Annotated in this window: 57 protein-coding genes and 1 riboswitch (1 of these 58 only partly in view); of the genes, 42 read left to right on the top strand and 15 right to left on the bottom strand. The window is 48.7% G+C overall.

The genetic code is table 11. The features are described 5' to 3' along the window. The 5 genes from PUW25_RS23125 to PUW25_RS23105 form a co-directional block, all read left to right on the top strand. Positions 1 to 165, top strand: partial view of a chitinase gene (locus tag PUW25_RS23125; protein WP_274338246.1) — the final stretch only. It extends 1,389 nt beyond the left edge of the window; 165 of the gene's 1,554 nt are visible here — the last part of the coding sequence; its start codon lies off the left edge, out of view; its stop codon occupies positions 163 to 165. Continuing rightward, a complete protein-coding gene (locus tag PUW25_RS23120; protein WP_274337623.1) occupies positions 165 to 2,273 on the top strand; it encodes a glycosyl hydrolase family 18 protein in 2,109 nt (702 codons plus the stop codon). Before PUW25_RS23125 ends, PUW25_RS23120 begins: the two co-directional genes overlap by 1 nt. 301 nt (positions 2,274 to 2,574) lie before the next feature. Further along, positions 2,575 to 3,072, top strand: a complete 498-nt coding sequence (locus PUW25_RS23115; protein ID WP_274337621.1) for a GNAT family N-acetyltransferase — start codon at positions 2,575 to 2,577, stop codon at positions 3,070 to 3,072. Between the two features lie 183 nt (positions 3,073 to 3,255). Next, positions 3,256 to 3,789, top strand: coding sequence for an RNA polymerase sigma factor (locus tag PUW25_RS23110; RefSeq protein ID WP_047912437.1), 534 nt, complete (start codon positions 3,256 to 3,258; stop codon positions 3,787 to 3,789). Continuing rightward, positions 3,776 to 5,422 carry a DUF4179 domain-containing protein gene (locus tag PUW25_RS23105; RefSeq protein WP_047912436.1) on the top strand — a complete coding sequence of 549 codons (1,647 nt, stop codon included), beginning with the start codon at positions 3,776 to 3,778 and terminating at the stop codon, positions 5,420 to 5,422. Before PUW25_RS23110 ends, PUW25_RS23105 begins: the two co-directional genes overlap by 14 nt. A 121-nt stretch (positions 5,423 to 5,543) precedes the next feature. Here the strand turns inward: PUW25_RS23105 and PUW25_RS23100 are convergent, their stop codons facing one another. The 3 genes from PUW25_RS23100 to PUW25_RS23090 form a co-directional block, all read right to left on the bottom strand. Then, a complete protein-coding gene (locus tag PUW25_RS23100; RefSeq protein ID WP_047912435.1) occupies positions 5,544 to 5,759 on the bottom strand; it encodes a hypothetical protein in 216 nt (71 codons plus the stop codon). Positions 5,760 to 5,986: 227 nt separating this feature from the next. After that, positions 5,987 to 6,535, bottom strand: coding sequence for a GNAT family N-acetyltransferase (locus tag PUW25_RS23095; protein WP_047912434.1), 549 nt, complete (start codon positions 6,533 to 6,535; stop codon positions 5,987 to 5,989). Positions 6,536 to 6,597: 62 nt separating this feature from the next. Beyond that, on the bottom strand, positions 6,598 to 6,852 hold the full coding sequence (locus PUW25_RS23090; RefSeq protein ID WP_047912433.1) for a DUF2164 domain-containing protein: 255 nt from the start codon (positions 6,850 to 6,852) through the stop codon (positions 6,598 to 6,600). Between the two features lie 116 nt (positions 6,853 to 6,968). Here PUW25_RS23090 and PUW25_RS23085 point away from each other — a divergent pair, with 116 nt between their 5' ends. Continuing rightward, positions 6,969 to 7,259 (top strand): hypothetical protein, encoded by a 291-nt coding sequence (locus PUW25_RS23085; protein WP_047912432.1) that lies wholly within the window; start codon positions 6,969 to 6,971, stop codon positions 7,257 to 7,259. A 149-nt stretch (positions 7,260 to 7,408) separates the two neighbouring features. Beyond that, complete coding sequence (locus PUW25_RS23080) at positions 7,409 to 9,112, top strand: glutamine--tRNA ligase/YqeY domain fusion protein (protein ID WP_047912525.1); 1,704 nt, start codon at positions 7,409 to 7,411, stop codon at positions 9,110 to 9,112. A gap of 332 nt (positions 9,113 to 9,444) precedes the next feature. Here the strand turns inward: PUW25_RS23080 and PUW25_RS23075 are convergent, their stop codons facing one another. After that, positions 9,445 to 10,638, bottom strand: a complete 1,194-nt coding sequence (locus tag PUW25_RS23075) for an MFS transporter (RefSeq protein WP_238546407.1) — start codon at positions 10,636 to 10,638, stop codon at positions 9,445 to 9,447. Between the two features lie 207 nt (positions 10,639 to 10,845). Here PUW25_RS23075 and mobA point away from each other — a divergent pair, with 207 nt between their 5' ends. Then, entirely contained in the window at positions 10,846 to 11,496 is a 651-nt protein-coding gene (gene mobA / locus PUW25_RS23070) for a molybdenum cofactor guanylyltransferase (protein WP_081872526.1), read from the top strand. On the opposite strand, the gene PUW25_RS23065 is transcribed toward mobA, so the two are convergent. The 3 genes from PUW25_RS23065 to pdxR all read right to left on the bottom strand — a co-directional run bounded on the left by PUW25_RS23065 (position 11,474) and on the right by pdxR (position 14,742). Beyond that, positions 11,474 to 12,082, bottom strand: coding sequence for an NAD(P)H-dependent oxidoreductase (locus PUW25_RS23065; protein WP_047912429.1), 609 nt, complete (start codon positions 12,080 to 12,082; stop codon positions 11,474 to 11,476). The genes mobA and PUW25_RS23065 overlap by 23 nt on opposite strands. Positions 12,083 to 12,192: 110 nt before the next feature. Further along, on the bottom strand, positions 12,193 to 13,026 hold the full coding sequence (locus tag PUW25_RS23060) for an aldo/keto reductase (RefSeq protein WP_047912428.1): 834 nt from the start codon (positions 13,024 to 13,026) through the stop codon (positions 12,193 to 12,195). Positions 13,027 to 13,281: 255 nt separating this feature from the next. After that, positions 13,282 to 14,742: a MocR-like pyridoxine biosynthesis transcription factor PdxR gene (pdxR, locus tag PUW25_RS23055; RefSeq protein WP_274337620.1), complete on the bottom strand. Its 1,461-nt coding sequence runs from the start codon at positions 14,740 to 14,742 to the stop codon at positions 13,282 to 13,284. Between the two features lie 149 nt (positions 14,743 to 14,891). Between pdxR and PUW25_RS23050 the strand changes: the two genes are divergently transcribed. Beyond that, entirely contained in the window at positions 14,892 to 15,497 is a 606-nt protein-coding gene (locus PUW25_RS23050) for a LysE/ArgO family amino acid transporter (protein WP_274338245.1), read from the top strand. Between the two features lie 128 nt (positions 15,498 to 15,625). On the opposite strand, the gene moaA is transcribed toward PUW25_RS23050, so the two are convergent. Next, a complete protein-coding gene (gene moaA, locus PUW25_RS23045; protein ID WP_274337619.1) occupies positions 15,626 to 16,627 on the bottom strand; it encodes a GTP 3',8-cyclase MoaA in 1,002 nt (333 codons plus the stop codon). A gap of 125 nt (positions 16,628 to 16,752) precedes the next feature. Here moaA and PUW25_RS23040 point away from each other — a divergent pair, with 125 nt between their 5' ends. Next, the gene (locus PUW25_RS23040) at positions 16,753 to 17,391 is read left to right on the top strand and encodes a DJ-1/PfpI family protein (RefSeq protein ID WP_420799960.1); all 639 of its coding nucleotides are present in this window, start codon (positions 16,753 to 16,755) and stop codon (positions 17,389 to 17,391) included. Positions 17,392 to 17,416: 25 nt separating this feature from the next. On the opposite strand, the gene PUW25_RS23035 is transcribed toward PUW25_RS23040, so the two are convergent. The 7 genes from PUW25_RS23035 to PUW25_RS23005 all read right to left on the bottom strand — a co-directional run bounded on the left by PUW25_RS23035 (position 17,417) and on the right by PUW25_RS23005 (position 25,840). Beyond that, on the bottom strand, positions 17,417 to 18,373 hold the full coding sequence (locus tag PUW25_RS23035; RefSeq protein WP_274338243.1) for a 1-phosphofructokinase family hexose kinase: 957 nt from the start codon (positions 18,371 to 18,373) through the stop codon (positions 17,417 to 17,419). 235 nt (positions 18,374 to 18,608) lie between these two features. Continuing rightward, positions 18,609 to 21,785 carry an efflux RND transporter permease subunit gene (locus PUW25_RS23030; protein ID WP_274337618.1) on the bottom strand — a complete coding sequence of 1,059 codons (3,177 nt, stop codon included), beginning with the start codon at positions 21,783 to 21,785 and terminating at the stop codon, positions 18,609 to 18,611. A 49-nt stretch (positions 21,786 to 21,834) separates the two neighbouring features. After that, positions 21,835 to 22,752 carry a TetR/AcrR family transcriptional regulator gene (locus tag PUW25_RS23025; protein WP_205054589.1) on the bottom strand — a complete coding sequence of 306 codons (918 nt, stop codon included), beginning with the start codon at positions 22,750 to 22,752 and terminating at the stop codon, positions 21,835 to 21,837. 188 nt (positions 22,753 to 22,940) lie between these two features. Continuing rightward, positions 22,941 to 23,255 carry a DMT family transporter gene (locus PUW25_RS23020; protein WP_047912422.1) on the bottom strand — a complete coding sequence of 105 codons (315 nt, stop codon included), beginning with the start codon at positions 23,253 to 23,255 and terminating at the stop codon, positions 22,941 to 22,943. Further along, positions 23,256 to 23,606 carry a DMT family transporter gene (locus tag PUW25_RS23015; RefSeq protein WP_076314468.1) on the bottom strand — a complete coding sequence of 117 codons (351 nt, stop codon included), beginning with the start codon at positions 23,604 to 23,606 and terminating at the stop codon, positions 23,256 to 23,258. Continuing rightward, on the bottom strand, positions 23,603 to 24,196 hold the full coding sequence (locus PUW25_RS23010) for a TetR/AcrR family transcriptional regulator (RefSeq protein WP_047912420.1): 594 nt from the start codon (positions 24,194 to 24,196) through the stop codon (positions 23,603 to 23,605). Before PUW25_RS23010 ends, PUW25_RS23015 begins: the two co-directional genes overlap by 4 nt. Before the next feature lie 141 nt (positions 24,197 to 24,337). Continuing rightward, positions 24,338 to 25,840, bottom strand: coding sequence for a phospholipase D family protein (locus PUW25_RS23005; protein WP_274337617.1), 1,503 nt, complete (start codon positions 25,838 to 25,840; stop codon positions 24,338 to 24,340). Positions 25,841 to 26,272: 432 nt separating this feature from the next. Here PUW25_RS23005 and PUW25_RS23000 point away from each other — a divergent pair, with 432 nt between their 5' ends. The 32 genes from PUW25_RS23000 to PUW25_RS22845 all read left to right on the top strand — a co-directional run bounded on the left by PUW25_RS23000 (position 26,273) and on the right by PUW25_RS22845 (position 57,464). After that, complete coding sequence (locus PUW25_RS23000; RefSeq protein WP_274338467.1) at positions 26,273 to 27,823, top strand: phytoene desaturase family protein; 1,551 nt, start codon at positions 26,273 to 26,275, stop codon at positions 27,821 to 27,823. Next, the gene (locus tag PUW25_RS22995) at positions 27,820 to 29,280 is read left to right on the top strand and encodes a phytoene desaturase family protein (RefSeq protein ID WP_047912417.1); all 1,461 of its coding nucleotides are present in this window, start codon (positions 27,820 to 27,822) and stop codon (positions 29,278 to 29,280) included. Before PUW25_RS23000 ends, PUW25_RS22995 begins: the two co-directional genes overlap by 4 nt. Further along, positions 29,281 to 30,153: a phytoene/squalene synthase family protein gene (locus tag PUW25_RS22990; protein ID WP_047912416.1), complete on the top strand. Its 873-nt coding sequence runs from the start codon at positions 29,281 to 29,283 to the stop codon at positions 30,151 to 30,153. A 1-nt stretch (position 30,154) separates the two neighbouring features. Next, the gene (locus tag PUW25_RS22985; protein ID WP_274337614.1) at positions 30,155 to 30,925 is read left to right on the top strand and encodes a carotenoid biosynthesis protein; all 771 of its coding nucleotides are present in this window, start codon (positions 30,155 to 30,157) and stop codon (positions 30,923 to 30,925) included. After that, complete coding sequence (locus PUW25_RS22980) at positions 30,894 to 31,631, top strand: lysophospholipid acyltransferase family protein (RefSeq protein WP_047912414.1); 738 nt, start codon at positions 30,894 to 30,896, stop codon at positions 31,629 to 31,631. Before PUW25_RS22985 ends, PUW25_RS22980 begins: the two co-directional genes overlap by 32 nt. A 2-nt stretch (positions 31,632 to 31,633) precedes the next feature. Next, positions 31,634 to 32,848, top strand: a complete 1,215-nt coding sequence (locus tag PUW25_RS22975; protein WP_052512040.1) for a glycosyltransferase family 2 protein — start codon at positions 31,634 to 31,636, stop codon at positions 32,846 to 32,848. Continuing rightward, positions 32,848 to 34,329 (top strand): phytoene desaturase family protein, encoded by a 1,482-nt coding sequence (locus PUW25_RS22970; protein WP_274338466.1) that lies wholly within the window; start codon positions 32,848 to 32,850, stop codon positions 34,327 to 34,329. The genes PUW25_RS22975 and PUW25_RS22970 overlap by 1 nt, the downstream gene beginning before the upstream one ends. A 142-nt stretch (positions 34,330 to 34,471) precedes the next feature. Continuing rightward, positions 34,472 to 35,581 (top strand): type 2 isopentenyl-diphosphate Delta-isomerase, encoded by a 1,110-nt coding sequence (gene fni, locus PUW25_RS22965; protein ID WP_047912412.1) that lies wholly within the window; start codon positions 34,472 to 34,474, stop codon positions 35,579 to 35,581. Between the two features lie 25 nt (positions 35,582 to 35,606). Next, positions 35,607 to 36,083: a GNAT family N-acetyltransferase gene (locus tag PUW25_RS22960; protein ID WP_238546405.1), complete on the top strand. Its 477-nt coding sequence runs from the start codon at positions 35,607 to 35,609 to the stop codon at positions 36,081 to 36,083. 251 nt (positions 36,084 to 36,334) lie between these two features. After that, entirely contained in the window at positions 36,335 to 37,435 is a 1,101-nt protein-coding gene (gene ychF, locus PUW25_RS22955) for a redox-regulated ATPase YchF (RefSeq protein ID WP_047912411.1), read from the top strand. Between the two features lie 388 nt (positions 37,436 to 37,823). Then, positions 37,824 to 38,891, top strand: coding sequence for a peptide chain release factor 1 (gene prfA / locus PUW25_RS22950; protein ID WP_274337612.1), 1,068 nt, complete (start codon positions 37,824 to 37,826; stop codon positions 38,889 to 38,891). 7 nt (positions 38,892 to 38,898) lie between these two features. Further along, positions 38,899 to 39,786, top strand: coding sequence for a peptide chain release factor N(5)-glutamine methyltransferase (gene prmC, locus PUW25_RS22945; RefSeq protein WP_205054591.1), 888 nt, complete (start codon positions 38,899 to 38,901; stop codon positions 39,784 to 39,786). Positions 39,787 to 39,985: 199 nt separating this feature from the next. Then, a complete protein-coding gene (locus tag PUW25_RS22940; RefSeq protein WP_205054592.1) occupies positions 39,986 to 41,188 on the top strand; it encodes an FtsW/RodA/SpoVE family cell cycle protein in 1,203 nt (400 codons plus the stop codon). Positions 41,189 to 41,485: 297 nt separating this feature from the next. After that, complete coding sequence (spoIIR, locus tag PUW25_RS22935; protein ID WP_274337611.1) at positions 41,486 to 42,154, top strand: stage II sporulation protein R; 669 nt, start codon at positions 41,486 to 41,488, stop codon at positions 42,152 to 42,154. Positions 42,155 to 42,299: 145 nt separating this feature from the next. Further along, positions 42,300 to 43,433: an L-threonylcarbamoyladenylate synthase gene (locus PUW25_RS22930; RefSeq protein WP_047912406.1), complete on the top strand. Its 1,134-nt coding sequence runs from the start codon at positions 42,300 to 42,302 to the stop codon at positions 43,431 to 43,433. Positions 43,434 to 43,508: 75 nt separating this feature from the next. Further along, complete coding sequence (locus tag PUW25_RS22925; RefSeq protein WP_274337610.1) at positions 43,509 to 44,078, top strand: manganese efflux pump MntP; 570 nt, start codon at positions 43,509 to 43,511, stop codon at positions 44,076 to 44,078. Positions 44,079 to 44,192: 114 nt separating this feature from the next. Then, entirely contained in the window at positions 44,193 to 44,765 is a 573-nt protein-coding gene (locus tag PUW25_RS22920; protein WP_047912404.1) for a low molecular weight protein arginine phosphatase, read from the top strand. 71 nt (positions 44,766 to 44,836) lie between these two features. After that, positions 44,837 to 44,919, top strand: a riboswitch (ZMP/ZTP riboswitch). A gap of 195 nt (positions 44,920 to 45,114) precedes the next feature. Then, the gene (locus PUW25_RS22915; protein WP_047912403.1) at positions 45,115 to 45,711 is read left to right on the top strand and encodes a TIGR01440 family protein; all 597 of its coding nucleotides are present in this window, start codon (positions 45,115 to 45,117) and stop codon (positions 45,709 to 45,711) included. Between the two features lie 42 nt (positions 45,712 to 45,753). After that, complete coding sequence (glyA, locus tag PUW25_RS22910; protein ID WP_047912402.1) at positions 45,754 to 47,001, top strand: serine hydroxymethyltransferase; 1,248 nt, start codon at positions 45,754 to 45,756, stop codon at positions 46,999 to 47,001. Positions 47,002 to 47,241: 240 nt separating this feature from the next. Next, complete coding sequence (gene upp / locus PUW25_RS22905) at positions 47,242 to 47,871, top strand: uracil phosphoribosyltransferase (RefSeq protein ID WP_047912401.1); 630 nt, start codon at positions 47,242 to 47,244, stop codon at positions 47,869 to 47,871. A 34-nt stretch (positions 47,872 to 47,905) separates the two neighbouring features. After that, positions 47,906 to 49,060 (top strand): non-hydrolyzing UDP-N-acetylglucosamine 2-epimerase, encoded by a 1,155-nt coding sequence (gene wecB / locus PUW25_RS22900; RefSeq protein ID WP_047912400.1) that lies wholly within the window; start codon positions 47,906 to 47,908, stop codon positions 49,058 to 49,060. A gap of 285 nt (positions 49,061 to 49,345) precedes the next feature. Beyond that, positions 49,346 to 49,567: an ATPase F0F1 gene (locus PUW25_RS22895; protein WP_205054593.1), complete on the top strand. Its 222-nt coding sequence runs from the start codon at positions 49,346 to 49,348 to the stop codon at positions 49,565 to 49,567. Next, positions 49,560 to 49,937: an ATP synthase subunit I gene (locus PUW25_RS22890; RefSeq protein WP_205054594.1), complete on the top strand. Its 378-nt coding sequence runs from the start codon at positions 49,560 to 49,562 to the stop codon at positions 49,935 to 49,937. Before PUW25_RS22895 ends, PUW25_RS22890 begins: the two co-directional genes overlap by 8 nt. A gap of 42 nt (positions 49,938 to 49,979) precedes the next feature. Beyond that, positions 49,980 to 50,741 carry a F0F1 ATP synthase subunit A gene (gene atpB, locus PUW25_RS22885; RefSeq protein WP_205054595.1) on the top strand — a complete coding sequence of 254 codons (762 nt, stop codon included), beginning with the start codon at positions 49,980 to 49,982 and terminating at the stop codon, positions 50,739 to 50,741. Positions 50,742 to 50,851: 110 nt separating this feature from the next. After that, positions 50,852 to 51,064, top strand: coding sequence for a F0F1 ATP synthase subunit C (gene atpE / locus PUW25_RS22880; protein ID WP_091160819.1), 213 nt, complete (start codon positions 50,852 to 50,854; stop codon positions 51,062 to 51,064). A gap of 91 nt (positions 51,065 to 51,155) precedes the next feature. After that, the gene (gene atpF, locus PUW25_RS22875) at positions 51,156 to 51,644 is read left to right on the top strand and encodes a F0F1 ATP synthase subunit B (protein ID WP_205054596.1); all 489 of its coding nucleotides are present in this window, start codon (positions 51,156 to 51,158) and stop codon (positions 51,642 to 51,644) included. Then, complete coding sequence (locus PUW25_RS22870) at positions 51,641 to 52,183, top strand: F0F1 ATP synthase subunit delta (protein WP_274337609.1); 543 nt, start codon at positions 51,641 to 51,643, stop codon at positions 52,181 to 52,183. The genes atpF and PUW25_RS22870 overlap by 4 nt, the downstream gene beginning before the upstream one ends. Positions 52,184 to 52,202: 19 nt before the next feature. Further along, positions 52,203 to 53,717 carry a F0F1 ATP synthase subunit alpha gene (gene atpA / locus PUW25_RS22865; RefSeq protein ID WP_205054598.1) on the top strand — a complete coding sequence of 505 codons (1,515 nt, stop codon included), beginning with the start codon at positions 52,203 to 52,205 and terminating at the stop codon, positions 53,715 to 53,717. A gap of 336 nt (positions 53,718 to 54,053) precedes the next feature. After that, entirely contained in the window at positions 54,054 to 54,920 is an 867-nt protein-coding gene (gene atpG / locus PUW25_RS22860; protein ID WP_205054599.1) for an ATP synthase F1 subunit gamma, read from the top strand. 114 nt (positions 54,921 to 55,034) lie between these two features. Continuing rightward, a complete protein-coding gene (gene atpD / locus PUW25_RS22855) occupies positions 55,035 to 56,441 on the top strand; it encodes a F0F1 ATP synthase subunit beta (protein ID WP_047912391.1) in 1,407 nt (468 codons plus the stop codon). Between the two features lie 75 nt (positions 56,442 to 56,516). After that, positions 56,517 to 56,915 carry a F0F1 ATP synthase subunit epsilon gene (locus PUW25_RS22850; RefSeq protein ID WP_047912390.1) on the top strand — a complete coding sequence of 133 codons (399 nt, stop codon included), beginning with the start codon at positions 56,517 to 56,519 and terminating at the stop codon, positions 56,913 to 56,915. A gap of 291 nt (positions 56,916 to 57,206) precedes the next feature. Then, positions 57,207 to 57,464, top strand: a complete 258-nt coding sequence (locus PUW25_RS22845) for a DUF1146 family protein (protein ID WP_047912388.1) — start codon at positions 57,207 to 57,209, stop codon at positions 57,462 to 57,464. Positions 57,465 to 57,671 lie beyond the last annotated feature (207 nt).

Raw genomic sequence — 57,671 nt, 5'->3', positions numbered from 1 at the left:
GGCGGTTCATATACCCTTCGCCAGCCTGCAGGCTATGCAGGGATTAAAGGGATTATGACCTGGTCCATCAACTGGGATGCCTATACGAACAACCAGTTCTCGAACGCGCATCGTCCGTTTCTGAATGGATTTAGCACGCAAACAACGAAGGAGGCCGTTTACTAATGCCAAAGTCGTCTCGTAATCGTCATGCTGCTGCCCGAGCTGCCAAGTTATTTTTAGGATTATCCATGCTCTTATCTATTTTCATTCCTTCGCTTGCATTAACCTCAGCTAAGGCGGAGGCCGCTGATGCTTATAAAATTGTCGGATATTATCCGGCCTGGGCAGCCTATGATAGAACTTACAATGTAACGGATATCGATCCAACCAAGGTGACGCATATCAATTATGCTTTTGCTGATATTTGCTGGAATGGAATTCACGGAAATGCGGATCCCACAGCACCGAACCCAAAAACCTGGAGCTGTCAGGATGAGAAAGGGCAGGCGATCAGCGTACCAAACGGTACGATTGTGCTTGGCGACCCTTGGATTGATACAGGTAAGCAGTTTGCAGGCGATACTTGGAATCAGCCGTATGCCGGCAATATTAATCAGCTGAATAAGCTGAAGCAGATTAACCCAAATCTGAAGACGATCATCTCTGTTGGCGGCTGGACGTGGTCTAACCGTTTCTCTGATGTCGCGGCAACCGCAGCAACTAGAGAGACCTTTGCCAATTCAGCGGTAGACTTTCTGCGGAAGTATAACTTTGACGGTGTAGATCTGGATTGGGAATACCCGGTTTCAGGCGGACTTGAAGGTAACAGTAAGCGTGCTCAGGACAAACAGAACTACACACTACTCCTTAGCAAAATCCGGGAGAAGCTGAATGCAGCAGAAGCAGTGGATGGCAAAGACTATCTGCTGACGATCGCAAGCGGAGCCTCTCCAAGCTATGTTGCCAATACAGAGCTGGCGAATATTGCATCCATTGTAGACTGGATTAATATTATGACATACGACTTTAATGGTGCATGGCAAAAGATCTCAGCACATAACGCGCCGCTGTATAATGACCCGGCGGCAGCTGCCGCAGGTGTCCCTGATACCAGCACGTTTAATGTCTCGGCTGGAGCACAGGGACATCTGGATGCAGGCGTACCTGCAAGCAAGCTTGTACTGGGCGTGCCTTTCTACGGCCGCGGCTGGGATGGTTGTACACAGACGAGTAACGGACAGTATCAAGCATGCTCGGGTGGTTCTTCCGTAGGAACATGGGAGCCAGGCTCATTTGATTATTATGATCTGGAAGCGAACTACATTAACAAGAACGGATATACACGTTATTGGAACGATACGGCCAAGGTGCCTTATCTGTACAATGCATCGAATAAGCGCTTCATCAGCTACGATGATGTGGAATCCCTCGGACACAAGACCGCTTATATCAAGAGCAAAGGGCTTGGCGGAGCGATGTTCTGGGAGCTGAGCGGAGACCGTAACAAGACGCTCCAGAACAAGCTGAAGGCAGATCTGTCTACTGGAGGCACAACACCGCCTCCTGCGGATACGACTGCACCAGGCGCTCCATCGAATGCTCGATCTACAGCGGTTACGGCAAGCTCCGTGACGCTTGCGTGGAATGCTTCCACAGACAACGTGGGTGTTACCGGCTACAACGTGTATAATGGCGCAAACCTGGCTGCAACCGTTACAGGTACATCAGCTACCGTCAGCTCGCTTGCGGCGAACACTTCGTACACCTTTACGGTGAAGGCGAAGGATGCCGCCGGCAACTTATCTGCTGCCAGCAATGCAGTAACTGTGAACACGTCCGGCACGACACCGCCGTCCGATTCGGCAGCTCCATCCGTACCGGCTAATCTGACCTCCACAGCCCAAACGACCTCTAGTGTCTCACTGAGCTGGGCGGCTTCCACGGACAACGTGGGAGTGACAGGGTATGAGGTATACAATGGAGGAGCTGTGGCCGCAACAGTAACCGGAACTACAGCGACGATTAGCTCGCTTGCGGCAAATACTACGTATACATTTACAGTGAAAGCGAAGGATGCGGCCGGCAATCTGTCTGCGGCAAGCAGCGCGCTTAGTGTGAAGACCAAGGCAGAAACAGGTAATCCAGGCGCTTCACCTTGGCAAGCGAATACAGCATATGCGGTTGGACAGCTGGTGACTTACAATGGCAGCACGTATAAATGCCTGCAGGCCCATACCTCCTTAACGGGCTGGGAGCCTGCGAATGTGCCGGCCTTGTGGCAGCTCCAGTAGCAGCTAGAAATGGCGTTACTAAGCTGTCAATCTCTAGGGTCACGAACAGCTGGAGCTGCTGCGCAATCGGCTGTACCATTGGAAGTATTAAACTGCTCACCCCACTAACTGTAAATAATATATAAGAGGCACTCCCGGTTCATTTATCGGGGGTGTCTCTTTTTTCGCTTTATGCACGTATAAATACAGCGTTACATGTCATTTCATCTGTGATTCTGTCAAAAGCCTGTGATAGAATAGGAAAAAACGCTTTAGTCAGGCGCATTCGCTAATAGAGCGTGTTTAGAAGGGTTGGATTCATGTGATCATTATCCAGGAGGCCATAGAGGTCCGGTTATCGCATCTAAGAGATGCAAGACAGCTTATGGATCTGGATGCACTTGTATGGGACGAGCATACCGCACCTGGACCGGTCCAATGGACATCGAGGGAGCAGTATTTGAACGCTTGTCCGCCAGGGAGCCAAATCATCGCGGTTATGGATACTCGCGTTGTCGGCTATGTTGGATTCAGAGCACCGACTGGACTGAGAAGCAATGCACATGTGCTGGAGATTCATATCGCTGTCCATCCTGCCTACCAGAAGCAAGGGATTGGGAGCATGCTCATGGATTCGGTGAAAGAGCTGGCGAGAGAACAACAAGTGAGGAAGCTCCGTTTAAGAGTGCTGTCCCATAATAGGAGGGCGCTTGCATTCTATCAGAAATGCGGCTTCATTGAGGAAGGTCGTCTGCTGAATGAATTCTGTATCGGCGGTAAGTACGTTGATGATATATTGATGCGCTTTTTGTTGAAGTAATGGATGGACTAACGCTTCTTAATTGGAGTGAAAAATAGGCAACCGTCTGATTCTTATCGTAAGAAGCAGGCGGTTTTTTGCTGTCGTGAGAAACCGACAGGTAATAGAGAAATCATTGAGAAATGAACCGATTTAAGTTCTCGATTGTCTATATAGCATCAGATAAAGAGAGGGGTGAAGTCATTGACCGAACGCGAGCTGTTTGATTCGTACCACAAGGACGTGTACAGAACATGCTACTACATGCTAAGGCATGCACAGGATGCCGAAGATGCGTGCCATGATATTTTTATTACGGTATTCCGTCAGCAATGGAGCAGCGTAGAGCATATCAAAGCATGGCTGATGCGGATCACGATGAATCATTGTCTAAATGTACTGAGAAAAAATAAGACGAAAAGAGACAAGCAGAAGCTGGTGCAAATCCAGCATGACCAGTCAGCCGAACGTACGAAGACCCCGGATGACATCGTAATCGAGCGGGCGGAGGCAGAGGAATATGCCGCGCTGCTTCACCAGCTTCCAGACAAGCTAAGGGCTGTCGTTACGCTCCGCTATAGCAGTGACATGACTACAAGCGAGATTGCAGAGGTGCTCCATATTCCAGCAGGTACAGTTAAGTCCCGGCTTCACAAGGCGCTGAAGCTGCTTCGAAGGGACATGGAGACGAATGATTGGTGCCATATGAGAGGAGAGAAGACACTTGGAATCCATTGAGAAAAAGTTGAAGGATGAAATGCAGCATACCCCCGTTTCTTATCCTGATTTTGATCAAATGTTTGAGAGTATTCAGCGTGGTGAGCTTCGTGATAAGGACACAGCTCTGGGAGGCGCAAGAAGCGCGAGGAAGCGTAAAGCAGCGATAGCGGTTAGTATTGCTGTTGCTCTTACGGCAGCGCCTGTCTATGCCGCTATTAACTATGATTGGACGGATGTTCTCTCTACTCGAACGGGGATTCAGACCGCGCTTCAACAAGGACTTGGTCAAAGTATAGAGCAGTCGGTGACCAAGAACGGGGTAACCTTGACGGTCCATACCGCTTTTACAGATGAAAACCGCACGGTCCTGTTGTACAGCCTCAATCCGGGCGAAGGGAACAGCCAGCATATATACTATGAATCCATGCAATTGGTAGACCGTGAGGGGACGCCAATTGAGGGGAATTACGTACAGAACTGGAATGAAGAGCTTGGTGTGTATCAAGGATATTTTGAATCGGATTGGGTGATGAGCACGGAGAACAGCGAGGTAAGCTTCGAGCTGAACAATATCCGCTGGACAGAGGACACATCTTATGCGATTGATTTTGAGCCGGAGAAGCCTGCCAACCAGACCTTTGTGGTTCAAAGAGACGGTATTGACACCATCAGCATCGATGCATTCGAGCAATCAGAGGAGCAGTTGATGTTGAAATCCTCCATATCTCTGATCGATCCAGCTGACAAAGTGTGGTCCTGGTATCGCTTAGAAGCGCAGAAGCCAAGTGGAGAGGTTATTGCAGCGGCAGAGCCCAGTGTATTTGGCGCACCTGGTCAGAATCAGGAATATACGACACAGCAGATTTATAACACGTCAGAAATAAATGAAGAGGGCACTAAGTTTAGACTCGTCTATGACCGAGAGGTTGACAGAGCAGATGGAGAATGGGATCTTCAGTTCTCTTTGTCCAAGAAACAAATGGAGAACGGTACAGTGAAGAAGCAGCTGGATATCCCTATTGAAGAGATACCCGGAGGCAGTAGAGTAACGGAGATGGTTGTCACTCCGACCCAAATCCGTATTGTGCTGAATCATGAAGAGGCATACACGAGAGTGCCTTATCTGAATTATCAACTCAATGTAGGCGGGAAGCTAATACCGGGATATGATGCTAATCTGGAGGGAAAACACAAATCCGAGCTGCGTTTCGAACTATCACCTGAGATCGAGCTCTCCTCTGTTGGCACAAGTCCGATTACACTAATCGCGGAACATCGAGCTGACCAGATTAAAGGGAGAGAAGAGCCGGTGCTGTTAACTGGCATTTCTGAGGAGAAGCAGAGCTTTACACAGGATTATGAAGGTTATCCGGTCACCTGGACCTACTATACAAAGGATAATAATCTATATATCGAATCAGAGAGCAGCGACCTCAATTTTGGCGGTATCAATCAGACCTATTACGGTCAAGGATTTGATAAAGTATACGGGGTTCCTTCCATCCAAGACTTTGCCGGTAATGGGAAGAACAAAAGGATGGATGTGTATGAGAATTACAGAGGAGCGAATGAGCTCGAGATTTATGCTTATATGTACGGTATTGAGCAGCCAGAAGCTGAGCTTCGTGTAGCTCTCACTGACGGCGAGTAAATATACTGCTTCACAGCTATTCTAGATGCAGCAATAAGAGAATAAATTCGAATTAAACATGAAGAGAGGCTGTCCGCAAGCAGGACAGCCTCTTTGTTCATATTCTTATATTAGAGTTTGCTTATTTCCGATATTTTGTGTCCTGCACTGTCTGCGGCGCCTGCTGAGGTCCGAATTCCACCTTGGCGGAGATTCTTTTGCTTGATGCCTCTGTGTTCTCTGTGCCTGAATTTAGCTGCGGTTGATTGCTGTATGGACTTGCATTCAGCGCCATTCCCATCGTTAATGTCATCGCAAGTGAGCTGGACATCACCCATTGCGACATCGTCTTATTCATGTGTTCATACCTTCCCTTCCTAATGTGGGGACATGTATACCTTAACCAAACGGGATGAAGTCAGGATGAAGAGAAGCTTAAGCTTACATTAAAAATAGAAAAGGCCTATGCGGAAGGGGTGCACTTCCATGTCTGCATAGGCACTTATGATGTTCTTTATGTAATATCGATGGATGTGAGCGAAATAAAAAGAGTGCATCCATTTTCGGTAAGCTGTGCGCTTGAAGCTACCGGAGCAGCTTCCATTCGCTTTGGAGCATGCCATAGACGGCATGGTTCACGTAGCCCTGCGGCAGCTTCTCTGCTTCCCGGACAATCCCTTCGAGGACAAATCCGAGTCTCTCTGGAATTCCACGGCTCTTGTGATTCCCGGTAGCGCAGCGGATCTCCACCCGGTTCAAATCAAGCTCAATGAGCGCATAGTCCACAAGTGAGCGGCAGGCCGAGCTCATCAGGCCCTGACCTTCATGATTTTTGCCAAGCCAGTAGCCGATGCTCACAGATCTGTTATTCCAATCAATTTCATGAAAGCCGATCACGCCGGCAAGCTCATCTTTGACCCAAATTCCAGCTGTGAATCCACCATTTTCAGAGCCTTGCTTGAGCGAATTTTTGATAAAATTAACGGAATGCTGTTGTTCTACAATCTGATCTACCCATGGCAGCCATTCGCGCAGCCGCTCTCTGGATCGATCTGTAAGATTAAACAATGCACCAGCGTGCTCGAGTGACAGGGGTCTTAATTCAATATCTTCATCGACCTTGTATGCAAACATCATCAAACCTTCTTTCATCCATAGAGTAAAATAGATAGATCAATAATATTATAAGATTAGCTTCATCTAGATAACGGGATTTTTCGCTCCAGTGCATAGATATCGTCTTCCATGGATACCATCCGCTGATTGACGAGTGTGCGGCAGTCACTTAATGCCTGATTATATATATAGGGAGAGAGTGATGTCAGGAAGAAATCAAGCATGCTGTCCGCTGCCAGCTCACCGATGGTTTCTCCCCGCTCTTCTTCAAAATGCTGCTGGATTAGACGAATCATGTGCTCTTTCTGCTCTTTGGGCAATTTTGTAGCCTTCATCAAATATACTCCTTTTACACCTCATTTTCCTTCATGCTACCTTATATTAGGCGAACCGTCAAAATGACATTTACAGCTCATCAGCAAGCACATTAAACAGAAAGGAAGTGCCGGATATGTCCATGCGACCCTTTACCAAAGTACTGCTCTGGCTGTCGATGATTAGTATGGTGGTCACTTTGGTTATGCTGTGGATGACAAGAGAAAATATACTAGCCGTCGTATTTATGCCTATGATTGCAGCAGCTCTGTATGCTCCGAACGGCATGCTCAGCAGTACTCTCTCTTGGGTAATTCTTGTATCAGGGTACCTGCTGCTATTTGCGGTTCTCCTACTGGATATGTACCTTATTCGGTTTATCGCCCGTATTTTACTAAAAGCAATGAGAGGGAATTCCCGTCTTTAAAGAAATGTAATTGTTCTGCTGGACTCGTTATGTCTAGAATCATTGCGGAGCGCTGAAGTTAAAGGTATATTTATTAGATCAGGATTATGCATTATTCGATCATATTTAAGGTATAGTCGATAGAATTTACGAGAGAAAGGTTGATAATTGTGGAGAAGTCCTTAACCCCCTCCAATTTTATAAAAAACGTGATCTCCGAGGATCTTCGTGCAGGTAAAGTGAAGGAAGTTGTCACTCGGTTCCCGCCCGAGCCGAATGGATATCTACATATTGGACATGCCAAGGCGATTTGGATTAATTTTGCCCTAGCCGAAGAATTTGGTGGCAGCACCAATCTGCGCTTCGATGATACGAATCCGGCGAAGGAAGACGAAGAGTATGTGAATTCCATTCAGGAAGATGTGAAATGGCTCGGCTATGAATGGAAGGAAAAAAGATTCGCATCCGATTATTTCGAGCAAATGTATGAAGCGGCAGTCAGGTTGATTAAGAAAGGTCTTGCTTACGTCGATGACCTAAGTGCGGACCAAATCCGCGAGTTGCGCGGAACATTGACTGAGCCAGGCAAGAACAGCCCATTCCGTGATCGCAGCGTTGAAGAGAATCTGGAGCTGTTCACACAGATGCGTAACGGTGAATTCAAGGACGGCGAGCGCGTGTTGCGTGCCAAGATTGACATGGCCTCCCCGAACATCAACCTGCGGGACCCTGTTATTTACCGGATTGCTCACGTCACTCATCACAATACCGGAGATAAGTGGTGCATTTATCCGATGTATACCTTTGCCCATCCGCTGGAGGATGCGATCGAGCATGTGACTCACTCCCTCTGTTCCCTGGAGTTCGAGGACCAGCGTCCGTTCTACGATTGGGTTATTGAGCATTGCGAAATGGATGCAGAGCCGCATCAATATGAATTTGGCCGTCTTAACCTGGCCCAAACCGTAACGAGTAAACGTAAATTAAAGCTCCTCGTAGACGAAGGACATGTCGATGGCTGGGATGATCCGCGGATGCCGACGATCTCGGGACTTCGCCGTAGAGGCTATACGCCGGAAGCGCTTCGTGAGTTCGTCTATGAGACAGGGATCTCCAAGAGCCAGGGCCTGGTTGATCTGCAAATGCTGGAGCACTTTATCCGCGAGGACTTGAAGCTGAAGGCACCTCGTACGATGGCTGTGCTTGATCCGATCAAGGTGGTTATTACGAATTATCCAGAAGGTCAGACCGAAATGCTGGAGGCAGAGAACAACCAAGAGAACGAAGAGATGGGTACTCGCCAAATTCCGTTCTCCCGCGAAATCTATATTGAGCGCGAGGACTTTATGGAAGATCCGCCGAGCAAATACTTCCGTTTGTTCCCTGGCAACGAGGTTCGTCTGAAGCATGCCTACTTCATTAAATGTAATGATGTTATCAAGGACGAAGAGGGCAATGTTGTTGAGATTCACTGCACCTATGATCCTGAAACGAAGAGCGGTTCCGGCTTTACCGGACGCAAGGTCAAAGGCACGATTCACTGGGTGGAGGCAAGTCAAGCGATTCCGGCAGAATTCCGCCTGTTCGAGCCGCTGATCAACAAGGAGGAGCCGGAAGGCGATACGGAGCTTGAGGAGGAAAAAGAAGCTACGGTTGCAGCACCTAAGTCATTCCTTGATGAGCTGAACCCGAATTCGCTGACCATCGTTCACGGCTATGTCGAGCCGAATATGGCAGATGCCAAGCCGCAGGACAAGTTCCAGTTCTTCCGTCATGGCTACTTTAATGTGGATTCCAAATATTCGGAGCCAGGCCAGCCTGTGTTTAACCGGGTTGTGTCACTGAAGAGCTCCTTCCATTTGCCGAAGGCGTAAAATGGAAGGAATGAAGCAAGTGATAATCAACATCGAATGTAAGCTTCAACCGCAGATTGTCCCTCTGGTCGCTGTTGCTTTACGAATTTGATGATTTGATTAACATAATGCTGGGCAAATTCGAAAGCAAAGGCGATCGCTAACGCTCCAACGGGACAATTCTGCTATTTCAGCTTAGCGCTGTTGATCATCAATGACTTCAAAGACCATTTTCCGCTCTTCTCGGGCGGAGATATAGGAAACGCCGTTCTCTAAGTACAGAGAACGGCGTTTTTTTGTTAGTGAAGTATGCTATGGCAAGAGAGGGCGAATCCCCTGCCTAGGAGTCTCAATTAGCTTCCGACCTTGTAGCTGGAGGGCAGAGGGGGCTGGTATCCGTATTTCTTCACGATATAAAACATGATCCCAAACCCGATGATGCCGATCACAGACAGGATAACACCATATTGATACATCACGGAAGCTCCGAAGTTCTGGAACATGAATCCCCCGAAGATTCCGGCAATAACACCGGATACGCCGCCCCAGGAGAGCGTATAGAGCGCTTGTCCCGATGAGCGGTAAGGTCTCGGGATGAAGAGCATCGTCAGCTGGGTGCCTACATAGAAATACCCTCCGAAGGTTACCGAGTGAAGCAGCTGGATGAATGCGATCTGCAGCGGATCTGTCGCCAGCGCCATCAGCTCCCAGCGTACCGCGAAGAGGATGCTGACTACGGTCAGACAGCCCAGCATAACCGTCATCTTACGCTTAAGAAACCGATCAAATAAGAGGAACACCGCTACTTCCAATATGGAAGACATAAATACGGCAAGTCCAACCATCTGTTTGCTTCCTCCAAGCTCGGTAATGTACAGTGAGACGAACGCACTGTTCATCGCATTTGGCACGGAGACCAGAACACCGAGAATAATAAAAGTCATGAAATAAGGGTTAAGCACCACTTGACCGAATCCACGCATACTGACGACTGGACCGTCCGAGGTTCGCTGCAGCTGAGGCAGAAGAACAGCGAAGAAGATGGCTGTCAGCAGCAGCACACTGAATACGATGGATATGCCGCGATCGCCCAGCCGATCCATTACAGGACCAGCAGCGATAGCAGTCAGCGCCCAGCCGAGAGAGCCCCATAAGCGGAACGAGCCGAATTTATGATCCGTCCCATCAATGTATACCAGAATCATGCTGTTGGTTTGTGCGAATAAGGGACTCTGGAAAAAGTAAAAGAAGATCATCGCTGCAAAAATAAGGCTATACGACGGAGCAAGAAATACGGCTTGTACGAATAACAGCGTCCCTGCTAACATGAGAAGAACCGTCTTACGGATATTTTGCGAGCGGTCGCTCATGAAGCCCCAGAAGGGGTTGGCGAAGAGGGACACGAAGGGGCCAATGGCCATAAGTGTTCCGATCTGAAGCTTGGTTAATCCATTATTTTGGAGATAAATTGAGAAAAAGCTGGTGAACACGGCGACAGCACCGTACACGAAGAAGTTATACAGCTTCAGCTGCGATAATGTATGCAAAGGGATGCCATTCCTTTCATTTCAGGTGGACCGAGCTAGGGTACTGCACAAGCAGGACAACTTCAAACCGATGGGTTTGACAATCCAAGAATCCCCCGCCTCTTTAGGTGGAGGGAGTGTTTCAATACACTGTAGCATGTACTTGTAAGGGGATACAATCATTTTTGATATACATTTGCATTATTTTCATGAGGGCGGGTGGATTTAATGAGGTTTTCGGGCATTATTTTGGCAGGAGGGCTCTCCAGCAGAATGGGGACAGACAAGGCACTGCTGCCACTGGGAGAAGCCAATGTCATTCAGGTAATTGCCTCTGAATTAGCTGGAGCTGTAGATGATGTGCGTATTGCTGTCGGCAAAGGATATAGGGAGGAGTATGCAGAGCTTGGTTATACACAGGCCGCTGATGTATACCCGGGATGCGGCCCGCTTGCAGGATTGCATGCAGGCCTGACAGCACACCGGGGAGCCAGCTCTTCGGGGGAAGGAGGCTGGAGCTTGTCTGTTCCGTGCGACACGCCGCTTGTCCGTACAGAGCTGTTCAAGGTATTGATCCAATATGCAGAACTGCAGGAGAACTCCTGCTATCAGGCCATCGTCCCTGTGATTGAAGGTCAGACGCATCCCCTGATTGCGTTATATCATGATTGTGTCATTCCTGTACTTGAGCAGCAGCTTGAGACGGGCAGGCGAAGGGTCATGGATTTTCTCTCCCAGATCAGCGTTAGATATGTCACGGAGCATGAGCTGGCAGCAGATGCTGGGATGCCATGGACAGTGTCCGACATTTCAGAGATGTTTACCAATATGAATCAAATGGAGGATTATGAGCGAATCAAGAAGCGCTGTTGTCAGTAGGGAACTTAGTGGACAATTCAGCTTTGATTTGCTCTATAATCTGTTCCTTCCGATCTTCTAGAGCATCATCCATATCGCCAAACAATAGATGACCTGCCGGCTGTGTACCGACGAACTCCAGTATGCCTGCACCTGCGGTAACGATGAGACCGTCTGTCATTCCGATCTGGTCGTAATGTGCTGCGGATGAGCCGTGAGTATTAATAATCAAGCTGTGCTTGTCCGTTAGCATCCGGATCAGCTGGCCGTCCTCATTGTATGCATAGGCAAAGCCGTAGGAGAACACACGGTCAATGTAACCCTTCAGTATAGCTGGCATGCCTGCCCACCATATAGGATAGATAAAGATAAGCGAGTCAGCGTCTTTAATATATTGCTGCTCCTTCAGCACGTCTTCCCTCGGTGCTTCTCCAGCGTAACAGTCAGCCATCTCCTGCTCGCTGAGAACAGGGTCGAAATTCAGTGCATACAGATCTCTCACGGCAACTGTGTGGCCTGATCTCTCCAGGTTTTGTTGTACCGATAGGCATATTTGATGATTAAAACTGTCCTGAACAGGATGCGCATAAATAATTAGGTGCTTCATTGATCTACTCCTTCCAGCCCACAGAATAGGGTATAGCGAGAAGGGAGATTCATGATAGAATCCCCCTTCTCCGATGTAATGTCCCTGCTCATGTAACTCAGCCTGCTTATTTAGAAATTGAAGTTGTCTGGATCGGCTCCAAAACGTTCATTTTTGTTAAGTCCGTTAATTGTGTCCATATCCATAACCGTCAGCTCGAAATCAAAAATATCCGCATTCTCTTCGATCCGGCTTGGCGTAACGGATTTAGGGATGGTGATGGCACCCTGCTGAATATGCCAGCGCAGAATGACCTGAGCTACCGTTTTATTATATTTATCAGCGATGACTTTGATCGTCGTGTTGTCCAGCAGCTTACCGTTGCCGAGCGGTGACCATCCCTCGAACAGAATGCCCTGTGCTTTACAGAATGCACGAAGCGGCTCTTGGGAGAGCTGTGGATGAAATTCAACCTGATTGACTGCGGGAACGACAGTGGCATCTGTGAGCAGGTCCTCCAGATGATGAATATGGAAATTGCATACACCGATCGCGCGTACTTTGCCATCTGCATAGAGCTTCTCCAAAGCCTTCCATGTATCTTTATATTTGCCTGCTACCGGCCAGTGAATGAGGTAGAGGTCGAGGTAATCAAGTCCGAGCTTCGCAAGGCTCTCATCGAATGCACGCAGCGTGGATTCGTAGCCTTGGTCACTGTTCCATACTTTGGTCGTAATAAACAATTCTTCACGTGGGACGCCTGAATCCTTAATCGCTTGTCCGACGCTCTCCTCGTTCTTGTAAGCTGCAGCGGTATCAATGGCACGATAGCCGTGTGTAATCGCATGCTTCACCGCATTATAGGCTTCGTCGCCTTCTTTTACCTTCCATACACCTAATCCAAACTGCGGCATGTTAACTCCATTATTCAGTGTGACGGTATCTTGTAGATGTGCAATAGTCATTGTTAATCCCTCCGCTTTGTAGTTTTGCTTGGAATTCAGCCAGATTGCTCAGCTTAAGAGGCGAACACCATAATTCATATTACACGGAATCAATTTCATAAAAACCGTTAAGATGCTTTTAATTACGAGCATATCAGGTTTCAGATTCAACTTCGTGATGAGTTGTGAAATGGATTCACCCCCTATTTTAAAATTTATAACGGGTGAATAGCAAGCAGCTACAATTTCGAAAGCCAATAAATCGCAACAGCTCCATCAGGATACAGCAAGCTCACGCATAATTCCGGCCAGCGTTACGATTCCAGCTTGAAGCTCGGAGAGCGATGCAAAGGCGTAGGACAAGCGGATATAATCCTGCTCCATTCGGTCATATATATTTCCGGGATTGATAAGTATCCGCTCAGCGAGCGCTCTGCGGAACAGCTTGTCTGAACGGATGCCGCTGCTGAGCCTAATCCACATATAAAATCCTCCCTGGGGAACATTCCACTCTGCCAAGCCTGCGAAGTGTCGCTGCAATAGCTCAAGAACATAGTCACGTCTATGCTGGAGCGCCAGTCGAGTCCGATGTAAATGGACATCATGGTATCCTTCCCTAAGCCACAGCTCGGCAGCATCCTGGGCCAGACTGCTTGCCCCATAGTCGGTTTGCATTTTTAGATCGGCCAGGCGTTTAATAACGGGCAAAGGACCCGTGACCCATCCGATTCGCAGCCCTGGGCTCACGGTCTTGGACAGTGTTCCCATATGAAGGACATAACCGCCGGGATCAAGCGCTTTGAGGGGAGGGGGAGGCATTGTATCAAACCATAACTCGCTATAGGCGCTGTCCTCCAATATAGGTAACCCCGTATTCTGGGCCGTATTCATTAATTGGCTGCGTCTAGCCGCGCTCATCACCGTTCCAGTCGGGTTTTGGAAGGAGGGAATCGTATAGAGCAGGGAAGGTTGATATTGCTGCACATAATGCTGCACACGATCTGCTCTCAAGCCTTCATGGTCCATCGGCATGCCAATCATACGTACACCTGCTGACTGAAAAAGATGGATAGAGTACAGATAGGAGGGCTTCTCAACCAGGATGGAAGCATTCCTTGGCAGAAGTCCAATCGCGATGAGCTGCATCGCTTGAATAGATCCGGACACGATGAGAATGGAATCAGGAGAAGCAGAGATGCCCTGTGTCGCCAAATGAGTGGATATCGCGTCGCGGAGACCTGGGGAGCCTTGTGGTTCAAGATATCCCAGGTGATGAGCCTGTCGTCTGGCTAACTCTGCATAGATGGAGCTGAATTCAGCATTCGGAAGAAGCTCAGGTGATAATTCCCCTGTGCCGAGCCGGTTCATGGTTGTGCTAAATTCGGTATCGTTAATTTCCTGAACCTCAGGAAGGTTAGGGTAATGCGTTCCGCTCTCAGCGTAATCCTCCCAATCCGGAACCGTTACAGGCATCCCATTCCAGCCTGCCCGTGAAACAATCGTCCCTCCACCATAATTTCCTTCGATGAAACCGCCGGCTCGAAGCTCATCCAGGGCCGCAATAATGGTACTCCGATTGACCTTGAAGGATACGGCCAATGCTCTTTGAGAAGGGAGCCGCATACCCTTGGTCCACTCACCCTGCATAATCTTATCTTTAATATATTGCTCAATCTGCTGATACAGCGGGATGGGCAGCTCAGGATCGGGCTGCCAATGGATTTCCTGTGATCTCATGAGGAAGCAGACTCCTTTTGGTCATATGATGTGTAACTATATCACTTGGCTGGGTATAGCATCAACCAAATGGCTGGGTACAATTCAGCAGTGATGCTGTAGGATGAATGAGAATCAGATAAGAGAAGGGCAGGAGAACATTTGAAATGATGCAGGAAGTCATCATCCATGCGGTGCTATTGGCATTTGGGCTTATATTGCCGCTAGGAGCACAGAACTTATTCATCTTTAACCAGGGAGCAACCCAGCCGAAATGGATCTACGCTCTGCCTTCGGTCATCACGGCGGCAATGTGCGATACCCTCCTTATTCTTCTATCGGTTGGAGGCTTGTCCGTCATCTTGGCGGGACGAGAGGGGCTTACTGAGTTCATTTATATTGGGGGCTGCGTGTTTCTGTTATACATGGCCTGGACACTATGGCGGGCAGACAGCAGGCAGGGGGCCGAGAGAAGAGCCTTGTCCTTTAGCAGGCAAATTCTCTTTGCAATGTCCGTATCTGTTCTTAATCCGCATGCCATTATAGATATTCTGGGAGTGATCGGTACGAATTCTCTAGAGTATGAGGGAACTGAGCGGGTTACGTTTACAATCGTAACGATTCTTGTATCGTGGTTATGGTTCATCCTGCTGTCTGCAGCGGGGAGACTCATGGGCAGATGGGATGAGAGCGGTAAGATATCCTTTTATATGAATAAAGTCTCCTCAATGACAATGGCATTGCTCGCGCTGTACATGCTGTACAAGATATTCTGACGGGCGGGCTCTAACAAGTTCATTTGACTCCATTCGTATCGGCTTGACAAGTCCAGAGATGGGATCAGCGTATTAATAAAATGATCAGAAAAAAGGGGATGGTCTCTTAAGACCATCCCTTGCTCTATTTATCCGCCAATTTGGGACATTCGTCGAACGGTCGGTGTATGACTCTGTGCCTGCTGCTCGAGGGCGAGCGCCATCTCGTGGTTCTTCGGCTTATTGCCCAGGGCCTTAAGGAATAACGCCGCTGTCGCCGCTGGATCTCCGGCCACCTTGCGGACATTATATTCATCAGACCAGTAGAGACAGGCTTTGATATGACCATCTGCTGTTATACGCAGCCGGTTGCAGTTATCACAGAAGTGATCACTGACAGGGTGGATCAGGCCGAAGGTGCCCTGGGCTCCTCGAAGTTTGCGATATTCGGAGGGACCGTTACCGTTCGGACCGGACGTGTCCTCTACTTCCCAGCCTGCTTCGGTACAGGCATTTAGCACCGTAGACAGCGGGAGGTAAGATTTGCGCCATGAATCATTGGCATGACCTATCGGCATATATTCTATAAATCTGACATGAAGCGGAGCGTCCTTGGTCAGCGCAATGAAATCCTTGATCTCGTCGTCATTGATGCCCTTCATCAGTACGACATTCAGCTTGATGGGATCCAGCCCAGCCGCTTGGGCAGCTTCAATGCCGCGAAGGACTTTGTTCACGTCACCGCCGCGTGTAATCATGGAGAAGCGATCCTTGCGCAAGGAATCGAGACTAATATTAATTCGGGTCAGACCGGCATCCTTCAGCAGCTGAGCCTTTTTCTCCAGAAAAATAGCGTTGGTTGTGAGGGCGATATCCTCGATCCCGTCAATTGCCGATATCATGGCGACCAGCTTATCCAAATCTTTGCGTACCATGGGTTCACCGCCAGTCAATCGGACTTTACGAAGTCCCATGGGTGCAAGCACCTTCAGAATTTGCGTAATTTCTTCAAAAGTCATAATGTCCTCATGAGGCGCGAATTCCATACCTTCCTCAGGCATGCAATAAACACAGCGTAAATTACAGCGGTCCGTAACCGAGATTCGTATATAATCGTGAATCCGGCCAAAAGGATCTTGCAGAAGTTCCATTCCAGATCCACCTTCCTTTAACGAATAATATTATACGCTTCGTAAAAATCAATCTATAATATTACCATAGCATACAATGCCCGTTCATTTATAGACAAGGATTTTCATTTATGAGGAGTGGAAGTGTGACTGTGAATCCGATACAAGTAGGTATTCTATTATTTGATGATGTAGAGCTGCTCGATTTTGCAGGGCCGCTTGAGGTGTTCTCTCTGGTCGCTACGACGAAGGGGAGCGGACAAGATTACTTGCTGGAGCCTTTCCATGTGACCACGATCTCGGAGCATGGGGGACAGGTTGCAACTCGGAACGGACTCAAGGTTATGGCAGATTACAGTCTCGAGGCAGCTCCTGAATACGATATTTTGATTGTTCCTGGAGGCTATGGCACGCGCAAGCTGGCGCAGAATGGTAAGGTTCTTGAATGGATTCGCCAGCAGACCACGAAGGCGAGCTGGGTGGCCTCCGTATGCACAGGGGCATTTGTTCTTGCCGAAGCAGGCCTTCTGACTGGCAAACGCGCAACCACAGGTCAAGCGAGCTTGGAGCGGATGCGCATGACGTACCAGGATCAGGATATTCATATTGAAGATCGCTTCAAATATGTGGAGGACGGAAAGATCATCACTTCAGGCGGAATCTCGACCGGTATCCCGATGGCCTTGTATCTCGTTGAGAAGATGCTTGGCATTGATGCAGCCCTTACCGTCGCAAGGGATATGGAATATGATCTTACCTTGTTCGCAGATAGAAATCTAGCATAAGCCTCTCCTATCAAAATAGGGGCACTTAATGCGAAATGAGCTGAACTTTGATCTGCCGCTCCAATGCGTCCACATCGGCTGGTGTTACGACCCCTGCCATCTTATGCAGGGCCGCTGCTGTACCGCAGGCCGCTCCATGCTTCAGAATAGCAGGTAGATCACCTTCATGCTGAAGGGAAGCAGCAACCAGTCCTGCGACCATGGCATCCCCGCTGCCAAGCGGGCTGACGATGCGTACATGTGGAATCGTGATGCGATATACTGCCTCTCGTGTAGCAGCAAGAGCGCCCTCTGCACCGAGCGAGACAACGGCGAGTCCTGCTCCGGCCTGAACTAGCATGCTTGCTGCGAAGATGGCCGTGTCCGGGCTTGTTATCGGCATACCGGCGAATTGGGCCGCTTCATCGGCGTTCGGCTTCACAAGATCCGGGCGGCCCGCTAGGCCTGCCGCCAATGCCGCACCGCTCGCATCGAGCGCGGTGCGCGCACCCTGTGCCTTCGCCAGCTGAATCAGCTCGGCGTAGGTACCGGCCGGGCAGCCCTCCGGGAGGCTGCCCGAGAAGACGACCCAGGCGGATTCCCGCGCCAGGGTCTCTACCTTGCGGCGCATCGCCGCAAGCTCATCGCCGGCGATGCAGGGCCCCGCCTCGATGAGCTCGGTCTGGGTGCTCGCCACAGGGTCGAGCACCGTGATGGCAAGCCGCGTTTCTCCGGCCGCGGCTGCCACGGGGTCTGCTGCAATCCCTTCGGCCTGCAGCAGATCCAGCAGTTGCCGGCCCGTGTGTCCGGCAACAAATGCGGCCACGCGCACCGGAACGGAGAGCGCGCGCAGTACCCGGGCGGCATTGATGCCCTTGCCGCCCGGTACGGTGACCGCGCTGCCGATGCGATGCACGCGGTCAAGAGCATATTGCGGCACGGTGTACACCTTGTCCAGTGCCGCGTTCAGCGTAACGGTGGTCACCACGCCGTTTCGATACATATCCTTCATGTTTTCTCTTCCTCCTTGTGCCGAGCCTCGAAATCAGGCTGATATAGTCGACTTCTCGTTCTGCGGAACGCTTCTTCCTTCCCTTATTACATTATATTCTCACATAAAAAAGCTCCAAGAAACAGAGGATACCCTGTTTCTTGGAGCTTACATAACAGATTGATAGTTCATAAGGCTGTATGGGCTTGTTCTAGAATGGACAGCTTAGATCAAGCTCATCGGCTCATTAATCCTCAATCCGTTTCTTCTTGAACTTGGACAGAATTTCATACACAATCGGCACGATGACAAGCGTCAGCAAGGTGGAGCTGATCAGACCGCCGATTACTGTAACACCAAGTCCTTTAGAGATAATACCTGCGCTGTTTTCCCATCCGAAGACGAGCGGCAGAAGCGCACCGATGGTCGCAAGTGCGGTCATCAGGATCGGACGAAGACGGGTAGTTCCCGCTTCAAGCAAGGCTTCTCTAGTAGACATTCCTTCATTTTCTTTATGAATAACACGGTCGATCAAGACGATCGCGTTCGTGACTACGATACCAATCAGCATCAGTCCGCCCATGAGGGACGATACATTGAGTGTCTCGCCTGTAATAAGCAATCCGACAAGCGCACCAATTACGGTGAACGGCAGGGAGAACAGGATTGCAAATGGAGCAAGACCTCCGCCGAAGGTTACGACGAGTACGAAATAAACAATGGCAATCGCTGCCAGCATAGCAAGGCCAAGCTGTGAGAAGGTCTCATTAATCTGCTCAGTTACACCGCCGAATTCGACATGAACGCCTTCAGGCAGCTCCATGTTGTTAACAGCTTCCTCTACAGTACCTGAAGCAGAACCTACATCAGCGGACAGGATGTTTGCTGTTACCTGTACCACGGTTTCTCCATCAATTTGCATAATGGATGCTGGAGCGGTTCCTTCTTCTACAGTAGCCACTTCGCCGATTGGAACCTCAATTCCAAGTGGGGAAGTCAGGGTTTCTTCTTCAATTTCAGTAATGCTTGCATATTGCTTCTCTTCTGTTTCGATATACACATTATAGTTCTTGCCATCAACTTCAACTTCCGTCAGGACCGGACGCTCATTTTGCGGAGCAAGCGCCATAGCCAGTTGACCTGCTGTCAGGCCAAGGGAGCTCAGTTTTTGCTGATCAGCTACAAGTGTATATTGGTCATATCCTTCTTCAAGCGTGGATTCTGCTTTTTCGAAGTTCTCGGTATCCGACTTAACGACTTCGAGAATGTCGTCAGCCACAGGCTTGATCTGTTCTACATCGTCACCGAATACGCTGACGGTCAGTGTGTTGCCGCCCATGCCGCTGGCCATATCCAGAGTAGACCATTCACCTTCTGGCACACGCTCCTGAAGTCCTTCAATGATCGGTTCTGTTGCTTCAGATACACTTACGCCATCCTCAAAGATCAGATAGAAGAGACCGGAGTTGGATGATCCGCCCATGGCTGCCATTGGGTTACCGCCGCCCACGGAGTACTGCATGCTCTTGACGCCTTCGGAATTGAGAATGAATTCCTCGACTTCGAGTGTACGCTCTTCAACGGTTTCTTGGGTTGCACCTGGCTCAGGGCTGTAGGTTACCAGTGTGTAGTTCATGCCTTGCTCAGGGATGAAGCTGGTACCAATGAAGCGGGTCAGGAACAAGCTGCCTACGAGCAGGAGTACAGCTGCAATAATGGTAATGGACTTGTGGTTCAGCGTCCAATTCAGAATTTTCTTATATCCGCCAGCCATCTTGCCTGGCTTCTCATCATGATTAACTTTATTCTTAATTCCGCCTCTGAAGAGGGAATGTGCCATTGCCGGAACGATCGTGATGGCCACGACCAAGGAAGCCAGCAAGGCGAATACCATCGTCAGTGCAAACGGCATAAACAATTCACCGACCATACCGCTGACAAGGGCAAGCGGAAGGAATACGGCAATCGTAACGATCGTTGAAGACATGATCGGTACGAACATTTCACGAGTTGCGGAGAGGATCAATTCACGACCCTTCAGCTTCTCACCGGAATGCGCCAGCCGTCGATATATATTCTCGATAACGACAATAGAGTCATCGACAACCCGGCCGATCGCTACAGTCATCGCACCCAGCGTCATGACATTAAGCGTGATATCCATCAAGTTCAGTACTGTAAGTGCAATAAGCAGAGACAGCGGGATGGAAATGACGGAGATCAGCGTTGAACGCCAGTCGCGCAGGAAGATCAGAATAATGATGATCGCAAAGAGTGCACCGTATAATGCTTTGGAGAGCATCGTATGAACGGAATCCTCAATCGGTTGACCCTGGTCAAGCAGAAGATCCAGGTTGATGTTATCGTACAGTCCTTCAAGGTCTGCAGAAGCGTCCTTAACGCCATTGACTACATCAACAGTATTGGCATCATTCGCTTTTACGATGGCGAAACCGAGGGATTCTGCGCCGTTAGTACGAGAGATCGACTCGGCCTGACCAATAACTTCAATATCAGCAATTTCGCTAAGCTTAACCGTAGGTATTCCGGCTGCGGCACCCGCACCAGCGCCCGCACCAGCTCCTGCGTCAGCACCCGCACCCGCACCAGCGTCTGCGTCAGCACCAGCGCCTGCGTCAGCACCCGAACCAGCGCCTGCACCAGCTCCGGCACCACTAGGAACAGCTGGAATTTCAATGTTCTCCAAATCTTCGATACTAATGATGTTACCGTCTACAACGACAGCCTTCTCGGCATCATCCAGGTTAAAGAGTCCGAGAGGAGCGCGCATAGACGAAGCTTGAACAATATTTTGCACCGTTTCTTGGGTAAGTCCAAGCTCTGCCATCTTAGCATCATCGAAATTCAGTGTTACTTCTCTCGCAAATTGACCTGAGATTTGAACGGAAGCAACGCCATCCACGTCCTCAAAGGCAGGGGCGATGTCATTCTCGGCAATACGAGTCAAATCCTCCAATGATTCTCCGTTCTTTCCAGATAAGCTGATGGAAGCAACAGGGAAGGAGTTAATGCTGAATTTGGAAATGCTTGGCTTCTGTGCATCGTCTGGAAGCTGAACATCATTCAGCACCTCACGCACAGCAGCAGTCGCATTATCCAGATTGGTTCCATAATCGAATTCAATATTAACAGAAGCAACATTCTCCATAGAGGTTGATGTTATATTCTTGATCCCCTCAACATTACGGAGTGTTTCTTCAAGCGGCTTGGTTACTTCTTCGACGACAGCCTCAGGGGCTGCACCTGGATATACGGCATTGACACTTAGGAACGGTACGTTGATATTCGGTATCGTTTCCTGCTTCATCGTGAGACCGCTGTACAAGCCGGTGAAGATCAGGATGATCGTCAGAATCCAAATCGCTAATTTGTTTTTTAGCGAGAAATTAATAAACCCTTTCATTCTTAAGTTTCTTCTCCTCTCTCTTTAGCACAAAGTTGTAAGCATGTTTCTAGTCTCTCCACTTCAAATACATATCGAACACTTGCTGGAGCTCTTGGACAAGCTCTTGAACGTCTGTCACCTGCTTTAGATTGGCAATCATGCCGAGAATAATGGCACGTCTGGGCTTAAGCTCGAAGAACTCGTCTTCCAGTATAGAAAGCGAATCAAGCGTGTCCTCACGCAGGCGCTCCTCCAGTACTTCGCTGTTCCGAACCGCATGTCTAATTTCCTTGATGAGGAACAGAGGGTGTTTTTTGGAGTCGTATTTTTGAAGATTTTCTTCCACCCACGGAAGCCATAAATCTTTTGGAATAAAAGGCTCACGCTGATCGCGAATTTTGGCCTCAGCAATAATATCCAGCGTTTCAACCAAATACTCGGCCATCCGGTGAAGATGAATGGATAACAGCTCCGTAACAATCAGCTTCAAATAAGATCCCATCATACTGTGAAGCTGAAGCGCAAGATCAACCGAGTAAGGAAGCACTTCTGGACCATATATATCGACCATCTTCTGGCTGAACAACTTCATGGCGTGGGCGAGCATGCCCTCGGGCCATTTCTCCAGAGGGAATCCCTTATCTCCCCGGTTCGCCATATCCAGCATCTGAGCAATGAAGAACTCTCTGAGTTCCAGGAAATTTTCCAGCAGAATTTCAATTTGTCTGCGCAGCTTATCGCGTGGAGGCAGCTCGCGTTCCCGTTCCACAAGGGCAATCTTGTCGTAAATCGTTTGAATGCAGTAGCTGACCACGCTTTCCTGAAGCTCTTCCTTGGATTTGTAGTGGAGATACAGTGTCCCTTTGGAAATGCCGCACAGCTCAGCGATCTCCTGCATAGACGTTGCAGCAGGACCTTTCGTAGAAAATAGCTGCAGTGCAGCGATTAGAATATGTTTTTTCTTATCCGTGGTTGAGTTCGACAATACCTGGATCACCTCTTTTCAGAACTCCCCGGTTCTTAATCTGACTAATGGGTCAAAAAAATTATATCTTAAAAAAACAGGAGAAACAACTCTTTGAATATGTATTGAGCTCGTCATGAGGTGTTCAAAAAAAAGACAAGGGTGCATCAGGAAATTTCTCCTGTAACGCCCTTGTCTATCACTGATTCTTAACCGATCAGCTTTAGTCCGACAGCGGAGCACAAGATCATTGCAATAAACAATACGCGCTTCGCCTCTTTAGGTTCCCCAAAAATGAACATTCCAACAATCGTGCTTCCGACGGTGCCAATTCCAGTCCATACAGCATAAGCCGTGCCCATAGATAAAGACTGCATTGCATAGGAGAGGAGAGAGAAGCTCACCAGGAAGCTTATGCCCATCAGCAGGAAGTACTTTTTCCCCTTACCGGAGGACATTCCTTTGATCCCGATAACACCCAGTATTTCACTTAGACCTGCAAAAATAACTGCTGCCCATGCCATTTAGGTCAGACCTCCTTTCGTTTCTTGTTTCGACGATTGATCCGTTACCAGCTTGAGTCCAACTACACCGGCCAGCAATAGGGCGATCAAGAGTACTTTGGATAAACGGAAGGGTTCTCCGAATAAGAGCATTTCTGCAATGACGGTACCTGCGGTACCGAGTCCGGTAAATACGGCATATACCGTGCCGACAGGCAGCCGCTTGGCAGCCTGAATAATAAGCCAGAAGCTCACGGCAATCGATACTACAGTAGCAATCCACTCCAGCGGCGTTTCCGCATGCTTTAGGCCCGAGACCCAAATAACCTCAATGACTCCACCGAGGATGACAAATAACCAGTTGCGATTCATGAAGATGACTCCTTTGTATGAAAAAGTTGAAGCCCATGCCAGAACACGGGCCAGGCGGCTTCGACACGTTTCTGATAACGCTCCATGCCCCCGTAGAGCAGCTCAACCGTCGTGCCGTCAACCAGCGTCATATAGCTGATGGCGATTTGAGCTGCGTGTGTGCGTTCATAAGATTGACGCACCAGAAATTTGGCGAGCACTCTCTCCAGGCCATCCAGAAACGGATACACCATATGACTAACCTCATAGTTCAGGGATGGCGGTGGAAAATAGCTGACCCGCATGAGCAGCTTGGCGGCGTCCTGAGATTCGAATTCTTTCCCAAACCAATCGAAGAAGCCATGAAGGCATTCCTCAAGCGTACTGTGCTTATTGAGCTGCTCCTGAAAATAAGCCAGTATTCGTCTGCGTTCCAGCTGGAACACATACTCCACGACATGGATGAACAGGTCGTCCTTATTCTTATAATGCGCGTAGATTGACGGCTTCTTGATTCCGACTTCATCCGCAATTTTGCGGAGAGAGGCCCCTTCATAGCCTTCGAGCGCAAACTGACTTAGCGCGGCTTCTTTTATCTTGTCTGAGCTCATTAACATTCACCTACCTAACGATCGTTAGTCTATTGTAATTGACGTTCTATGTCAACTGTTTCTGTTTGGATATGTATTGAAGATTAAAGAACAAGGAAAAACCGCCGAAGGAGCATTCAGCGGTTATCGGATCAGCGGTTATCAAAAAGTAGTGAAGCCGAGAGCATATTGCATCTTGTACAGAATACCGGTCCAGAACGTAGTAGGGTCCTCATATGCGGATAGATCGAGGGTGAATTTACCGTCCTCATTGCTCCATAAGCGATGAAAATATTGAGATACATCGGCAGCAATTTTGCTGTCTGAAGGAGCCTCGACCCATAGATTGTTTTCCAGATTGTAGTTATTCAAATTACGGGGAGTGAAGTTAGTTGATCCTCCCAGCATCATATGGTCTCCAGAATGACGCTCCAGATACAGCAGCTTGGTATGATATTGTTCCTTGGTCGTGTTATACCATCTGATCTTGATCCTGCCATTGGACTTCTCTGTCAGCTCTTCGGCAACCGGGCGGTTAGGAATACCGATCTTCTTCTGTCCAAATGCGTTCTCGTTCGGATCAAGTATAATCCGTATCTCTGCTCCCCGCTCCGATGCTTCCAGCAGGGCATTCTTCACCGCTTTGTCCGCCAAGTAAAACATCCCCATCCATAGGGTATCTCCAGGCTGAGACTGCTCGATTAAGGAAATGGCATGCTTCGCAATTTTCCCTTCGGTCAGATAGCGCACGCGAATAGGCCCTGACTCAGCATTCTCTGGTGCAGTATACTCGGGAAGCTTGCCTGCAGAGGATAAGTCCATGGCAGCCTGTTCTGTCTTGAGAATATCTCCGATAATCGGACCTGAGACCTCAAAGGCGATGTTGGAGTGATAGACGCTCGCGTCGTGAATATTGGCAGAAGCAATGATGGCGGTCTGTTCACTGGCTACAAGCTTGCGATGATTGGCCTTCACATTTAGCAGCTTGAGATAGGAGCGGAATGTCACATCAGGACCGTTTGTGGCCATGAGATTTGGCAGCCAGCCGGTTCCCTGCTCACCAAACCATTGAAAGTATGTACGCCATACAGCAGAGTAGAAGGGGGTTGAATCCCTGAGTGGATCCACATTGGTTACCACTACCCGGATTCCACTGGCTTTCATTTGCTCCAGCAAGGCGTTGGGATGAGAGTTGTAATTGGTGTTAACTTCGTCTGTAATAAATACGATATCCATATCAGGATTCGCTTGCTTTTTCTTGATCAGCAGATTGGTAAACCGCTTGCTCACTTGGGGAAATGTCTGATTTGCGTGCTCATAATGGTTAAACAGGAACATATCGATGACAAGAAACTGTTCAGCCTCTTGAACAATCTGTTCCATCCGCTTAATGATGCGTTGTTCATGTCGTTCGGACGCCTCCGGCGCTTCGGGATCTGGATACGTCAGGTCAGCGAGAAACTCTACACTTTCTACATGGTGAACAGGTCCCTCGAAGGATACACCTTGAGGCAGAGGTTTATTCATTTGGTACACAATAACGCCTGCAAGCCACAGTATGTTAAGGAGGATGAACCAGAGCAGAAGCCTTTTTATCGAGAATTTTTTCTTGGGAACAGCTGAGCTCGATGCCTGCGAATGATGCGGATGATGTAGATTGTTCATGGATGAAGACGCCCCTTCAAAAGTATAAAATATTAGATGAGATGATGAGTCATATAACATGATTTCTATATCCTGCACATTATTAACGCCAACATACGGGAGATGAAGCAAATCAGCAGGCTTAGATGCATCGACAAGGCTATTCTGTTTGTGTATAATAAATGTACTTTATCTCCACTTAACCTCATTATATATATAAGGTAGTTGATTTTACTGGTAGTCTAAAACTGCATACAAACATTAAATAGATAAAAATCTTGCTGTCTAAAAAGTTTTTTATTTTTTTTGTTTAATAATTAACCTACCGGTGTAAATAATTATTATTGCCTTTATATTGGTTATATCCTTGGAGAGTATATTTTGGAAAGTCTATGAATATTGTCTAGCATAACCGCCCATCTTAATAAATACATAGAAAGGTGTGCCTAAAACATGAAGCCTGTACATAAGAAAAAGCAAGCCATTGTGATTGGAGCTGGGCCCGGCGGTTTGGCAGCAGCAATGTTGTTATCAGGGCAAGGCTATGAAGTAGATGTGTATGAGAAGCAACCTGTAATCGGGGGGCGTTCTGCAAGGTTAACGCTGGGGGAGTATAAGTTTGACCGAGGCGCTACTTTCTTGATGATGCCTCACTTAATTGAAGAGATGTTCACACAAGTCGGACGTTCGCTCCATGACTATGTGGATATGCAGCAGCTGGACCCGCTGTATACTCTTCATTTCGGGGACAAAGTGTTCGCGCCTTCCAGTGATGAAGCGAAGACCGCTAAGGAGATTGCCCGTGTGTTCCCCGGGGACGAAGACAATTATCTTCAATTCATGAAGGATGAGAAGGCTAAATATGAGAAGGTAGAGCCGCTGTTACGCAGACCTTTTGGCAAGCTGACAGATTATCTTAAATCGGATGCAGTCAAGGCACTGCCTTATTTGCATTTGAACGATACCGTGTACGGGAGATTATCCCGCTATTTCAAGGACGAACGTCTTCGCTGGGGATTTACTTTTCAGGCCAAATATCTAGGTATGTCTGCTTGGGATTGTCCCGGTACCTTTACGATACTGTCCTATATAGAGCATCATTTCGGGCTTCATCATCCGCAAGGCGGTGTGAATCAGGTGTTTCGTGCCATGGAGGATGTGATCAAGGAGCACGGCGGCCGGATTCATACTTCGAGACCCGTGAAGCAGATTCTGGTAGAGGGAGGAAGAGCAGCAGGGGTGCTGCTGGATGACGGACAGAAGGTATATGCCGATCATGTGGTGCTGAACGCTGATTTTTCCTCGTCTATGCTTAATCTGTTTGAGCCTGGTGTACTGAAGAAGTATACGCCCGAGAAGATTCGTAACAAGAAGTACTCCTGTTCAGGCGCGATGCTCTATTTGGGTGTGAACAAGAAGATTGATCTGGCGCATCATTCCGTCCATTTTGCAGCGGATTATAGGAAGAATGTCGATGAGATGACGGTGCACAAAACGCTGTCCGCGGATCCTTCTATTTATATACATAACCCTTCTGTGCTGGATCCGACACTGGCTCCTCCGGGAAAATCTTCACTGTACGTGCTGATGCCGTCTCCGAATACGACCGCAGAGATTGACTGGGAAGCGCAGCGGGAAGACATCAGGCAGACGATGATGAACCGGCTTGAGCAAATTCCTGAGCTGAAGGGGCTGTCCGAGCACATCGAGGAAGAAATATTCTTCACTCCCCTTCAATGGGAAGAGGAGCTTGATATCTATAATGGAGCCTTATTTAATCTGGCGCATGGGCTTGATCAAATGATGTATCTAAGACCCCATAATCAATTCGAGGAAGTGGACAGTCTCTACCTGGTTGGGGGAGGAACGCATCCCGGCAGCGGTCTGCCTACGATATTTGAATCAGCCAAGATCAGTGTAAGGCTCATACAGGAGGCGGATGCGCGGAAGCATCCTAGGAAGAACTATATGGGCAAAGCTACGGATGCGGGACAATTGTCATGAGCACAACAAAGAAAATAGCCGTTATCGGCTCAGGTGTTGGAGGATTAACAACCGCTCTGCTTCTCACAAAACAAGGATTTGAAGTGACGATCTACGAGAAGGCTGCTCGTGTAGGAGGGCGCCTCGCTTATGAGGAGGAAGGGCCTTACCGGATTGATCAAGGACCTACGATTGTACTCCTGCCGGAGATGCTGCTCGGCATTCTCGAGGAAGCCGGTATTGACCGATCACGTGTGGATCTGATCCGCTGTGATCCGATGCATCGGTTTTATTTCGAGGATGGCAGGGTACTGTCGAAGTGGTCTGACCGGGAGGCACAGATCGAGGAGATTAATCGCGTGTTCCCGGGAGAAGGCGCCGGCTTTCGGCGTTTCATGGAGGACATGGACCCGCTCTTCCCATCAGGAGTAAGTTCGATCCTTGAACAGCCCTTTCCGAGAAGAAGAGACTTCTATACACGGGAAGTCACTCGGCTCTTGAAGGATATGAGGGCATATACGAGCTTAAGATCTGCGATGGGCCGTTATTTCAATAACGAGCAGCTCAAGGATGCTTATTCGCTGCAAAGCTTGTATATTGGCGGATCGCCGTTATCTACCCCTGGCATCTACACCCTGCTGCCCTATGCGGAGCATCAATTCGGGGTCTGGATGGTAAGAGGCGGCTACGCTTCCCTTGCTTCTCTGCTGGCGGATGAGCTGCTGGCACGGGGCGTGGAGATTCGACTGAACGAGGAAGTAGATACACTTATTCTGGAGAACAGGGAATGCAAGGGAGTTATAACCTCTCAAGGTCCTGCCTTGTATGACGCCGTCGTTTATAACGGGGATTTCCCCGAAATATCGAAGCTCATGAACGGAGAGATTAGAAGTAGAAGAAAGTATACCCCTTCGTCCGGCTGTCTCCTCGTTTATCTGGGGACAAAGAAGAGATTTCCTGAAGCAACGGCGCATCAGTTCTTTCTGCCGGATCGTTTTGTATCCAATATGAAGGAAGTGTTCCTGAAACGATCATTGCCGGACAACCCTTCATTCTATGTATTTAATCCGGTAGCTGCTGATGAGACAGCTGCACCTGAAGGTCACAGCGTACTCTACTTCCTTATACCTGTGCCCAATGCTGAAGGAATAGAAGATTGGAAAGATGCGGAAGCTATAGCGGATAAAGTGCTGGAGGCTGCAGAGATTAAGGCTTTTCCCGGGCTTCGAGAAGCCATCCGCTGGCGGAAGATTCGCACACCAGAGGATGCCAAGCGAGACGGGCTATACGGCGGCGGCAGCTTCGGCATAGCTCCGGTCTTGTTTCAATCCGGGGTCTATCGGCCTCAACCCAAGCCGTATCCAAACATTCGAGGCTTGTTCGCAGCAGGAGCCTCTGTTCACCCGGGCGGTGGAATACCCATTGTCATGCAAGGCGCAAGGCTGTGTGCAAACGAGTTGATAAAGGAGATGGGATAAATGAATGAAGCGATTATATCACGCTGTGAGGAAATGATACGGAAGGGCTCTGCTTCGTTTTACCATGCCTTTCGCGGTTTGCCCAGCCCAAGACGGGAAGCGGTCTTCGTCATCTATGCCTTCTGTCGTCTGATCGATGACAGTGTAGATGAGCCCGACCAAGCGCCGTATTCCATTTTTCAGCTGCAGCATCATTTGAAGGAACTGGATCAGGCAGAGGGACACTTCATATGGCCGGCCCTTCGCTGGCTGTTCGGCGAATTCCCGAATCTGACCAAAGAGCCTTTCTTCCGCCAAATGGAGGGGCAGATCTCGGACCTGACTTTAACGCATTATTCTACGATGAAGGAGCTGGAGCATTACTGCTATCTGGTAGCAGGCACGGTAGGAGAAATGCTGCTTCCTGTGCTTCGCGATGATAACAGTGTATCCGCCATGACTTCAGGTATTGCGCTTGGCAAGGCGATGCAGATTGTGAATATTGTCCGCGATGTTGGTGAAGACAAGGCTCGTAACCGCAGATACATTCCGATGGAACTGATGGTCAGACACGGTTATACGATGGAGGATTTTGAAGAGGGGATTGTGGATGAACGATTCATCTCCGTCATTCGAGAATTACAAGAGATCGCAAGCCGGTGGTTTGAAGAGGGGCTGGCTGATGTTAATACGTATCCGCCGCTCAGCGGCTTTGCTGTGGAGCTGGCAGCCTCGTTCTATGCTTCCATTCTGGATGCGGTAGAGGCGAATCAATATGATGTGTATACCAAGCGGGCATTTGTAACAGATGAGCGAAAAATGAAGCTCTTCCTTAAGCTTGCGGCCAAGCATAAGAAGCGCTCTGGCAAGCGTAATAAAGCAGCGGTGTCCTAAGATGATCCAGACCGTCTATTGGATATGGTACAGCATTGGTGCAGTGCTGCTGCTAACCATTGGTGTTCCTGAATATTTGAACTTTTCTAATGGATTATTCCTCGTCTTCTATGCCTTGTGCTCTATGGATCTCATATTTGGCAGATTGCTGAATCCGGCAATGTCTGACCAGTCTCTTGACTGGTGGAGAAGACCTGCCGTATGGCTCATTGCCTTCCTGATATGGACAGGCGGAATGGGGGTGGAATGGCTGGGAGTCCACAGTGGCTGGCCGTTTGGTGACTACAGCTATTCAGGATTATTCGGGTTCCATGTGTTCTCTGTGCCATTTACGCTGGGGTTTGCATGGATTGCCGTTGTAGGCAATGCTGCACTCCTCAGCGGCGGCGGACGTGGTATGAGAAGCAGACTCGTTCGGGCGCTCAAGACCGGAGCCTGGGCCTGCGTAATGGATCTGGTGCTGGATCCTGTCGCACACCAGCGGGAATTTTGGAGCTGGGAGGGTGCTGGCGGATTTTATGGCGTACCATGGACGAATTTTGTCAGCTGGTTTATCATGGGCGGAATTCTGTCCCTGCTGCTGCCTCCGGTAGATTACAATCCGTCTCTCCAGCGCAGAGGGAAGCTGCTGTACCAAATGTTCATTTTGTTGTTTGGGCTGCTGGCGCTTCAAGATGGACTGTACGGTTCAAGCATCATTGCGGCTGTTGCCATCTTTGTAGCAGAGGGGAGTCATCAATATGCTGTCCGCAAACAAGTCCCGGTTCTTTAACCAGCTGTTCTCGATATACAATGAAAAGTACTTGCTTGCACGCAGGTTCAGCTATGTTGGTATTCGCGGACAGCTGGATCCTGCAGACTCCAGATTGCCTGTCCTCTATATCATGAATCACAGCTCCTGGTGGGATGGGCTTCTCGTGCATCATGCACTGCAGCGGCTGTCTTCTGGTGAGCACTATATGATGATGGAGGAGGAGCAGCTGCACAAATTTGCGTTCTTTCGGAAGCTGGGTGCCTATTCGATACGCCCAGGCGATACGGGGGAAGTGCGCCAAACGTTGAATTACACACGGGAGCTATTATCTGCAGGTCATAGAGTCTGGATCTTCCCGCAAGGAGAGATCCGGCATCAGGATGTTCGTCCGCTTGGCTTCGAGCGCGGTGTCGGACTGCTGCTGTCGCGTTTGCCGAATACGGCAGTGATACCAGTAACCCTTGTACACGGCTTGTACAGCCAGGATAAGCCTGAGGCGCTCTTGACCGCGGGCCACCCGGTTATGGAGAGCTGGTCCGATTACACCAGCCGTGAAATTACGGGGATGCTGGAGGAGATACTTACTGGGCAGCTGGAGAGACAGAAGCGTGAGATCATGGCTGCTCCTCTCGGACGGCCTGTAGAATACATATCCTTGATACACAGCAGGAGATCAACGAGTGAGCGCTTTGAGAAAGTGTTTGTGAAGCGGAGGGAGCAATAGACATGAATGTGCTGGCATATCTGCTCATGATCCTGTGCGGCATTTTGACTGTACAGCTGGCCTTCTCGATATGGAATAAAAGGCAGCTTCCGCGTCTTGGCGATGCAGGGAGCTCCTCTGCGTTACGCGGCTCTAAAGGTACAATCACAGCGGGCTCCATAAAGGAATTGAGCGATGTGAACGGAAGGGCTTCTGATGTGGTCAAGGTCTCGATCCTGATCCCGGCCCGTAATGAAGAGCTGCATATCGGAGACTGCCTGACAAGTGTACTTGCAGCGGATACAGAGGGCATCCAGCTGGAAGTGCTTGTCCTCAATGACCGGTCAGAAGATGCCACCGGGCGTATTTTGGAAGAGATAGCTGCACAGGATTCGCGGCTCCGCATTATAGATGGCAGGGAGCTTGCGCCTGGGTGGATGGGCAAATCCCATGCATGTCATCAGCTTGCTGAACAGGCTTCCGGGACATGGTGGCTGTTCATGGACGCCGATGTTAGGCTTGAGCGCCATGCGATAACGGCGGTTCTGAACACCGCAGTACAGCAGGGGACAGGACTTGTTACGGGCTTCCCGAGACAGGTTACAGGTACATGGTTTGAAAAACTGGTTGTACCGATGATGAAATTCACCATTATCAGCCATCTTCCGATTCGGCTTGTACGGGGCTCGGGTGACGCCAGATTTGTTGCAGCGACCGGAGCTTTTATGTTCATTCATCGGGATACCTATGAGCTTGCTGGAGGGCATGCCGCGATCAAGGCAGATCTGCTTGACGACATGCAGCTGGCCAGGGCAGTAAAGCGTGCAGGGGAACCGGTAACCTTGGCTGATATCCATCAGCATACCCATACCCGGATGTATCAGAACGCAGGGGAGGTATGGAACGGATATAAGAAGAACCTGTTCGAGGGGCTGGGGCGCAGCGGTTGGCTGCTGACTCTCGTGCTGCTCATGTATGCCTTGCTGTACCTGCTGCCGCCCATTGGTCTGATCACGGGGATGCTGACAGGCGATCCTCTAGTCATCGGCTATGGATTGGCTGCTACCCTGCTCGGCATGGGTGTGAAGCGGGTGGCTGACCAGGTGAACAGCCAGCCGCTGTGGCTCATGTTTCTGCATCCGGTCAGCATCGCCTGTGTCATTCTGATCGGGATATCTTCCTGGCTCGGCGCAGTCACAGGCAAAGGTTATGTGTGGAAAGGGCGGAGGTACAGCTAATGAAGAAGAAGGCAGTCATTATCGGCGCAGGGTTCGGAGGGCTGTCCTGCGCCATTCGTTTAGCATCGGAAGGGATGGATGTAACCGTGCTTGAGCGGCAGCAGCATCCGGGCGGCAAGCTTCAGAGAATTACGGAGCAGGGCTATACATTTGATCGAGGGCCCAGCACCATTACGATGTCGCATGTGTTCCGCCAAGTGTTTGAACAGTCCGGGGTCTCGATGGAAGACTACGTGCGGTTATATAACCTTGATCCGCGTACACGCAATGTTTTTGCAGATGGCAGTATAGTGGATTTAACGCAGGACCGGGAACAAATGAAGGAGCAGATGGCTGTCTACAGCTCGAAGGATGCACTGCGATACGAGGCGTTTATGGAGGAATCCAAAGCGCTGTATACGGAGGCGGAACACAAGTTTCTGAATCGGCTGCTGCTCACTCCCAGGGATAAGTACAATATGTCTATGTTAAAGAGCCTTCTGCGAGTAAGGCCGCTCGTCAAGCTGGATACGCTGCTGCGTCGATATTTTGAACATCCGAATACACTGATGATGCTGGGGAGGTATGCTACGTACATCGGTGCATCTCCTTACAGTACGCCTTCGATCTTCGCCATGCTGGGTCATGTCGAAGCCGATCTTGGCATTTACGGTGTTGAAGGAGGAACCTCTTCCCTCATTACAGGGATGGTCAAGCGTGCAGAAGAGCTTGGGGTGCGTATTCATACCGGAGAGCATGTGAGCAAGCTGAGCATCCGAAATGGGAGGGCGGCAGGCGTCCAGAGTGACAAGGGGGAATACGCTGCTGATGTCGTGGTCGTAAACGGAGATGTGCTCAGCATGAACCGCCTGCTTATTCCAGAGCAATATCGCCCGTCTATGAATGATAAGGTGATCTCTCGTTACGAGCCCTCATTATCTGGGTTCGTAACGCTGTGCGGCGTGCGTAAGCAGTATGAGCTGCTGCAGCATCACACGGTGTTCTTCCCGGAGGTCTATCAGGATGAATTTACGGATATCTTTCAGAGACGGCAGGCGGCGCAGGACCCGACACTGTATCTGTGTTATTCTGGTTACTCCGAGCAAGGAATGGCTCCGGACGGAAGCAGTAACTTATTTATACTGGCCAATGCGCCGTATGTGTCTGAGAATTGGAGCTGGGAACAGCATACAGACACCTATCGGGAGCTGATTTTTGATAAACTGGCAGCAAGAGGCATAGACGGACTGGATCAGTCCGATGTTATCATCCATTACAACCCGGAGCAGATCGAGCAAGATACACTTGCCTATCGCGGCGGCATCTATGGTATTTCCTCCAACACGGTGAACCAGACCTTCTTCCGGCCAGGCAACAAGCACAAGGATATTGAGGACTTATGGTTTGTCGGAGGAACGACACATCCGGGCGGGGGAACGCCGATTGTAACGTTGTCGGGTCAGCTTGTTGGAGAGCAGGTAGCGAGGAAGTATACAGGCTGAGATATCTATCTATGATTATGAAAAAAAGACTCAAGCGCGGTCTCATCGATAAGATGTACTCGTTTCGTTATAATAGATCAGAATAATAAAGAATGTGAAATCAATCTCACAACTTGATGAGAGGAGAGGAGGAGAAGAGAGTATGCATAAACGACCCGATCAGGATCATGATGACAGCAGGTACACTAGCGCAGATGAATTCCGGGTTAGTGAGCAACTGCTGCCTGAGATCCCAACCGGAGAACGGAAAATGGAGCATGTCAGGCTGTGCCTGAATGAGGACGTGAATGGTCAGGGAGTATCGACCGGATTGGAGAATTATCGATTCCGCCATTTGGCGCTGCCGGAGCTTAGCTTCTCCGATATCCGTCTTGCCGCCGCCTTTCTGGGGGAAGAGCTGCGTACACCGCTGCTGATCAGCTCCATGACCGGTGGAAGCAAAACGACAGGCTTAATCAATGAACGTCTTGCTGCGGCAGCAGAAGCAAGAGGATGGTCACTCGGAGTCGGCTCCATACGTGCAGCAGTGGAGAAGCCCGAGCTTAGTGATACCTTTGCTGTCCGAAGATTTGCGCCTACCATACCTGTCATCGCGAATTTGGGAGCGGTACAGCTGAACTACGGCTTTGGTGCAGAAGCCTGCCAGCGGGCAGTTGACATTGCAGGTGCATCGATGCTGGTATTGCATTTGAACAGTCTGCAGGAGGTTTTTCAGCCCGAAGGAAACACGGATTTTAGCAGCCTGCTGCAGCGAATTGAAGCTCTGTGCAAGAAGCTTGAGGTTCCGGTTGGTGTCAAGGAAGTGGGCTGGGGAATTGATGGGAGCACAGCAGCCCGGCTGTATTCTGCTGGAGTTTCATTTATTGATGTTGCCGGTGCCGGAGGGACAAGCTGGGTACAGGTGGAGAAGTATCGCAATCAGGATCCGATGCGCAGAGCCGCAGCCGAAGCTTTTGCTGATTGGGGAATTCCTACTAGTGATTGCATCCTGGAGGTTCGAGAGCACAATCCGACCGGGGCGTTAATCGGCAGCGGTGGATTAACAAATGGAGTGGATGCAGCCAAAGCGCTTGGACTCGGTGCAGATCTGGCCGGGTTCGGGAGATCCTTGCTTGAATCCGCCGTCCATTCAGAAGAGGCGCTTCATGAGAGATTGGCACAGGTTGAATTTGAGCTGCGTGCTGCCATGTTTGGTATAGGCGCAAGAACGATTGCAGAGCTTCGGGGCACATCAAGACTCATCAAACGTTGAATCAGTCAGGAAGGTGAATTGGATCGTGATTGGGCTTAGTGCAATGAATGAATTGCAATTTGAGGATTTTATGAACTCTACTTTGAAAGAATATGCTCAGGAGAAGATTACAGCCGGGACCTGGCTGCCTGAGCATGCTGAGAGCCGGGCGTTAGAGGACATGCACCGGATTCTCCCGGAAGGATACCTTACCCAAGATGCTTATTTTTACAACTTGGTCGATTCAAGTGTAGGAGATGGACAAGTCATCGGATTTATCTGGTTTAATATCTACTTGCGGAATGGAGTAAGAGAGGCCTTTCTGTATGACATACATATAGTCGAGGAATATCAGGGCAGGGGCTACGGTACGCGGACAATGGAGCTGCTGGAGAAGGAAGCTCGCAAATTACAGGCTGAACGGATTGGACTTCATGTATTTGGTCATAATGAGCGGGCTAAGCGCCTGTATGCGAAAATGGGCTATGAGGCGAAGAGCATTACCATGTATAAGGAACTGTAGGCTGACGATTGGTGCTGGGAATTATGTACAAATGGGAGACTTTAGCCGCTTCTTATCTTGATGGTCTACCGCTTCTCATATATAATTAGTGGGATTGTCACGAAAGTTTATACACGTAAATTGCATACATTTCGAATGAATTTCATGATATCTTCGTTTTTAACGAATCCATTCATACCATTATGAAAGACGTTCTTCTCAGCGAAACGCTCGCTGCAAACAAATATTTATTTGAGGAGTTGTAGGAATACATGGCTTTGAAAGCAGGGATTGTCGGACTTCCGAACGTAGGAAAGTCGACCCTTTTTAATGCAATTACCCAAGCAGGCGCGGAGAGCGCAAACTATCCTTTCTGTACGATTGATCCGAATGTCGGTGTCGTTGAGGTTCCGGATGAGCGTCTGGACAAACTTACAGAGCTGGTACAACCGAACAAGACCGTGCCTACGGCATTTGAATTCGTTGACATTGCAGGGCTTGTCCGCGGTGCGAGTAAGGGTGAAGGACTCGGTAACAAGTTCCTGGCTCATATTCGCGAAGTCGATGCGATTGTGCACGTTGTACGTTGTTTCGAGGATGAGAATATTACGCATGTGGACGGCAAGGTCGATCCGGTATCCGATATTCAAACGATCAATCTAGAGCTGATTCTGGCTGATATTGAGAGTGTTGAGAAGCGTATTGATCGTGCCCGCAAGAATATGAAGGGCGGCAACAAGCAGGGTGCTCAGGAAGTGGAAGTTCTGGAGAAGCTAAAGGAAGTGCTGTATGAAGACAAACCAGCACGCAGCCTGGAGCTGACAGATGACGAGCGTCTCGTCGTTCGCGATCTTCACCTGCTGACAATGAAGCCTGTGCTTTATGCGGCGAACGTTAGCGAGGATGAAGTGTCTACTGCGGACAAGAATCCGTATGTCCTGCAAGTGAAGGAATTTGCTGCGGCAGAGCATGCTGAAGTGGTACCGATCAGTGCTAAGGTGGAAGCGGAGATCGCTGAGCTTGAAGGCGAAGACAAGGAGATGTTCCTTGAAGAGCTGGGGCTGGAGGAATCCGGTCTTAATCGCCTGATTAAGGCAGCTTATCGCCTTCTTGGTCTGTACACTTACTTTACTGCAGGTGTTCAAGAGGTTCGCGCTTGGACGATCCACAAAGGTACAAAAGCGCCTGGCGCAGCGGGTGTGATTCACTCTGACTTCGAACGCGGCTTTATCCGTGCCGAGGTTGTATCCTATGCGGATCTGATGGCGGCAGGCTCCATGAACGGAGCGAAAGAACGCGGTCAGCTGAGACTGGAAGGTAAAGAATACATTGTCCAGGACGGCGATGTGATGCACTTCCGTTTTAACGTTTAATCATGAAGAGGCCCCTGCCTTTCCTTGTTGGGAAGGCAGGGGCCTTATTGTGGAATCATGGATTGGCAGAATAATTGCCTGAATTCATAACCTCGCTTCTTAGCTTCGGTACATCTAAGGAGCATGCGTTATCAAAAAACATCCTCAAGTACATCCTGAAATACATCCTCAAATACATCCTCAAATACATCCTCACAACAGTATCTTCTCAAGCGCTTTGCCGTATGATATAATAAAGAGTCGACAGACTTGCTCTAACTTTAAGATTATTAATAATGACAAAGGATTGATGACGTTGTAGCGATACTCTCATTACAACCTTTTAAACCTTATAATATAATGACGGATACGAACGAATGTGAAAGATGCTTAAGAAGAGGTGATTACTATGTTGGATCGTTTACAAGCCCTTGTGGATCGTTATGAGAAGCTTAGTGAGCTGCTCTGCGACCCGGATGTGGCCAGCGACAGCAAGAAGCTGAGAGATTATTCGAAGGAACAATCAGATTTACAGCCTGCCTATGAGGCTTATTCCGAATACAAAACCGTCGTAGAAGAGCTCGATGCAGCGAAGCAAATGCTGAACGAGAAGCTTGACGATGAGATGCGTGAAATGGTGAAGATGGAGATTGATGAGCTGGCTCCCCGCCAGCAGGAGCTCGAGGAGAAGATTCGTATTCTGCTTCTGCCGAAAGACCCGAACGATGACAAGAACGTGATCGTCGAGATCCGCGGTGCGGCAGGCGGTGACGAGGCTGCGCTGTTCGCTGCAGATCTTTACCGGATGTATACACGCTATGCAGAATCCCAAGGCTGGAAGGTTGAGCTGATGGACGTGAACGAGAGTGACCTTGGCGGATTCAAAGAGGTTATCTTCATGATCAATGGCCGCGGCGCTTACAGCAAAATGAAATACGAGAGTGGTGCTCACCGGGTACAACGTATTCCTGCGACAGAATCTGGAGGACGGATTCATACCTCCACTTCTACGGTAGCGGTTATGCCTGAAGCTGAGGACTTTGATATTGAAATTCACGACAAGGATATTCGTGTCGATACGTTCTGCTCCAGCGGTGCAGGCGGTCAGTCCGTTAATACGACGAAATCGGCCGTTCGGGTAACGCACGTGCCAACGGGCATTGTAGCTACATGTCAGGATGGCAAATCCCAGAACTCCAATAAGGAAAAGGCGCTTCAGGTGCTGCGTACGCGGATCTATGACATGATGCGTCAAGAGGAAGAAGCGAAATATGCAGGTGAGCGGAAAAGCAAGGTCGGTACGGGCGATCGCAGTGAACGGATTCGTACGTACAACTTCCCGCAGAGCCGTGTAACGGATCATCGGATCGGTCTAACCATGCATAGACTGGATCAAGTGATGAACGGTGAGATTGAAGAAATTTTGTCCGCCCTGACAATCGCAGAGCAGGCAGAAATCATGGAAAAAGGGGAATAAAGCTTTGATGCGGTTGCCATTTGAACTGCCGCAAGGAAGCAGCAATCGGGAAGCCTTTCTTAAGGCTTCCTCTTTTTTAGAAGACTGTGGTGTGCTGGAGCCGCAGAATAATGCACGTTTGCTGCTGGAGTACGTTCTGGGGCTCGAGGGAGCTGCTTATTACATGGCGCTGCCGGATGCTTTTCCGGAGGAGCAGATTCCGGCATTCGAAGAGGCCGTGAATCGCAAGGGCCAGGGGGAACCGGCCCAATATATTATAGGGCGGCAGGAATTCTACGGCCTGCCGTTTAAGGTGAGTCCCGCCGTGCTGATTCCAAGGCCCGAGACGGAATTGCTCGTCGAGGCTGTCATGCTGCACGGCGACAGGCTGTGGCCAGGCGGAACACCGCTGGCCGCAGATATTGGCACAGGCAGCGGCGCCATTGCGGTGACGCTGGCGGTGAAGCGGACGGGCTGGCATGTCGAAGCAAGCGACATCAGCCCGGAGGCGCTCGCCGTAGCTGCACAGAATGCAGCAGCGAACGGCGCAGCCGTGCAGTTTCGCGAGGGCGATCTGCTGGCGCCCTTCGCGGGGGAGCGGGTCGACATCCTGGTGTCGAACCCGCCCTATATCCCGGCGGATGATATCGCCGGGCTGCAGCGTGAGGTGCGCGAGCATGAGCCGCGCACCGCGCTGGATGGAGGTCCGGATGGGCTCGGCCCTTACCGGACCATGATGGCGCAGCTGGCCCTGCTCGCTGCGCCGCCGCGGCTTATTGGCTTCGAGCTCGGCCAGGGCCAGGCGGAGGATGTGGCCGAGCTGCTGCGCGTGGCCGGCCACTGGGATGAGATCATTGTCGTGCCGGATCTCGCTGGAATTGACCGTCACGTTATGGGGATCAGAAATAAAGGATAAGACTGGAAGAGGGATTACGAAATTGTAATCCCTCTTGATTTTCTTTTTCCGAAGCGATCCCTTACAATAGATGAAGTGTGTAACATTATGTCGAATTGAAGTGTGGATTTAAAATTGTAAATTGTGAAATGCGCTGATGGTTTCATACACGTGTTATCGTGTTATACCGAAACAGGACGCGTTTTAGGGGGACGGCTTCATGCTGCAGAAGTTTAAAAAGATGGATGCTTCCATCCTGGTCATCATCTGCCTGCTTATGGTCATTAGTATCTTGAGCTTGTACAGTGCCACGCACGGCACGAATCTAGAAGGTCATCATCTTCGGATGCTGGCTTATTATGTGCTGGGCTTTGGAGCGATGTTTGCGATTACGCTGGTCGATTATCGGCTGTTAGTCAAATATGCCTTGTATATCTATTTCTTCGGACTGGCTACGCTGCTCGCGGCGAACTTCTTCGGAAGCAACCTGAATAATGCGACCGGCTGGATTCAGCTCGGACCGCTGTCTATTCAGCCGGCAGAGCTCTTCAAGCTGGTGCTGGTTATTTTCCTCGCCTCTGTACTGATTAAACGGGACAAGTCGAAGCTGGATTTTTGGAGAGATGTTGTGCCGATCGGCCTTCTGACTTTTTTACCGTTTGCCCTTGTCATGCTCCAGAATGACCTTGGAAACGCGCTGGCTTATGTGGTGATCCTAATTGCTCTCTTGTGGATCGGAAATGTTAAAGCGTCTCATGCACTTATTGGTTTTGTGATTGTCGCTGTGGTAGTGGGCGGTGGTATCAAGCTGTATACGGTATATCACGACTCGATCTATGATTATCTGGACAAAATCGGCCGTACGCACTGGGCTGAGCGTCTGGACCCTTGGCTCGTACCCGAGAAGGCGACCGCCAAAGCCTCCTGGCACACCGATAATGCCAAGCTCGCCATCGGTTCTGGCGGGATTACGGGGAAAGGCTTCATGGACGGCTCTTCTGTACAGTCCGGACGAGTTCCGTACACTTACTCCGACTCCATATTTGTGCTGATTGCGGAGGAATTCGGGTTTGTGGGTTCATCGGTACTGCTGCTACTATATTTTATACTGATTCACCGAATGATCTTGATTGCGCTTGAGACGAAGGAGAGGACCGGGCCGTACATTATTGTCGGTGTGGTGGCGATGTATTTGTACCAGGTGTTTGTCAATATCGGCGCCTTCATTGGAATCATGCCGCTGACCGGAATTACACTTCCCTTCATTAGCTACGGGGGGACATCACTCATGATTAATATGGCAAGTATCGGCTTGATCATGAGTATTCGGGTGCACGGACAGGAGACCGATGATGATATGCCGTCTCCGTCGAGCAATGAGCAGAAGAAACGCTCTTTCAGCCGCAAGGAAGCTAGAGCCTAGTCAATAAGATAAGATTCAGGGAAGTATGGACTGTGGACAGAGGAGCTGCTCTGCACAGGCTGTACTTCCCTTTGTATTTTCACAAGTGCTGACTTTACCTTCCCATGAACTTTATCTTCCCATGAACTCTATCATCCCATCTCTCGATCCCCCTTATCTGCAGTCTCATTTCTTCGCACTAATAGGCGGTACTACGAAATAGAGCGAATCTCTTAAAATTTCAAATGCTAGGTTTAACTCTAGTAAACGGGGACATACTGATAGACATGAAGAACATGGCCTAAGGGGGAGACGGGTATGCGGAAGAGTATGAAGCAGTTTCTAATGATCGTGGTGGTAATGATGATTGTCATGATGAGCTGGGAAGGTCAGAAGATGGATGCTGCGCTTCATCAAACGCTCATTCCGCAGGAGTCCATCCGGCTGCGCATACTGGCTAACTCGGATATGCCCGGTGATCAGCTCGTCAAAAGAGAGATTCGGGACGCTGTAGTTATGCAGATGAATGAGTGGGTTCCTGAGCTCGACAATCCGAATAGTCTGAATCAGGCAAGAACGATGGTTCAAGAGCATATTCCTCAGCTAAAAGAATTGGTAGGCGAGGAGCTCACAACTCGCGGACTGGATTATGAATATAATGTAGAGCTGGCGGTTGTCCCGTTTCCGACGAAGATGTACGGCAAGCTGGTCTATCCGGCAGGCGATTATGAAGCGGTTCGAATCACGCTCGGTAAAGGTGAAGGTCAGAATTGGTGGTGCGTATTGTTTCCTCCTCTATGCTTTGTAGGTGGCAGCAATGGAGATCTAGCAGATAAGGCTGCGGCTGATACAGGAAGTTCGACGAATGGAAATGAACAAAGCACAGAGATAGCTGCTGCAGAGGGCGCTTCTGAGCCTGAAGTCCGATTTTTCTTATGGGATTTATTGGTTAAAATGTGGGATTGGGCTGGCAGCATGTTTGCTTAGCAGGTCGTGATCAGCGAGGAGTAGAGTTTAGGACGGGGGCCGTTCGTCGGATTGGAATAGTGACATGGCCATGCCATCGAAAACTCGACAACTATGCTATACTATAAGCATTTAACGAATACAAGATGAGGCTGGATGATTGCAAATGACAAACAATTCAAATAGAGACGCGGGAATGAAGACCTCTTATTGGCAGGTGTCTCCGCAGAATAGCAATGTCCAGCATGGCTGGCTGGAACAACACACGATACAAGCGATGGAACATCTGGAAGAAGCTGCGCAGCTCCTTCGGGAGGGTTCCATTGTTGCGTTTCCTACAGAGACCGTGTATGGGCTGGGTGCGGATGCGAGAAATACGACAGCGGTGGAAGCGGTGTTTGAAGCCAAAGGAAGACCATCGGACAATCCACTGATCGTGCATATCGCGAATCGGGAGCAGCTAGGCGAATTTGTAAGTGAGATCAATGAAGTATCTGAAGCGCTGATGAATACTTTTTGGCCGGGGCCGCTGACAGTTATTTTGCCGCTTAAGCCGGGGGTCTTGTCAGCGCGGGTGACTGCTGGGCTCGACACGGTTGGCGTTCGTATGCCGGACCATCCTGTGGCTCTGCAGCTCCTGGCCTTGGCGGACTGTCCTGTTGCCGCTCCAAGTGCGAATCGCTCAGGAAGACCCAGTCCTACACTCGCGGAGCATGTTCAGGTTGATCTGGATGGACGCATTGCAGGGATTGTGGACGGCGGGGCTACCGGTGTTGGGGTGGAATCAACGGTCGTGCAAGCAGATGCGGATGGAACAGTAACGATTCTGCGTCCTGGTGGAATTACGGCAGAACAGCTGAGGACGGTTGTTTCCGAGGTTCGCGTTGACCCGGGTCTTGCTGCGGATCACAATGAGAGCTTGGTTGCGCCCCGTTCACCAGGTATGAAATACACGCATTATGCCCCCAAAGGTGCACTCTGTATAGTCGATGGAGATGCTTCTAAAGTAACGGATTATATCTCCAGCAGGCTTCATGAAGCCAAGAGAGGCGGGGAAGTAACCGCGGTTCTAGCCTTCAGTGAGCATATCGATCAGTATCAGGCCGATGGCTTGTTCTCGCTGGGCAGTATGGATCGGCTGGCGGAGGGAGCTCATCTGCTGTATGCCGCTCTCCGAAGCTGTGATGAGATGGGCGCATCCTATATTCTGGCTGAGGCCTGTCCTTCCGATGGGCTTGGAGCAGCGATTATGAATCGTCTGTTAAAAGCAGCAGGACATCAGATCATCCATGTGACGTAAGTACCTTATACTTGTCATGTTTTACTTCTTGTCCGCATATGGTGTACAAGACTTAAAGTGGACATGGGGGTATGGATGAATGCTTGTCTTGTCGCACCTGCTGAACTAGGCCATCTTATTACAATTATGATTATGGCTGTTGCTCTAGGAATGGATGCATTTTCGCTGGGGATTGGAATAGGCATGAAGGGGATTCGGCTTCTGCATGTGCTTCGGCTGAGCTTGCTGATATCACTGTTTCATATTCTTATGCCTTTAATTGGTTTCTACACAGGACAATATGTCAGCTCCTTTCTGGGTCAGATTACTTCCTATGTAGCAGGAGGCTTGCTACTTGCACTCGGCGCGCATATGATATTTAATGCCTTGAGACCTGGGGAGTCGAATTTCATGGACCACCGGACGTTTGCCGGGACAATGATATTTGCGGTTAGTGTCAGTATAGATTCCTTCTCCGTTGGTGTAACCCTTGGTATGTTCAAGAGTGATTTATGGCTGACCGTTATTGCCTTCGGCATCTGTGGTTTCGTGATGTCCATGGTCGGTTTATTAATAGGCAGGAGAGTGAGCCGAAATCTCGGAGAATACGGAGAGGCTGTAGGAGGGGCGATATTGCTGGCTTTTGGCATGCTGTTCATCTTCTAGCTCGTTTATTCTCCTTTGCATATTGAGACGATGCGTCATACAATAGAAATCATCTCATAGGAAACTTAATGACAGTGGAGTTCATCCAGGTATACAGACGACGGAGGTGATCATATGAAGAATATTCTATTCGTATGTACAGGCAATACTTGCCGCAGCCCGATGGCAGAGGGATTGTTTCGCAAATCTGCTGCTGCAAGAGGCATTGATGTAGAAGTTCGATCCGCAGGAGTGTCTGCCATAGATGGAAGTACGATTTCTCGTCATGCAGCTGCTGTGCTTAGGGATCACGATATTCAGGATGTCATAACTTCATCCTCGGTCAATCGTGATTTGGTCCAATGGGCAGATCTTATATTAACCCTAACGGGTTCACATAAGCAGCAAGTCATTCATCATTATCCCGAGTGTGCTGACAAGATCTACACGCTGAAGGAATATGCAGAAGATGATCCAAAAGTCCTGGCTGATCTTAAGGAACGGGATCGATTGTATGCAGAATGGCAAATGAAGCGTGCGCTTGGACAGGAAGTGCTGGCCTCGGATCGTCAGCGTATTATCGAAATTCAGCAGCGGATTCCAAGCTTTGATATTTCAGACCCTTTTGGGGGCAGTAGAGAAGATTATGATGTGACGGCAGCGGAGATCCGTTCTGCGGTTGAGCGTGTGCTGGATAAGCTCAGCTGATTTTTTTGGTACAGCGCTCTAGAAGTAGTTGATTTCTAACATCTGATGTTCTATGATGAAGTAGATAAATGAGATTCCGGTGTAACTGGCGACAAGTGTGGATTAAACCACGATGGAGCATCGGAGATAACGGCCGGTCGCCTGGGCAAAAGAGCATTTCTTGCACGCAAGGTATACTTGTGTGGGAGACTGCTCTTTTTTCGTATTTCGCCATACTTTTCGGTATAATAAGACTCAAATGATCTTGGCAGATCGCAAAATAGGGCGAATTAGACGATTCTCATGAGTGAACAACTCTTTCTTGCGATCGTTTTAAAGTCACAAACGGAAGGGGAGGGTTCATTAGGCTATGGAACAAAACAGCATTCACCCTGAATTGCATCATCTTACGGCACAGACAGCTGAGGTGCTGGAAGAGCTTGCGGCGGAAGGGAAGCTTGGTCCAGGTAAAGTCGTCGTCATTGGTACCAGTACAAGCGAGGTAGCAGGCAAGCGCATTGGAACAGCCGGAGCGTCAGAGATTGCACAAGCGCTGCTTCAAGGTATCAATGAAGTAAAGAATGCTTACGGTTTCGAGATTGCTGTGCAGTGCTGCGAGCATTTGAACCGAGCGTTGGTTCTGGAACGTTCCCTGCTTGAGAGGCTTGGACTTACGGAAGTATCCGCCGTACCCGTTCCGAAGGCAGGAGGCTCTATGGCCGCAGCGGCATATCGATCATTGCAAGAGCCCTGTCTTGCCGAAACAATCGAAGCACATGCGGGTATGGATATCGGTGAGACGCTCATCGGCATGCATTTGAAGAGAGTTGCCGTTCCTTACCGTACAGCAAGGCGTTATATTGGGGAAGCACGGGTGACTACCGCATTGTCCAGGCCAAAGCTTATTGGCGGAGAGCGTGCGGTGTACCAGCTTGATGTAACCAGTAACACTTCAACTTGTGATTAAGAATTTATTTTAAACAGCTATCATATGGGAGGAATTCAAGTTATGGATCAATTGCGCAAAGCAGACCCGGCAGTACTTAATGCGATGGGATTGGAACTCAAACGTCAGCAAAACAATATCGAGCTGATTGCCTCTGAGAATATCGTCTCCGAAGCGGTTATCGAAGCGATGGGCTCCGTACTTACAAATAAATATGCTGAAGGTTACCCTGGCAAACGTTACTATGGCGGATGCGAGCATGTTGATATCGTCGAAGATATCGCTCGTGAACGTGCCAAAGAATTGTTTGGTGCAGAGCATGTCAACGTTCAGCCGCACTCCGGTGCACAGGCGAATATGGCTGTATACCTTGCGGCGCTTAAGCCTGGAGACACCGTGCTCGGGATGAACCTTGCACATGGCGGTCATTTGACACACGGCAGCCCGGTGAATGCATCGGGTCTTCTCTATAACTTTGTTGCTTATGGTGTTCAGGAAGATACATTCCGCATCGACTACAACGAGGTTCGCAAAGCGGCGTTTAAGCATCGCCCTCGTCTGATCGTAGCAGGTGCCAGCGCTTATCCGCGTACCATTGATTTTGAAGCACTTGCGAGCATTGCTAACGATGTAGGTGCATTGTTCATGGTGGATATGGCCCATATTGCGGGTCTCGTGGCAGCAGGTCTGCATCCGAATCCGGTGCCGCATGCTCATTTTGTAACAACAACGACACATAAGACCCTTCGCGGACCACGTGGTGGTATGATCCTTACGCGCAAGCCATGGGCTGCTGCGATTGATAAGGCTGTATTCCCAGGAAGCCAGGGCGGACCGTTGATGCACGTTATTGCTGCCAAAGCGGTTGCCCTCGGGGAAGCTCTTCAGCCTTCTTTCAAAACTTATGCTCAAAATGTAGTGAAGAATGCTCAAGTTCTAGCTGAAACTTTGATTGCAGAGGGTCTGAATATCGTTTCCGGCGGTACGGACAACCACTTGATGCTGATCGATACCCGCAATATCAACATTACAGGTAAAGATGCAGAGCATGTGCTTGATTCGATCGGTATTACGGTTAACAAAAATGCGATTCCATTTGATCCTACAAGTCCGTTTGTAACGAGCGGTATTCGGATCGGCACGCCTGCAGCAACTTCCCGCGGCATGGACGAAGAAGCGATGGTTGAGATCGGTAAAATTATCGCCAAGACGCTGAAGAACGCTCAAGATGCTACGGTGCTGGAAGAAGCAAAACGACAAGTAACGGCGTTAACTGACAAATTCCCGCTTTATCCAGAGCTAAAGTACTAAAATAAAACAAATTTTCCCATACTGAGAATTAGCTGTCTCGGCTATTTTCTTGAACAACGGACCGGACTGCTATCATGGTAGTTCGGTCTTTTTTATACTGTTCGAATGATACCGTCAGATGAAGGTGCATTTTAAGGATAGGGAATGATATAATATACAGGATTTATCGACTTGCCTGTCTATAATTTGCGTAGATGCGGCTGTTGATGATGAATGAAGAACCTACCGGAGGGACAAGCAATGGGAAAATTGGTGGTATGTGATCACCCGTTGATTCAACACAAATTGACAATTATTCGTGACATGCGCACGAACACTAAGGATTTTCGTGAACTCGTAGATGAAGTGGCAACTTTAATGGCATACGAAATAACACGCGATATTCCGCTCGAAACGATAACTGTGCAGACACCTGTAGCCGAGACAGAGGGTAAGGTCATCTCAGGACGTATGCTGGGACTTATTCCGATTCTGCGCGCGGGGCTTGGTATGCTGGATGGCGTCGTGAAATTGATTCCTGCGGCCAAAGTAGGGCATGTGGGTCTGTTCCGCGATCCTGAGACTTTGCAGCCTGTGGAGTACTATACGAAGCTTCCTACAGATGTAACGGAACGCGAGCTCATCGTAATCGATCCGATGCTGGCCACTGGCGGCTCTGCGATTGCGGCGATTGATGTGCTGAAGAAGCGCGGCTGCACTCAGATCAAGATGATGAACCTGGTGGCTGCACCAGAAGGTGTCAAGGCCGTTCATGATGCTCACCCCGATGTGGACATTTATGTGGCTGCACTTGATGAAGGTCTGGATGACCACGGCTACATTATTCCTGGTCTTGGTGACGCAGGAGACCGCTTGTACGGTACGAAATAACAAATCATTCTGATACAAAGGGGCTCGAACGCGAATGTCGAAGATTAAAGTAATGACGGTTTTCGGAGTCCGCCCGGAAGCGATCAAGATGGCGCCGCTTATTTTGGAGCTGGAACGTCACCCTGATGAGATCGAATCAATTGTATGTGTTACAGCTCAGCATCGTCAGATGCTGGATCAAGTGCTGGAAGTGTTCAACATTACACCGGATTATGATCTGGATGTCATGAAGGACCGTCAGACACTGAACGAAATTACGGTAAGAGTCCTTCAAGGACTTGAACCGGTCTTGCAGGAAGCGAAACCGGACATTGTACTCGTTCATGGAGATACCCTGACCACATTCCTTGCCAGCTATGCGGCATTTTTGCAGCAGATCAAGGTTGGACATGTGGAAGCAGGGCTTCGTACGTGGAACAAGCTGTCACCATTCCCTGAGGAGATGAACAGACAGCTGACAGGTGTGCTTGCGGACTTGCATTTTGCACCGACAGATATGTCTGCGAACAATCTCCTGCGAGAAAATAAGCCGGAGTCAAGTGTATACGTCACAGGCAATACGGTCACAGATGTGTTTCAATATACGGTACGGGATGATTACACGCATCCGGTGCTCGAATTTGCAGAAGGCAAGCGGCTCATTCTAATGACGGCTCACCGCCGTGAATCCCAAGGCGAGCCTCACCGCAACATATTCAGAGCCGTCAAGCGCATCGCAGATGAGTTTGAGGATGTAGCCATCGTCTACCCTGTGCATCTGAGTCCTGCAGTCAAAGAGCCGGCATACGAAATTCTGGGAGGACACCCGCGTATTAAGCTGATTGATCCGCTGGACGTTGTAGATTTCCACAATATTTATCCGCATACGCATCTGATTCTTACCGATTCAGGAGGCATGCAGGAGGAAGCACCGTCCTATGGAGTACCTGTTCTAGTCCTTCGTGATACGACGGAGAGACCTGAGGGTGTTGAAGCGGGAACACTGGAGCTTGTCGGCACGAACGAGGAGCAGGTATATGCCAGAACGAAGGCATTATTAACCGACTCGGAACTGTACGCATCGATGAGTGAAGCAGCGAATCCATTTGGTGACGGACGTGCTTCTGAACGGATTGTCAGTGCGATTTTGCACCATTTTGGCAAAAAAGAAGAGCGTCCTGAGCAATTTCACAGAAAGTTCGAAAAATAATTATTTTTATTATGTGATGAAGTGAACAGTACAGCATACAGTCAAACTGTACGGTTTACGTGGCTTTGAGAGATATTGTGAGATTTTTTCACTGTTTTTCAAGGCCTTTTTCATAGCTGGAGCAAGGAATCGACCGATTGACAAACAGTTTACCCATTCAGTAAGATAATTGGGATTGGACAGGCCAGATGCATAATTCATCGTTTTTCCGGAGTGTTCGTGAAGAACGGGAATTTGACTCATTTTCCATATACAGCGCTTTCTAAGGGATGGGTTGTGTCTAAGATGAACCAAGATAAACCGTGGTTAATTGCTCTTGCAATCGGTGGTTCCGGCATCCTGCTGGCTACGTACATAACCATTGGATTTTTTGCAGGTAGGTGGCTGATGAATCTCATAGACGGAGCGGCTTATATTATCGCGATCGGTTGTATGGTCGGGCTGGTGCTGGGGGTTCTGAATATAGCTATGTTTATTAAGAAGTTTTTGGGGGCACAAAATGATTAGTTTGTCTTCCATCGTAAATGCTGTGACAAGATTGGCATTCTTCCTGCTTGCATTTGCTTTTATGGGATGGGCGCTGCTTCCGGAATATCGTCCCGTGTCTCTGGGATTTATTATCGGTATAAGCGCAGGATTATTTAACTTCCGTTATCTGTCTGTCAAAGTAAAGCAAGTATCTGAGATCGCTGTCGAGACCCAGAGTAAACGTATTAACTTTGGATTTCTTACCAGGATCTGTATAACGATTCTTGCGATTATGTTCGCAATCCGGTTTGATTCTGTATCAATCTGGGCCACCGTCGCAGGACTTTTTCTGGTGCAGGTACTTGCTGTCCCAGTAAGTATTATCGAAAGTATCAGAAAAAAAGTTTAGTTTAGCACAATATAACTACGGGAAAGGGGTGAAAAAGTCACGATGCATTATTCACCTATAATTGAAGTCGGGTTTCTGAAGATTGATCTTTCCGCTGTACTGATGCTGACGGTGACGGTTCTTGTCGTATTCCTGCTTGTGAAATTAGCAACACGGAATTTGTCGGTTGAGAATCCGTCCAAATTGCAAAATTTCATGGAATGGGTCGTTGAGTTCGTACAGAACATCGTAGCCAGTGCGATGCCGCTAAGCAAAGGTAAGCCATACATTACTTTAGGTCTGACATTGATCTTGTTTATCTTTGTAGCTAACTTGCTTGGATTGCCATTTGCGGTTATTACAGAGCACACGACTGCGACTCAGGTGTTTGGTCAAACTCTTACAGCCACATCGCATATCGAGCCAGGTTACAAACCACATATCTTATGGTGGAAGTCACCTACAGCTGATATATCCATTACAGCAGGCTTGGCGATTGTAGTGTTTATCCTGATCCACTATCTTGGTCTTAAGCATAATCGTAAGCATTATCTTAAGCACTATGTGGAGCCATTCCCGGTATTTCTTCCACTCAATATCATTGAGAACCTGGCGAAGCCAATCGCACTTGCGATTCGTTTGTTCGCAAACATCTTTGCCGGCGAGATCTTGATTTCAACGATATTGAAGCTGACCTGGATAGGTCTTCCAATTCTGGCCGTATGGCAAGGATTCAGTATCTTCGTCGGTGCCTTGCAGGCGTTTATCTTTACGATTCTCTCGATGGTATACATCGCACAGGCTTCCATTCACGAAGAACACTAGCATTACTGATAAACTCTGGATACACATTCATAGAATGCTGTCGAAGAGATTATTATATTTATCAAATTGTTATTAATTAAATTTCAAATATCTGAGGAGGATTTTTTCAAATGGAAATGTTAGCAGCAGCTATTGCAGTAGGTTTAGGTGCCCTTGGCGCAGGTCTTGGTAACGGTATGATCGTAAGTAGAACAGTCGAGTCTATCGCTCGTCAACCAGAAGCTCGTGGTCCATTGCAAACAACAATGTTTATCGGTGTTGGTATCGTCGAGGTAGTTCCTTTGGCCGCTACGGTTATCGCGTTCTTGATTATGTTCTCTTAATATTAGGTTTACGGTTTGGCGGGGAGGGCGATGCCATCCGCGCCTTCGTTTTGTTAAGGCATAATGTGATAACTGGAAAGGAGTGACCTGAGTGACAATTTTATGGGAAAACATTGTTATTGCCATGGTGGCTTTTGGTATCCTCTATGTGTTACTGCATAAATTCGCTTTTCCGAAGCTTTTTGGAGTTATGGAACAGCGTCGTGAAATGGTAATGCAGCAAATGGAAGATGCCAAGAAGACTCGTGAGCAAGCTACTGCATATGTAGAAGAGCAGAAGGCTGCCCTTCAAGAAGCGCGCAATGAAGCTCAAGGCATTATCGAACAATCCCGCAAGACGAGTTCAACTCAAGCCGAGCAAATTATTGATCTGGCGAAACAAGAAGCGGAACGTCTGAAGACGGATGCGGCTCGTGATATTGAGAGCGAGAAGAACAAAGCGGTTGCGGCTCTCCGCAGTGAGCTTGGAACGGTATCTGTACAGATCGCTTCCAAAATTTTGGATAAAGAAGTTAAGGAAGACAAGGCTCAAGAAGAGCTGGTTGAGAAGTATCTAAATGAAGTAGGAGGCAGACCATGAGTCGGGATACGGTAGTTGCTAAACGATATGCCAAAGCATTGTATGATGTGGCGATCGAGAAACAATCCGTCCTGGAAGTGGAAGCCGAACTTCACGCGGTTGCAAGCTCCATTACGGGAGATCGCGACGTTTTCAAATTTATCTCATCTCCAAATGTGAGTGTTTCTACAAAGCTGAGTGTTCTTGATGCAGTGAAAGAGAAAGTCTCTGAACCTGTGTTGAACACAGTTAAGCTGCTCATTGAACGCGGACGCCTTGAGATTCTGGATGCTGTTGTTGACAGCTATTTGGATCTTGAAGCTTCGTCTCTGGGTATGGTTAACGCTCGCGTCTATTCTGCTTATGAGCTGAATGAAGAAGAAAAGCAAGCGGTGTCGAAAGAGTTTGGAGATCGCATCAATAAACAGCTCCGCATTGAAAATATTGTCGATAAGAGTTTGATCGGCGGACTGAAGGTCGTCATCGGTGATACGGTTTATGATGGCAGTCTCGCAGGTCAATTGAAACGGATAGAACAGTCTTTCAGTAGACGAGTATAGTTGTGAGGGGTGAGGACACTTGAGTATCAGACCTGAGGAAATCAGTACTTTAATTAAAAATCAGATCGAACAATACAAAACGGACATCGAAGTTAGCGAGGTTGGTTCTGTAATCGAAGTCGGGGACGGTATCGCCCGCGTATATGGACTCGAGAACGTAATGTCCGGTGAGCTCGTTGAATTTTCAACTGGCGTATTGGGTCTTGCACTGAACGTAGAAGAAAGCAACGTAGGTATCGTTATCTTGGGACCTTACACGGATATCCGTGAAGGCGATCAAGTGAAGCGTACAGGTCAAATCATGCAGGTTCCTGTTGGTGAAGCCATGATCGGCCGTGTTGTTAATGCACTTGGAGAGCCTGTCGATGGCAAAGGACCAATTGAAACAACTCAGTTCCGTCCAGTTGAGAATAAAGCTCCAGGCGTTATGGCACGTAAATCTGTTCATGAGCCAATGCAAACAGGTATCAAAGCAATTGATGCAATGGTTCCAATCGGCCGCGGTCAGCGTGAGCTCATCATCGGTGACCGTCAAACAGGTAAAACAGCAATCGCGATTGATGCAATCCTGAACCAAAAAGGCAATGGAATGAAATGTATTTATGTAGCGATCGGACAGAAGCAATCCACAGTAGCACAGGTTGTTGAGACATTGCGCCGTAACGGTGCGATGGAGTACACAACGGTTGTTACTGCATCTGCATCTGAGCCTTCACCGCTTCTGTACATCGCTCCATACGCAGGCTGTGCGATTGGTGAGTACTTCATGTACAAAGGTGAGCACGTTCTCGTGGTATACGATGACTTGACGAAACAAGCATCCGCATACCGTGAGTTGTCCTTGCTGCTTCGTCGTCCTCCGGGCCGTGAGGCATATCCGGGTGACGTCTTCTATCTGCACTCCCGTTTGCTGGAGCGTGCAGCGAAGCTGAACGATGAGCTTGGCGGTGGTTCATTAACCGCGTTGCCGTTCATTGAAACACAGGCTTCTGACGTATCCGCTTATATTCCAACGAACGTAATCTCCATTACAGACGGACAGATCTTCCTGGAAGCAGACTTGTTTAACGCAGGTCAACGCCCAGCGATCAACGTGGGTATCTCGGTATCCCGTGTCGGTGGTTCCGCTCAGATCAAAGCCATGAAGAAGGTAGCAGGTTCCCTGCGTCTGGACCTGGCTCAATATCGTGAGCTTCAAGCGTTCTCCCAGTTCGGTTCTGACCTTGATAAATCAACGCAAGCTCGTCTGAACCGTGGTGCGCGCATGATGGAGATTCTGAAACAGGATGTTCACAAGCCGCTGGCAGTTGAGCTGCAGGTTATCAGCTTGTATGCAGCGACGAAAGGCTACCTGGATGAAATTCCTGTTGGCGATGTAACTCGCTTCGAGAAGGAATTCCACAGCTTCATGGTAAGCAACAAGCCAGAAGTCCTGGAATCGATTCGTACAACTAAAGAAATTACAGCTGACAACGAAGCTGCATTGAAGGATTCAATCGAGACCTTCAGAAAGAGCTTTTCTACATCTGTATAAGTAGATCATTGCTCGCGCAGTGAGTTGATTGAGCTTATATACTTTGTGCAAGCAGGCTGCGCGGCTAACGTACGCCGCAGCCTGCTTGCATAAAGACATATATATTTAAATGGAAACGGAATGGGTTTGACTCTGTCAAAACCTCAAGTTGATGCTTACGAAGTTAGTTTTGACTCCGTCAAAACTAAGTTAATGCTTACGATGCTAGTTTTTGACTCCGTCAAAAACTTTAAGGTTTATGCTTACGAAGTAAGTTTTTGACTCCGTCAAAAACTCTAAGGTTTACGCTTACGAAGTTAGTTTTGACTCCGTCAAAACTTTAAGGTGGTGAAAAAAATGGCAAAAGGCATGCGCGAAATCAAGCGCCAAATCAAAAGTGTACAAAGCACGAAGCAAATCACCAAAGCAATGGAGATGGTCGCCGCCTCCAAGCTAAGAAAAGCCCAGGAGAAAGCAGAAGCTGCTCGTCCATACTCCGAGAAACTTAAGGAAGTCGTAACAAGCATCGCATCTTCCTCCAATGAGGTCAGTCATCCGATGCTTGTCTCACGTCCGGTTAAGAAAACGGCTTATCTGATCATCACTTCAGACCGTGGTCTTGCGGGTGGATACAATGCCAACATCCTGCGTCAAGTCACACTTACCCTTAAAGAACGCCACTCATCCCAGGATGAGTATGTTCTCTATGTCATCGGAAGAAAGGGTCGGGATTACTTCAGACGCCGGGAACAGGCCATTGAATTGGATGTAACGGATCTATCGGATTCGCCTTCTTTTGCGGACATCAAAACCATTGCCAACCAAACGGTAAGTGGGTTTGAAGAGGGCAAATTTGATGAGATCTATATCTGCTACAGCCGTTTTGTGAATGCACTTACTCAAGTGCCTACTGTTGAGAAGCTTCTGCCTATGGAAAGACCAGAACAGCAGTCCTCCGGTGCTTCTGCTCAATATGAGTATGAGCCTTCATCGGAAGCCGTGCTGGAAGCTCTTCTTCCACGTTACGCAGAAACATTGATATATGGTGCGCTCTTGAACGGTAAAGCAAGTGAGCTCGGTGCCAAGATGACAGCCATGGGATCTGCGACGAAGAATGCCTCCAAGCTTATTGGTGAGCTGTCTCTTACGTATAACCGTGCTCGTCAGGCTGCAATCACGCAAGAGATTACGGAAATCGTTGCGGGAGCTAACGCTCAATCTTAAAGTCATGTACGGAATAATATAAATCGAAGGCTAATCAGGGCTTAATGTTAATGGAGAAATATCTATTTCTTTGGACTTTTTGATCTGTTATAGCTTGTAGGAGGGAACTAAAAGATGAATAAAGGACGCGTTGTCAGCATACAGGGTGCGGTCGTTGACGTCGAGTTCGACCGCGGCGGACTCCCAGATATTAATAATGCGATTACGATCAACACAACTACAGACAGCGGCACTGAGATCAATCTGACTCTTGAAGCAGCAAAGCATCTTGGTGACAACCGTGTACGCTGTATTGCCATGTCTTCCACTGACGGTCTTGTACGTGGTATGGAAGCAGTGAACACTACACAAGCGATCTCCGTTCCTGTTGGTGAGGCTACTCTGGGACGTGTATTTAACGTACTGGGTGAGCCAATCGATAACGGAACTGCAATTGAAGCAACAGTTACTCGTAACCCGATTCACCGTCAAGCGCCTAAATTTGAAGAATTGTCTACACAAGCAGAAATGCTTGAGACAGGAATCAAAGTAATCGACTTGCTTGCTCCTTATGCCAAGGGTGGTAAGATCGGTCTCTTCGGTGGTGCCGGTGTAGGTAAGACGGTTACAATTCAGGAGCTTATTAACAACATCGCGCAAGAGCACGGCGGTATCTCCGTATTTGCCGGTGTTGGTGAGCGTACACGTGAAGGTAATGACTTGTATCATGAAATGACGGACTCCGGCGTTATCAGCAAGACGGCGATGGTATTCGGTCAGATGAACGAGCCACCAGGCGCACGTCTTCGCGTAGCGTTGACTGGTCTTACAATGGCGGAGTACTTCCGTGATCAAGAAGGAAGAGACGTACTTCTCTTCGTCGATAACATCTTCCGCTTTACTCAAGCGGGTTCTGAAGTATCCGCACTTCTCGGCCGTATGCCGTCTGCGGTAGGTTACCAGCCTACACTTGCAACGGAAATGGGTCAATTGCAAGAGCGTATTACTTCCACGAAGACAGGTTCCGTTACTTCCATCCAGGCGATCTATGTACCTGCCGATGACTATACGGATCCGGCTCCAGCTACAACCTTTGCTCACTTGGATGCAACGACCAACCTTGAGCGTAAAATCTCTGAGATGGGTATCTATCCAGCGGTAGATCCTCTTGCTTCCAGCTCCCGTATTCTTACTCCGGACGTTGTGGGTGAAGAGCATTATAATGTGGCACAAGGCGTTAAACGTATCTTGGCTCGTTATAATGAGCTTCAAGACATCATTGCGATCCTAGGTATGGACGAGCTTAGTGAAGAAGATAAAATGCTCGTTGCACGTGCACGTAAAATTCAACGTTTCTTGTCCCAGCCGTTCCACGTAGCAGAAGCATTTAACGGTATTCCGGGTAAATATGTTCCTGTTAAAGAAACAGTACGCAGCTTTAAAGAAATCCTCGACGGTAAGTACGATCATCTTCCGGAAGCTGCATTCTTGTTCGTGGGTACTATTGAAGAAGCTGTAGAAAAAGCAAAATCAATGGAATAGTTCTTAAGCCTTAGAACTAATGATCCACACATGAAGTGAACTATCCCTTGCGGATAGTGTTCAGGAGGGATGACAGTGAGCACCTTTTTATTGGAAATCGTAACTCCGGAGCGACTCATCTACTCTGAACAGGCAGACAGTCTGGTTGTTCGTGGTCTGGAGGGAGAACTGGGTATTTTACCTGGTCACGTACCCTTCGTGACTCCATTGCAGATTGCCCCTGTAACGATTAAAGCGAACGGTAAAGAGCAAAGAATCGCCGTTGCCGGTGGATTTGTTGAAGTTCGCAAAGAGAAGGTCGTTATTCTGGCTGAAAGTGCGGAGCTGGCTAATGAGATCGATGTTGATCGTGCAAGAGCTGCGAAAGAGCGTGCAGAAACACGTCTCTCGAGCAATCGTGATCAATATGATCACAGACGTGCTGAGCTTGCACTGCAAAAAGCCATGAACCGGCTTAAAGTTTCCGGTCAGTAATCATAAGTTAGAATGAAGCTTGAGATCATTCTAAAAATAGATGAACTGAAGAAGGATCTGAGGCATGAATATGTCCCAGATCCTTCTTTTATTTTTGATATTATTTCCGAGGAAATGACAGAGAATTACCCGGACAAACAGGAAATGTGTCTGAAAGAGAACAATTTTGACGGAGGTGACGTATATTGGCAGTCAGATATGATATTTGGCATGTTGACAAGGGGGCGTCTACCGACTATGATTTCTCAGTGTGTGATTTTCTGATGTTATGATAAAGGCGGAGGGTAGGATATGGATCAATTAGTGAACGACCAGCTTAATCAAGCGGTTAGTGTGAATGGTCTGGTAGCGATGATCGTTTCACTCGCCTGTGTTGCCTTAGCTTGGTGGTCATTACAGCATCTGAAATTGGATTTGTTCGTACGTCACCCGCAGAGTCCTCAAGCAAGGATGCTGCAGCTGTTAATCGCAATCGTCATTGGTCATTTCGTGTCTGAGTTCATACTGAAGTATTTGAGTTGGACTCAAATGCTGAGATATCTGTTCTAGTGAATTTACATAAATTCACTTAGCAAAATCGATTTCATAACTTAAATTAGGAAATTGATTCAGCCCGGAGCATTACCATAAAGCAAGGTAAAGAATAATTTTATAAAAATCTTGTTTTAAAGATATATAAAGCTGGTTAATCTCTGTTAGGCAAGAACAACACGGCTTTTGTCGAATAACATCATGTATTTATGTGAACAATGAAAG

The sequence above is a fragment of the Paenibacillus urinalis genome, from assembly GCF_028747985.1.
Classification (GTDB): Bacteria; Bacillota; Bacilli; order Paenibacillales; family Paenibacillaceae; genus Paenibacillus; species Paenibacillus urinalis.
Note: the sequence above shows the minus strand (reverse complement) of the source record. Positions and strands in the feature narration are given on the sequence as shown.

Coding starts and splice junctions, on each gene's coding strand:
- PUW25_RS22980 (WP_047912414.1), top strand. CDS start 30,894: ATGCTGTCCGCAAACAAGTCCCGGTTCTTTAACCAGCTGTTCTCGATA.
- PUW25_RS23095 (WP_047912434.1), bottom strand. CDS start 6,535: ATGTTTGCATACAAGGTCGATGAAGATATTGAATTAAGACCCCTGTCA.
- mobA (WP_081872526.1), top strand. CDS start 10,846: ATGAGGTTTTCGGGCATTATTTTGGCAGGAGGGCTCTCCAGCAGAATG.
- PUW25_RS22845 (WP_047912388.1), top strand. CDS start 57,207: ATGGATCAATTAGTGAACGACCAGCTTAATCAAGCGGTTAGTGTGAAT.
- atpD (WP_047912391.1), top strand. CDS start 55,035: ATGAATAAAGGACGCGTTGTCAGCATACAGGGTGCGGTCGTTGACGTC.
- moaA (WP_274337619.1), bottom strand. CDS start 16,627: ATGGAACTTCTGCAAGATCCTTTTGGCCGGATTCACGATTATATACGA.
- PUW25_RS22915 (WP_047912403.1), top strand. CDS start 45,115: ATGGAACAAAACAGCATTCACCCTGAATTGCATCATCTTACGGCACAG.
- PUW25_RS23035 (WP_274338243.1), bottom strand. CDS start 18,373: ATGTATCGAAACGGCGTGGTGACCACCGTTACGCTGAACGCGGCACTG.
- PUW25_RS23020 (WP_047912422.1), bottom strand. CDS start 23,255: ATGGCATGGGCAGCAGTTATTTTTGCAGGTCTAAGTGAAATACTGGGT.
- PUW25_RS23005 (WP_274337617.1), bottom strand. CDS start 25,840: ATGAACAATCTACATCATCCGCATCATTCGCAGGCATCGAGCTCAGCT.
- ychF (WP_047912411.1), top strand. CDS start 36,335: ATGGCTTTGAAAGCAGGGATTGTCGGACTTCCGAACGTAGGAAAGTCG.
- atpG (WP_205054599.1), top strand. CDS start 54,054: ATGGCAAAAGGCATGCGCGAAATCAAGCGCCAAATCAAAAGTGTACAA.
- PUW25_RS22940 (WP_205054592.1), top strand. CDS start 39,986: ATGCTGCAGAAGTTTAAAAAGATGGATGCTTCCATCCTGGTCATCATC.
- PUW25_RS23120 (WP_274337623.1), top strand. CDS start 165: ATGCCAAAGTCGTCTCGTAATCGTCATGCTGCTGCCCGAGCTGCCAAG.
- PUW25_RS22925 (WP_274337610.1), top strand. CDS start 43,509: ATGAATGCTTGTCTTGTCGCACCTGCTGAACTAGGCCATCTTATTACA.
- glyA (WP_047912402.1), top strand. CDS start 45,754: ATGGATCAATTGCGCAAAGCAGACCCGGCAGTACTTAATGCGATGGGA.
- fni (WP_047912412.1), top strand. CDS start 34,472: ATGCATAAACGACCCGATCAGGATCATGATGACAGCAGGTACACTAGC.
- PUW25_RS22895 (WP_205054593.1), top strand. CDS start 49,346: ATGAACCAAGATAAACCGTGGTTAATTGCTCTTGCAATCGGTGGTTCC.
- atpB (WP_205054595.1), top strand. CDS start 49,980: ATGCATTATTCACCTATAATTGAAGTCGGGTTTCTGAAGATTGATCTT.
- PUW25_RS23050 (WP_274338245.1), top strand. CDS start 14,892: ATGCAGGAAGTCATCATCCATGCGGTGCTATTGGCATTTGGGCTTATA.
- PUW25_RS23100 (WP_047912435.1), bottom strand. CDS start 5,759: ATGAATAAGACGATGTCGCAATGGGTGATGTCCAGCTCACTTGCGATG.
- PUW25_RS23000 (WP_274338467.1), top strand. CDS start 26,273: ATGAAGCCTGTACATAAGAAAAAGCAAGCCATTGTGATTGGAGCTGGG.
- PUW25_RS23060 (WP_047912428.1), bottom strand. CDS start 13,026: ATGACTATTGCACATCTACAAGATACCGTCACACTGAATAATGGAGTT.
- PUW25_RS22995 (WP_047912417.1), top strand. CDS start 27,820: ATGAGCACAACAAAGAAAATAGCCGTTATCGGCTCAGGTGTTGGAGGA.
- PUW25_RS23090 (WP_047912433.1), bottom strand. CDS start 6,852: ATGAAGGCTACAAAATTGCCCAAAGAGCAGAAAGAGCACATGATTCGT.
- PUW25_RS22930 (WP_047912406.1), top strand. CDS start 42,300: ATGACAAACAATTCAAATAGAGACGCGGGAATGAAGACCTCTTATTGG.
- PUW25_RS23085 (WP_047912432.1), top strand. CDS start 6,969: ATGTCCATGCGACCCTTTACCAAAGTACTGCTCTGGCTGTCGATGATT.
- upp (WP_047912401.1), top strand. CDS start 47,242: ATGGGAAAATTGGTGGTATGTGATCACCCGTTGATTCAACACAAATTG.
- atpE (WP_091160819.1), top strand. CDS start 50,852: ATGGAAATGTTAGCAGCAGCTATTGCAGTAGGTTTAGGTGCCCTTGGC.
- PUW25_RS22970 (WP_274338466.1), top strand. CDS start 32,848: ATGAAGAAGAAGGCAGTCATTATCGGCGCAGGGTTCGGAGGGCTGTCC.
- PUW25_RS22890 (WP_205054594.1), top strand. CDS start 49,560: ATGATTAGTTTGTCTTCCATCGTAAATGCTGTGACAAGATTGGCATTC.
- PUW25_RS22870 (WP_274337609.1), top strand. CDS start 51,641: ATGAGTCGGGATACGGTAGTTGCTAAACGATATGCCAAAGCATTGTAT.
- PUW25_RS23010 (WP_047912420.1), bottom strand. CDS start 24,196: ATGAGCTCAGACAAGATAAAAGAAGCCGCGCTAAGTCAGTTTGCGCTC.
- spoIIR (WP_274337611.1), top strand. CDS start 41,486: ATGCGGAAGAGTATGAAGCAGTTTCTAATGATCGTGGTGGTAATGATG.
- prmC (WP_205054591.1), top strand. CDS start 38,899: ATGCGGTTGCCATTTGAACTGCCGCAAGGAAGCAGCAATCGGGAAGCC.
- prfA (WP_274337612.1), top strand. CDS start 37,824: ATGTTGGATCGTTTACAAGCCCTTGTGGATCGTTATGAGAAGCTTAGT.
- PUW25_RS22975 (WP_052512040.1), top strand. CDS start 31,634: ATGAATGTGCTGGCATATCTGCTCATGATCCTGTGCGGCATTTTGACT.
- PUW25_RS23030 (WP_274337618.1), bottom strand. CDS start 21,785: ATGAAAGGGTTTATTAATTTCTCGCTAAAAAACAAATTAGCGATTTGG.
- wecB (WP_047912400.1), top strand. CDS start 47,906: ATGTCGAAGATTAAAGTAATGACGGTTTTCGGAGTCCGCCCGGAAGCG.
- PUW25_RS23015 (WP_076314468.1), bottom strand. CDS start 23,606: ATGAATCGCAACTGGTTATTTGTCATCCTCGGTGGAGTCATTGAGGTT.
- PUW25_RS23065 (WP_047912429.1), bottom strand. CDS start 12,082: ATGAAGCACCTAATTATTTATGCGCATCCTGTTCAGGACAGTTTTAAT.
- PUW25_RS22985 (WP_274337614.1), top strand. CDS start 30,155: ATGATCCAGACCGTCTATTGGATATGGTACAGCATTGGTGCAGTGCTG.
- PUW25_RS22920 (WP_047912404.1), top strand. CDS start 44,193: ATGAAGAATATTCTATTCGTATGTACAGGCAATACTTGCCGCAGCCCG.
- pdxR (WP_274337620.1), bottom strand. CDS start 14,742: ATGAGATCACAGGAAATCCATTGGCAGCCCGATCCTGAGCTGCCCATC.
- PUW25_RS22990 (WP_047912416.1), top strand. CDS start 29,281: ATGAATGAAGCGATTATATCACGCTGTGAGGAAATGATACGGAAGGGC.